The following is a 57027-nucleotide window of genomic DNA, read 5'->3' as shown; positions in this document are numbered from 1 at the left end:
ATCCCACGGCCGTGGCGGCCATCATCGGCGGCTCCTTCGCCACAGGCCGGCAAACGCCTACTTCCGATATCGACTTGCTGCTGCTGTTCGACCACGTCGATTGCGCCTGGCGCGACACCCTCGTGGCCGAGGGGCGCACGGTGGAACTGTTTGCGCACGACGTGGCCACGTTCACGTATTTTTGCAAGGAAATGGATGCGCCGGGCGGCACGGTGCCGCTGGCGATGATGGTCGTCGAAGGGGAAAACATCGTCGCCGCCGGCGACGCCTACGCGCAGCTGCACGCGCTGGCGCACGCTTTCGACACGGCCGGGCCGCCCGCGCTCGACGCGGAAAACCTGCAGCGCCGCCGCTACGCCATCACCACCGCGCTGGAAGACCTGGTCGACAGCACGCACCCGGGCGAGGCGCTGGCCGTCGCTTGCCAGCTGTACGAAGCGCTGGCCGACCTGCACCTGCGCGCGGCGGGGCAGTGGAGCGGCGGCGGCAAGCACCTGTTCCGCCGCCTGCAGGCCTTTGATCCCGTCATCGCCGGGCAGCTCGATGGCGCGCTGCGCCTGGCCGCCGGCGACTTGCCGGCCGGCCAGCGCGCGTTCGGGCAAGTCGCCGCCGCCGTGCTGGCGCCCGTGGGCGGTCCCTTGCTCGACGGCTTTACCCTGCCGGCGCCCGCGCACTGGCGCGCTTAAAACGTCGTGCGCACGGCCAGGCTGATGTTGCGCGGTTCACCCCAGAAGACGCCGTCGAAGAAGCCCACGTTGCGGTAGTACTTTTTATCGAGCAAGTTATTCACGTTCAGCTGCACGCTGGCGTGGCGGTTGAGCGCATAGCTGGCCATGGCGTTGACCAGCGCGTAGCCCGCTTGCGGAATGTTGGTGATGGTTCCCGATGGCGGGCGGCCGTACCACGATTCGCTGTAGGTGGCGCTTTGCGCCGTCATGCTGGCGCCCGCCCTCAAACCGGCCAGGCGGCCGTCGAAGCGGTAGCTGGTGGCCAGGCGCAGCAAATGGCGCGGCTGCGTGGTGGCGGCGCGGCGGCCATCGGCCTCGGCCGCGTGCAGATAGGTATAGCCGCCGCTCGCTTCCCAGGCGGGCGATAACTGGCCGGAGACGTCGAACTCGATGCCCTTGGCCGTCACGCCGGCGCCATTGGCCACCATGGCCTGGCCGCCGTCGGGCAGCAAGAAACCGGACGGCACCGTGCGGTCGAGTTCCGCCATGTTCTTTTTCTTCGTATGGAACAGGGCGGCCGACGCGTTCAGCTTGCCTTCATAAAATTCGCCCTTGATACCCAGTTCCGCATTGTCTCCCGTCTCCGGCGCCAGGAACTTGTTGTTGCGGTCCTTGCTCGATTGCGGGTTGAACAGCTGCGTGAAGCTGGCGTAGGCCGAATACTGCTTGTTGATATCGAACACGGCGCCCACATACGGCGTGACTTCATTGCGCGTTTCCACGAAGTCGCTGTTGTCCGTGTGCACGCCTCGTGTATCGTAGTTGCGCGTATCCGTGCGGTAAGTACTGCTGCGCGCGCCGATGATCACATGAAGCGGGTCGGCCAGGCTCAAACGTGTGGCCACATAGCCGCCCGCCAGGCGGGTCACGGTTTCCGTGTGCGAGCCGTCCGGGTGGAACACGGGGCGGGGGATGTTGCCCGTCCAGCTGCGGTAATCGGGGACGACGTTCGGGTAGTTGATTTCCGCCTCGCCGCCCAGCGAGCGGGCGCGCTGGTTGCCGCCGTTCCAGCCGACGATGGCCGTGTGCTTGCGCCCCAGCAAGGTAAACGGGCCGCTGGCGTAGACGTCGAAATTATCGCCCGTGGTCTTGCCCGGGCCATAGGCGCCCGTCCACAGCAGCATGCCTTCGCCCGTGGCCGGATCGGGCTTGCCGCCGCCCGCATAGGCGACGGTGGTGCGGTTAGTGCTTTCCGTGCGCGCATAGCCAAGGTGCATGTTCCAGTTGCCGGGCAGGCGCTGGTCCAGCGAGGTGAAGATGGTGTGCTGCTTGTTGGCCCAGGTGCTCCAGGGCGTCGTGAGGCTGGTGTTGCGCGGCAAGTTCGCCAGGCTGCCGTCCGCATTCCAGTACGGCACGGCACCCCAGGTGGCGCCTGTCGGCTTGTTGTCCTGGAAGTCGACGCCCGCCGTCAGCAGGGTGCCGGGACGCACGTCCGCCTCAAGGATGGCCATGCCCACCGTCTTGCGCTCGTGGTACATGTCCAGGTAGGAATCGCGTTTTTGCCAGGCCAGGGCCGCACGTGCGCGCACGCTGCCCTCCGCGTTCAGCGGCGTGGACAGGTCGGCTTCGAAGCGCTGGTCATCCCAGCGGCCCATGATGAGACCGGCGCTGGCCTGGAAGTCCTTCGTTGGACGCTTGCGTATCATGTTGATGGTGGCGGACGGGTCGCCCTTGCCGCCCATCAGGCCCGTGGCGCCGCGCACGACTTCGATGCGGTCGTACAGGATGGTGTCTTGCAGCGGCGCATTGCCGCCGCGCGCCATGCCGTCGATCTGGAGATTGTTGATGCCGAAGCCGCGCGCATAAAATGTCGTGCGCTCCGTGTCGTTCTGGCCCACCTGGATGCCTGTCGTCTGCGCCAGCGCCTGGTCCAGCCGCACGGCGCCCAGGTCGTCGAGCAGCTGGCGCGTGATGACGCTGACCGATTGCGGCGTCTCGCGCAGCGACAGGTCCATGCGCGTTGCGCTGCGCGCTTCGCCGGCCGTGTACGACTGCGTGCCTTCCGTCGTCGCGGTCGACTGGCCCAGCACGGTGACGGCGGGCATGGTCACGTCGGCCGCGGCGGCGTCGGCGGCCTGTGCCGGCAGGGCCACGCCGGCGGCAAGACTGAGCAGGCTGATGTGTAATAAATGGGGGAGGGCGCGCAAGGCGGGCTGGCGCGAAGATGAGAAGGCTGTCGTTGATTGCATTATTTTCCTGGATATTTTTAGTCGTGAGTGTTCCTATCTCGTCTGGCGAGCTGCGCAGTAGCTGGGGGATGGCGTAACGCTGGCCCGTGGTCTGGCTTGGATAGCAGTTCCACCGCAAGGCCCGGCGCGGACGGGCAGTGGAAGAGAAAGGCGCGCGATTCCTGTCACTTTTGTGAATAAGAATCATTATCAATATAGGTGATATTTGCCAAATAATCAAGCGTGTGCACCAAAGGAGTGCAGGCAGGAGTGCCGGCAGACCCGGGGCGGCGCATCGGCTTGCCTTCTGCGATAATGCAGGCGCTGACAAATATTTTCCTTAATGAAAGAAATGCATGCGTACATGGATCGCTTGTGCCGGATGGTTGTGTGTCGTCTCGCTGGGTCAGGCCCAGGAACACGCGCCGCCGCCGGCTGTTCCCGCGCCGCTGCAGAGCGCCAGCGTGCCGCCCGCCGCCGATGCCGATGCCGTTGCGCCACCGCTTGCGCCGGCCACATCCGCGGCATCAGCACCCAAGGCAACGGCGCCAGCAGAGGAAGCCTTGCCACCGCAAACGGTGACGATCACGGCCACCAGCGATGCCAAGGCGCCGCACGTGCGGTTCACGGCATACCGTGAAAGTTATCTGACGGCCAGGAAAGTGTGGCAAGTGTCGAGCGGCAGCGTGGTCATGGCCCTGCGCCTGATTCCTGCCAAGCTGAGCGCCACCATCGACGATGTGCGCGTGGCCTTGCAAGGCAATGGCGCCCCCATGCCGATCAAGGTGTCGGCCGGCGGCGTGTTTGTCGTGCCGCTCAACGATGATATCGCCGCGCAGGACGGCACGTTTTTGGTGAACAAGGGCAGGGGCGAGCTGACGGCCAATATCGTGCTGCAGCCGTCCGTGGCGCGCGATGCGTGGAACGTCACGCGCGTGGGGCAGGTCTTGCGCGATGCCCGGCGCGCCGTGCGGGCCATCACGCCGTGGTACAAGCGGCCGTTCGCCAGCGACGTGCAAGCGCTGGCCTTTTGCGCGGCCGAGCGGGGCAGCGCCTTGCAATTGATGGATGGCGAACAGCTGATCGCGACGCTGCCCATGAACGAGCCAGCCGTCAACGACATCAACCAGCCCGTGTTTTGCAAGATTTTCGACGGCGAAGACAAATACCCGGGACACTACCGCGTGGTCATGCCCGAGCAGGCGACAGTGCTGTTGCTGTAATGAACTGCTAGTTAGGCTGGCGCTGCACCAGTTCCAGCGCCGCCGCCAGGGCCAGGTCCATGGTGGCCTGGTGGAAGATCAGCCACTGCGGCAACAGCGACAGCGCATGGCGGCCCTGTTCCAGGTCGCCTTCATCGACGGCGGCCCAGGCATGGTGCAAGCCGCTGAGCACGCGGGCATGCTGTTCGCGGTGGTTGGCCAGCGAGGGAAAGCCGATTTGCTCCATCAAATCTTCTTCCTCGCGGAAATCGCGTTCGACGGCCGCAATCAGCTCGCGAAACGCCACGCTGAAATGCTGGTCGCTTAATTGCCCCAGCCGTGCCAGCTCCTGAAACAGCGCCTCATGCGCCTCGTCGATGGCGGGAACGCCCAGCGCCATCTCATCTTTCCAATGCGATTTACCCATGCCGATGCCCCCGGTGAAGTCCGTCGCGGCGCGAAGCGGACTGTTCCAGTGTGGACGCAGCGAAGGGCGAAATCCATGATCTGGATCAAAAATATGGTGAAGAGGGGAAGAGGAAAGCAAGACAAAGACAAATGGACGAAGGGAACAATTCCCCACTCGCAATAAAGCGGTCTTAACGATGCGCCGTGTTACCGAGCGCCGCTGAAAAACGCCGCTGGCAAGGCGTCTTTGACGCAGACAGTACGCTAGTACGGCAAGTCAAAGCAACGCAGCCAGCGACGTTTTCTCAGCCGCGCGTCTTATTGCCGAGGCCAGCGGGCCCACAGAGCTTGCGCATCGACATTCGGCACCTGCAACTGCTGTCCGGCCGACGTCTGCATCGCATCCCTCAGCACGAGGGGCACGAGCATCAGGGCCGACAAGGCAAGGCAGAGCAGCACTTTGAGCGTCAACATGGTCGTCTCCCGGTGTCCCGGCGGCGGCGCGGGGATGCGGCGCCTGCCGGTCACGTCCTATGTACTACCATGCTTGCAGTTTAGTTCATCTGATTGAAACTTCAACTAGTTGCTGTGGCGCACTGCAGCAGTGACGCCTCTTATTTGGCCTTGCGGCTGCGCCGCGGTTTGCCTGCGGCGGGCAGGAAGGAGTCGAACCACACTTGCGTCAATTGCCGCGTATTTTTCGCCGCCTCGCGCTTGACGGCGGCCGTGGCGTGGCCGCGCGCCGTGTTGGCGACGCGGTTGGCGGCGCTCAGGTACATGCTCATCCAGGGGTTTTTCATGGCTAGCCTCGCAAACAGTGGGTGGGGGCGGCGCGGATATGCCGCCATGCCGCTACTGTAGTCCGATGGCCGGCGCTGACCGTGCGGCGGCCCACATAGCCGGGCGGCGCTGGCAATGTGCTGAGGCAGATCAATACACGTCGCGGCGGTAGCGTCCGGCCGCCAGCAGGGCGTCGAGACCGTCCTGGCCCAGCACTTCTTGCAGTACAGCATCGATTCCCGCCGCCATGCCTTGCAGGCTGCCGCACACGTAGACGATGGCGCCTTGCGCCAGCCAGTCGCGCAGCTCGCCGACGTTGGCGCGCAGGCGGTCCTGCACGTATTCGCGTTTGCCGCCCTCGTTGCCGTCGCGCGAAAAGACACGGTCCAGGCGCGCCAGGTGGCCAGCGTCCAGCCAGCCTTGCAACTCTGCGCCGCAGACGCTGTCAACAGCTTGCTGGCGCTCGCCGAACAGCAGCCAGTTACGGGCCAGCCCCGCCCGCTGACGCGCGCGCAGGTGTGCCCGCAGGCCTGCCAGGCCGGAACCATTGCCGATATAAATGCAGGGCACGTCGACCAGGGCGGGCGCGAAGGCGGGATTGGCTTGCAGGCGCAGGCGGATGGGGCTGCCTGTCGGGGCGAAGCGCGTGAGCCAGCCGGAACAGAGGCCGTACCCGTCGTTTTCCTCGCCCGTATGGCGTTCCTGGCGCACCAGCAATTGCAGTTCACCATCGGACGGCAGCGACGCGAGCGAATAGCTGCGCGGCGCATGCTGGGCGCTCTGCGCGTCGCCCTCGCTGCCATCCGCGTTGCACCCGATGATTTCCGCCAGCGCGCCCGCTTCCCAGGCAGCATCGGCGGGGCCCGTCAAGGTGATTTCATGCAGTTCGCCGCCCAGGCTGCCCGGGTTCAGCAGCACGCGGCGCGCCAGGCGCCATTCGGCGTACGACGCTTCTTCCTGTACGCCGATGGCGTCGATGGCGCTGCCGCTGCAGCGGACCAGCGCTTGCGACCAGGCGGCCAGGGCGGCGGGGTCATGCTTGTCCACTTCGATCAGCGGGAACAAGGGCGTGGCGCCCAGCGCTTGCAATTGTTGCGCCAGCGCATGGCCAAAGCCGCAGAAGGCGCCGTAATGGCGGTCGCCCAGGGCCAGCATGCCGAATTCCAGGCCGGCCAGCGGCGTGCCCGCCGTTTGTTGCAGCAGGCGCGCGAAGCGGCGCGTGCCGTCCGGCGCCTCGCCTTCGCCAAAGGTGCTGGCGACGATCAGGGCCCGTTCGTACTGGCGCAATTGCGCGGGATCGAAACGGTCCAGCGACTGCACATCGACGGCCACGCCCGCCTGCTGCAGGGCGCGCGCGCTTTCCAACGCCAGGCGCTCGGCCTGTCCCGACTGGCTGGCGTAGGCCACCAGGGTCGGTAAACCTGTGTCCGTCTTGCCCGGCGCGTCGGCGCCCAGCAGAGCGCGCTGCGCTTGCACAGCCCGCTTGGCCTTGCGGCGGCCCAGGTACAGCATCCAGCCCGTGATGGCGAACAGGGGCAGGCCCAGGCTGGCCAGGGTGACGATGATGCGGCCGGGCAAGCCAAAATACGTGCCCATGTGCAGCGGATAAATGATGTTGACGAGGCGCTGCCCCAGCGCCTGCTGGCTGTACGGTTCGTTTTCCGTGAGCGTGCCGTCGGCCGGTGCAATGCTCATGCGGCTGCGCGCCCGTTCGTGCGGCGCATCGCCGGCCAGCCACGTGAATTGCACGGCTTCGCCGGGGCGCACGGGCAGACGCACCGTAGCCAGGGTCCAGCCGGGGGCGTGCTGCTGGAAAACGCTCCAGGCCAGGCCGATGTCGACGGGAGGCGCATCTTTCTTCGCTGAATCCTTTTTCGCGGGCGCCTGCGCCGTGCGCGGGGGCTTGCCGGCCCAGGCGTCGATATTGTCGCGCACCACGTCATAGCTCCAGTAGATGCCCGTCAGGGTCAGCGCCACATAGACGACCAGGCACCAGGTGCCGGCCACGGCGTGCAGATTCCACAAAAAGGAGCGGCCTTTTAATGCAGGGTCGAAGGTCAGCCAGGTGCGCCAGTCCAGCGGACGGCGGGGCCAGCGCAGGTACAGGCCGGACAGTGCCAGGCCCAGCAGGCACAGGGCCAGCGCGCCCGCCACTTGCCGGCCCGGGTCGCGCGGCAGCAGCAGCCAGCGGTGCAAGGACTCCGTCCATTCGAAAAATGCCGCGCCCGTCAGCGCGGGCTGGGTCGCGCCCGTGTACGGGTGCAGATAAACGGACTCGCCGCGCCGCTGGCCGTTCTTTGGCGCGAAAAACAGGCGTGGCGCCGCGCCCGCCTGCGCATACATGGTGACCGATGCCACGCGCTGGCCGTGTTCGGCTGCGGCAATGCTGCTCAGCTGTGCCGGCGTCAGCGGTGCGCGCGTTTCCACGGGGACATGGCGCACGCCGGGGTTCATAACGTCGAGCAATTCATCCTTGAAGGCCAGGGTGGCGCCGCTCAGTCCGATGATCACCAGCACCGTGCCGGCCGTGATGCCGATGAACCAGTGCAATTGAAACCACACCTGCTTCCAGTTCCAGTGCCAGCGCCGTTGTTGCGGGACGGCAAGCTGACGAGTCTGCGTCGCCTCATCGGCGCCGGCGCGCGGCAGGGAGTGTGGAAGGGAGGAGGTCGTCATGAAGCGGCTTTCGATAGCGCCGCCATGCGGGGCGTCAGGCATGGCGGGGAAGAAGGAGGATTGACATAGTAACGCAAACGAGAATCATTCGCAAATGATGACTCCCTGTTTTCGCGGGGTGGTGGCCATTCTCGTTTGCCTGATCGGGCGCTGGAGGCGCTACAATAGGGATACTGTTCACTAGTTCCCATTGCTGCCATGACCACTTCCACACCGAATCTTGTCGTCACCCCATCCGCCCACCCCCTGTCCGACGCCGAGCGCGCCGCGCGCATGGTCAACCCGGCGTTTGGCCGCATCTTCACGGACCACATGGTGGTGATTCCTTACCGCGACGGCAAGTGGCAGCAGGGCGAACTGAAGGCTTACGGTCCTTTGACGCTGGACCCGTCCGCCTCGTCGCTGCACTACGGCCAGGCCATCTTTGAAGGTTACAAGGCGTTTGCCCAGCCCGATGGCAGCATCAAGACCTTCCGTCCGGAACAAAATGCCGAGCGCTTCAACCGCAGCGCCGCGCGCCTGGCCATGCCGGCCATTCCCGTCGAGCTGTTCCTGGAAGCGGGCGATGCGCTGATCGCGCAAGACCGTAACTGGGTGCCGAAGAACACGGGCGAGAGCCTGTACATGCGTCCGCTGATGATCGCCACCGACCCCTACCTGGGCGTGCGTCCATCGGAAGAATACCTGTTCGTGCTGTTCGCCTCGCCCGCCGGCGCCTACTTCCCGAAAGGCGTGAAACCCGTCACCGTGTGGATCAGCGAAGACTTCGTGCGCGCAGCGCCAGGCGGCACGGGTGAAGCCAAGTGCGCGGGCAATTACGCGGCCAGCCTTATGGCCCAGTCGCAAGCGCAAGAGAAGGGCTGCGACCAGGTCGTGTGGCTCGACGCCGTGCACCGCGAGTTCATCGAGGAAATGGGCGGCATGAATCTGTTCTTCGTCTACAAGGATGGCGAGAAAGTCACCGTCGTGACGCCGGAATTGACGGGTACCTTGTTGCCAGGCATCACCCGCCGCAGCCTGCTGGAAATGGCAAAAGACCTCGGCTATGCGACGGAAGAGCGTAAATTGTCCGTCCAGCAATGGCGCGACGACATCGCCTCGGGCCGCATGACCGAAGTGTTCGCCTGCGGCACGGCCGCCGTCATCACGCCCGTGGGCGTGGCCAAGGCCAATGGCTTTGAAATGACCATCAACAACAATGAAAACGGCGCCGTCACCCTGGCCCTGCGCGAAGCGCTGCTGGGCTTGCAGCATGGCACGGCACCGGATACGCATGGCTGGATGCATACCGTCTGCTAAGTTGATGGTGTAATTTCACTACCGCGCCGGCACCCAGTTGCCGGCGTTTTTATATCTTGAAGGAAATACGATGAAAATTCGCTCTATCCTGCCTGCCTTGGCCGCCGTTTTCCTCAGCCTGTCGGCCGGCGCCGTCCACGCGGCCGACGCCGCCTGCGCCATTCCGCGCAACGTCAGTTATTACGACTATGACGTCAAGCCGTCGGACGAGAAAAACACCTGCTACAAGCAAAGCACGAACGTGCCCACCGATTACTTCATGCTGGCGCTGTCGTGGTCGCCAGGCTTCTGCGACAGCCAGCGCCGCCGCGGTGCAGTGTCGAAGAAGGCCGCTTTTCAGTGTGCCGAGAGCAATCACTTCGGCTGGATCGTGCATGGCCTGTGGGCACAGTCGAATAACCCGGGCACGTGCGAAGACATTTCCGTGACGCCGCCGCGCAAGACGGAGCTGCATCCGCGTTATTGCAAGGGCAATTTGCCGAAGCTGGCGCCGTCGGACATCCTGCCGTACATGTGCATGCAGCCCGGCGAAGCCTTGCTGCAGGGTGAATGGGAAAAGCATGGCGCCTGCGATTTCGATACGGCCAAGCAGTATTTCGAGAAGGAACGCGAACTGTTCCAAGCCTTGAAGTTGCCGGATTCCACCATGCCGAAAAACGAGTTGTTCCAGTGGATGAAGCAGCACAACCCGCAGCTGAAAGGCCGCTGGCTCGGCTATGAAAAGCACTCGGGCGAGCTGCGCATCTGTTATTCGAAAGATTTTAAAGTGATCGACTGCCAGAAGTGATGTAGGGTGAAATCGGCGGGCCTGCCCGGCAGAGTCCGTCCATCCATGCTAGTGTCTTGCCTGCGGTACCGTATGCCGCCCCGGACGGGCTAGACGAACAGGCAACATGATGAAGCAGAAAAACAAGGCGGAGCCTTTCCTCGTGGGCGAGGACGGCTTGCCGCCCGGCGCCCGTTTATGGGCCATGCTGGCGCTGGCCATCGGCGTGGGCATGGCCTCGCTCGACACGGCGATCGCCAACACGGCCTTGCCGGCCATCGCCAGCGAGCTGCACACGACACCGGCCGCCTCCGTCTGGATCGTGAATGTGTACCAGCTGGCCATGGTGGCGACCTTGCTGCCGTTTTCCGCCCTCGGCGAAATCGCCGGCTACCGGCGGGTGTTTATCTCCGGCATGTTCCTGTTTACTTTGGCGTCGCTCGCCTGCGCGCTGGCCTGGTCCTTGCCCTCGCTGGTGGTGGCGCGCCTGTTCCAGGGCGTCGGCGCCAGTGCCATGATGAGCGTCAACACGGCGCTGCTGCGCGCCCTGTACCCTAAACATTTGCTGGGCCGCGCGTTCGGCAACAATGCGCTGGTGGTGGCCGTCGCGTTCGCCATCGGGCCCACGGCCGCCTCGCTGATCCTGGCGACGGCGTCGTGGCCATGGCTGTTCGCCATCAACGTGCCGCTGGGCGTGGCCGGCTTTTTCCTGGCCAGCCGCATGCTGCCGGCGACAAAACTGTCTGGCCACACGCTCGATGCGCGCACGGCGCTGTACAACGTGGGCGCCTTCGGCTTGCTCATCTTGCTGTTCGGCGATGCGGCCCATCACGCGTCCAGCGCCGTCCTGCTGGCGGAACTGGTGGCCGTAGTGGTCTTTTTTATGTTGCTGCTGCGCCGACAGGCGGGGCATGCGGCACCGATGCTGCCGATCGACCTGTTCCGTCGTCCCCTGTTCTTGCTGTCGTCGCTGACGGCCATCTGCACGTTTGCCGCGCAAGGCCTGGCCTTCGTTTCGCTGCCATTCTATTTTGAAGTCACCCTGGGCCGCTCTCCCGTGGAAACGGGATTCTTGATGACGCCGTGGGCCGTGCTGGTGGCCGTGATGGCGCCCGTGGCGGGGCGCCTGAGCGACCGGTACTCGCCGGGCGTGCTGGGCGGCATTGGTCTGGCGGCGCTGGCGGGCGGCTTGCTGACCCTCGTGTGGATACCGGCGCACCCGAGCGCGTTCGACATCGGCTGGCGCATGGCCTTGTGCGGCATCGGCTTCGGCTTTTTCCAGGCGCCCAATCTGAAAGCCATCATGGGCAGCGCGCCGCCCGAGCGGGCAGGCGGCGCCAGCGGCGTGGTGGCCACGTCGCGCCTGATCGGCCAGGCGACGGGCGCGGCGCTGGTCGCGTATTGTTTTACTGTTTCCGCCAGCCGGGGCACGACGTACGCGCTGTGCCTGGCGGCAGGGTTCGCCGCCGTGGCCAGCATCGCCAGCTTTGCGCGCCTGGCGGTGGCGCAGCCGGCGTGGCTGACAGGTAAAGGCAGCTAAGCCTAGACGTCGATTGCCTTGTCCGAATGCATGCGCTTGCGCAATTCGAACTTCTGGATCTTGCCCGTCGACGTACGGGGCAGGGGGCCGAAATAAATGGCTTTCGGCACCTTGAAGCCCGCCAGGTTGTTCTTGCAGAAGGCGATCAATTCTGCTTCCGTCACCGTCGCCCCTTCGCGCAGTTCGACGAAGGCGCACGGCGTTTCGCCCCATTTCTCGTCGGGCTGGGCGATGACGGCGGCGGCCAGCACTTGCGGGTGGTGGTACAGCGCGTCTTCCACTTCCACGCTGGAAATGTTTTCTCCGCCCGAGATGATGATGTCCTTGCTGCGGTCCTTCAGCTTGATGTAACCGTCCGGATACATCACGCCGAGGTCGCCCGTGTGGAACCAGCCGCCCGCGAACGCTTCCTGAGTCGCCTTTTCATTCTTTAAATAACCCTTCATGCAGATGTTGCCACGGAACATGATCTCGCCGATCTGTTCGCCATCGGCCGCCACCGGTTCCATGGTTTCCGGGTCCAGCACGGCCACGGCGCTTTGCAAGTGGTAGCGCACGCCCTGGCGCGATTTCAATACGGCCCGCTCTTCCTGGCTCAAGGCCGCCCACTCGTCCTGCTCGGCGCAGATGGCGGCGGGGCCGTAGACTTCCGTCAAGCCATACGAGTGGATCAAATCAAAACCCATGGCTTCGATCTTCGCCACCATGGCCGCCGGCGGCGGCGCGCCGGCCACCATGCCGCGCACGGTCCAGTCGATTCCTTCGCGCCAGTTGGCGGGCGCGTTGGCCAGCGCCGCATGCACGATGGGCGCTGCGCAATAGTGGGTGATGCGCAATTCGCGCATCAGGTCGAACACGAGTTTCGGTTCGAACTTGCGCAGGCACACGTTCACGCCCGCGCGCGCGGCCACGGTCCACGGAAAGCACCAGCCATTGCAGTGGAACATCGGCAAGGTCCACAGGTAGACGGCATGCTTGGGCATGTCCCATTCCAGGATGTTCGACAGGGCATTCAAGGCCGCGCCGCGGTGGTGGTAGACGACGCCTTTCGGGTCGCCCGTGGTGCCGGACGTGTAATTCAGTGCGATGGCATCCCACTCGTCGGCAGGCGGCTGCCAGTCGTAATCGGGGTCGCCGCTGGCCAGCAAGGCTTCGTAGTCGAGGTCGGAAAACGCATCCACTTCCGGTCCCAGCACGTCGTTGACCTGGATCACGCGCAAGCCGGGAATCTGCGCCGCCATCTGGCGCGCCAGCTCGGCAAATTCCGTGTCGGCCAGCAAGACTTTCGCCTGGCCGTGGCGCAGCATGAAGGTCAAGGAGGCCAGGTCGAGGCGGATGTTCAGCGCATTGAGGACGGCGCCGGCCATGGGGACGCCAAAGCTCGCTTCCACCATGGCGGGCGTGTTCGGCAGCATCACGGCCACCGTATCGCCCGTGCCCACGCCCAGCTTGATCAGGCCGGAGGCCAGGCGGCGCGTGCGCGCATAGGTCTCGCGCCACGTCTGGCGCAGGCTGCCATGTGCAATTGCCAGGCGATTGCCATATACTGCGGCTGCCCTGGCGATATAGTCGAGCGGGGTGAGGGCGGCGTAGTTGGCGCTGTTTTTGCCGAGGCCGGTGTTGAAATCAGCAGTCATGCTTGTCTCCTGTTAAATAAAATTCTGTAGCTCCCTGTTTCGGGATTGATACCGGTTAGCATAGCACCGGCGCTGGAAAATCACTGTCATCTTAGTGACAGGTCTGAAGGATGGAATGGATAGCAACGATAGTGTAGACCTTGCAATGCTGGAACTTGACAGCCACGACTGGTTCGCGGCCCTCGACGCGCGGCATCAGACCCTGTTGCGCACCGGCAGCGTGCTCCGGCATTTCGAGGCGGGCGCCTTCATCACGCGGCGCGGCGAACCGTCGGCGCACTGGATCGGCGTACACACGGGCTTGATCAAGCTGGCCGTCTACAATGCCGATGGGCGCGGCGCCACGTTTTCCGGCGTGCCGGCCGGCGGCTGGAGCGGCGAGGGCAGCGTGCTCAAGCGCGAACTGCGCCGCTACGACGTGGTGGCCGTGCGCGCATCGAGCATCATCCTCGTGCCCGTGGATCTGTTTCATCTGCTGCTGGCCGAGAGCCTTTCCTTCAATGCCTTCGTCATCCGCCAGCTGAACGAGCGCATGGGGCAATTCATCGCCACCATCCAGAACCAGCGCCTGCTGGCCGTCGACGCGCAGGTGGCGCAAGCGATCGCGCAACTGTTCCACCCCATGTTATACCCGCGCACCTCCAGCGTGCTTGAGCTGTCGCAGGAAGAAATCGGCTTGCTGACCGGCATTTCGCGCCAGCGCGTGAACCAGGCGCTGGGCCATCTGGCCGAACTTAAGCTGATCAGCATCGCCTACCAGTCGATCCGGGTCGTCGACCTCGATGGCTTGCGCCGTTATGGCGTAGCGTCGCTGTGATGACAGACTGGGCGCGCGATGTGTGGCATGCTGGCGGCTGGCTTATGACATTGAATTGACGCATGGCACTCGTTTCCGATCATCCTCTGCACTTGCTGGGATTGCGCTTTCCGCTCCGGCTGCGCGTTACCGTGCGCCAGGGTTTTGTCACCTTGCATAATGAAATCGCCACCAAGAAGCTGGGCAGCGGCGACAGCTTCGTCGTGCCTGCCTTCTTGCGCTTTGCCTGCGACGTGATGCCGGGGCGGGGCAAGCCTGCCGTGTTTACACTGGCGCTGGAAGGCGATGAACCCGATGGCGGCCACGGCGGCGGCAAGCGCTGGAGCCAGGCGCTGGCGCAGCACATCTTTGATACGCCGCAAGGCAAATGGACGGCGGCGCGTCTGGCGACCCTGTGGCAAGTGACGCCGCACAAGGCGCGCGCGCGCCTGTTTGCCGAGGGCGAGGCATTGCTCAGCCTGGTGCGCGAACAGCGTTTGGCGCACGCGTTGCACACGGCGGCGCAAGCGGGCGCCGATGGGGAAGACGGCGAGCGCGACCTGGCCCAAGTGGCGGCCGGCTCCGGCTTTGCCTCGATCCCCGCATTTTGCGATGCCTGCGTGGACGTGGCCGGCGTGCGTCCCAGCCTGTTCCTGCGGGGACAGGCGCCCGGATAGCCAGACTCCGTTATAATCGGGGCCATGGGATCTTTATTGAAACGCAAACAGTGGCATATGTGGTTCGCCTGCCTGGCGATACTGCTCAATGCGCTGTCGCCGTCCCTGTCGTATGCGTTTGCCTCGCTGCACGCGAACGCGAACAATGCCGCCGTCGAAATCTGTTCGGCCAGCGGCGCCGTCTATACGCAGGCGGACCTGGCGCCAGCCGCCAGATCCACCACCGATTCCGTGCTGCACCACATCGAGCATTGCCCGTTCTGCATGAGCCATGCGGGCGGCGTGGGTTTGCCGCCGTCCTCATCCTCGCCGCTGGCCGTCATCACGGGCCACGACCACTATCCGCCATTGTTTTACCAGGCGCCCAAAGCGCCGTTCGCGTGGCTGGCCGCCAGCCCGCGCGGCCCGCCTTCGGCTGCCTGAACGCAGCAGTCATACCTTCCACGTCTTAACCGTCTCCACTACGCCCATCGGGCCAGAATGCCATGAAACGTCGTCTTTTCCTTCTCGCCGGCACGGCGGGATTGCTCACGCTTGCCGCTTGCGAACAAGCGCCGAAACCCCATTACAACGGCCTCGACCTGACGGGAGGCGATTACAAGCCCGACTTCAAGTTGAGCGGCCCCGACGGCAAGGTCTACACCCTGGCCGACTTCAAGGGCAAGTATGTGATGGTCTTCTTTGGCTTCACGCAATGCCCGGACGTGTGCCCGACAGCCCTGTCGCGCGCGCTGGAAATCCGCCAGAAACTGGGCGCCGATGGCGATAAACTGCAAGTGATCTTCATCAGCATCGACCCCGAGCGCGATACGCCCGAGCTGCTGGGCGAATACATGCGCGCCTTCGACCCCAGCTTCCTGGGCTTGCGCACGGATCCGAAGGACACGGCGCAGACGGCCTTCAACTACAAGGTCTTCTACCGCCGCGTGCCGAGCGGCAGTTCGTACACGATGGACCACACGGCCATCAGCTACGTGCTCGACACCGAGGGGCGCATGCGCCTGGGCCTGAAGCACCAGTTGACGGGCGATGAGTGCGTGCAGGACATCAAGACCCTGATGAAATCGAAATACACCTTATAACTACCGAGGAAATAATCATGACCCATCTGAAAAACCTGCTGGCCACGGCCCTGACCGTGCTGTCCTTCTCCGCCGCTGCCCAGACGTCCGTGCAGATTAGCGACCCGTGGGTGCGCGCCACCGTGCCGCAGCAAAAAGCCACGGGTGCCTTCATGCAGATCACGGCGCCAAAAGCCATGCGGCTGCTGGAAGTGCGCTCGCCCGTGGCGGGCGTGGCGGAAATCCATGAAATGAGCATGGCGGACAATATGATGCGCATGCGCCAGGTCAAGGAAATCGCCTTGCCAGCCGGTAAAGTCGTGGAACTGAAGCCGGGCGGCTACCACGTGATGCTGCTGGACCTGAAAGGGCAGGTGAAGGCGGGCGACAAGATCCCGCTGACCCTGGTCGTCGAAGGCGAGGACAAGCGCCGCGAAACCATCGAAGTCAATGCCGTGGCGCGTCCGCTGGGCGCCACCTCGACGTCAACTGCGATGCCGGCGATGAAGCACTAAGCTACGGCAATGCCCTTGCAAAGCCCGGTTCGCCGGGCTTTTTTGCGTCCATTTGAAAATTAAACAGCTGTTTGATACAATGCCGGATAATATTAAACAGATGTTTAAATGATGGGAATGGCATGACAGAAGAAGTCGAAACGGCGCGCACGCGCATCCTGCAGGCGGCGGTCCAGCTGTTTGCCGACGAAGGCTACAAGCTCGCGTCCGTGCGCAGGATCTGCGAGGCGGCCCACGTCAACGTGGCGATGGTTAACTATTATTTTCATGGCAAGGAAGAGCTGTATCTGGCCGCCTTTGACCATGCGCGCGAACTGGCGCGCGCCTCGGCTGCGGACGTGGCCGCCGCCAGCGCGCAGGCGCAGCTGCCGCCCGTGGAACAGTTGCGCCTGGCGATAGAATCGATGGTCTTCGACATGCTGCGCCCGGGAGCGGCTTCGCTGTTCAGCCGCCTGGTGGCGCGTGAATTGATCGAACCCACGTCCGCCATCCACATGCTGGCAGACCGCGATGTGCGCGCGCACCACGCCCTGTTTACAGGCTTGATCCGTGGCGTGGTGGGCGAGGCCATGCCGGCGGACGTGGTGCAGAAATGCGTGTTCAGCGTGATTGGCCAGGCTGTGTTCTATGCCCGTTCGCGAATCGTGCATGAACTGGTGGCGCCGGAAATTACCTATGACGAGACTGGCACCGCCAGCATTGCGCAGCATGTCGCTGCGTTCTCGCTGGCGGCCCTCGACGGCTTGCGCCGCCAATATGCTGTGCAGGCGGGCGCATGAAAACCAGAAACCTGACCCTGGTGCTGGCCGGTCTGGCCATGCTGGGCCCGTTCGCCACCGATACCTTCCTGCCATCGTTTCCCGCGATCGGCACGCATTTCGACGTCAGCAGCGTGCTGGTGCAGCAAACCCTGAGCGTCTACCTGGCCGCCTATGCCTTCATGACCTTGTTCTACGGCACCTTGTCCGACTCGTTCGGCCGCCGTCCCGTGATCCTGGCATCCTTGCTGATCTTTGCCGTGGGCTCCATCGGCGCCGCCTTCGCCCCCAGCTTTGGCTGGCTGCTGTTCTTCCGCGGCATGCAGGGTGCCTCGGCCGGCGCGGGCAGGGTGATCGGCCAAGCCATCGTGCGCGACAGTCTAGCTGGCGCGGCCGCGCAAAAGATGCTGGCCAACATCATGATGGTGTTCGGCATCGCGCCGGCCATCGCCCCCATCATCGGCGGCTGGCTGCACGTGGCCTACGGCTGGCAATCGACGTTCGTGTTCACCTTTGCCGTCACCGTGCTGCTGGCGCTCGCCTGCCTGAAAGGCTTGCCGGAAAGTTTAGCCGTCGAGCAACGTCAGCCTTTCCATCCAGGCAATATCGCGCGCAATTACTGGCTGGCCTTGCGCCACCGGGCTTTCCTCTTGCGTTCGCTGGCCGTGGCCTTCTCCTTTGGCGGCTTTGCCCTGTACATCGCCTCGGCCCCGCATTTTATTTTGGAATTGCTGCATCTGCCGGAAACGGCGTTTGGCTGGATGTTCATTCCCATGGTGGCCGGTTTGGTGCTGGGCTCGGCGTTGTCGGGCAAGCTGGCCCACGTGGTGAAAAGCACCGTGCTGGTGCGCTGGGGCTTGCTGGCCATGGCGGCCACGGGGGCGATCAATATTGCTTACAACCACTGGTTTTCGGCCAGCATCCCGTTCGCCGTCGTGCCCGTGATGCTGTACGCGTTCGGCATGTCGCTGGCCTTGCCGGGCATGACCATGTCGACGCTCGACATTTTCCCGCAGATGCGGGGCTTGGCCGCGTCCCTGCAAAACTTCGTGCAAATGCTGGTGTTTGCGCTGGTGTCCGGTTTTGTCGCACCGTTGCTGTTCGACAGCGCATTCAAACTGGCGCTGGGACAGGCTTCGGCCGTCGTGCTGGCCGCCGCATTCTGGTGGCTGGGCAGCCGGCAAGGGGCGGGGCAGGGCGTGGCAGGGGTTGTTAAAACAATATGACGGGCCCTGGAAAAGGATGGCATGCATTCTGCTTTGTTACACTGTGACAATCAGACCCCCGCTGCGGACAGCACAGCACGCGCGCGGGTCTAAGCAGTTTTGCAACTTTACCTTTGGCTATCATGCACTTGATTAACTCCAGTTTGAACCACGCCTTGCGCGTGCCGCTGGCTGCGGAAATCCACTCGCGGCCGTTCTTGCAGCTCGACGCCCCCGAGCTGATCACCCATCTTGCCGTGTATAAAGATGACAGCGCGGCGCCCGGTGCGTCGAATATGGCGGCCCAGCACGCCACGCTGGCGGCCCTGTGCACGCATTTCGGCGTCACGCCGCCCGCTGCCGAAGCCAAGTATTTTTATTACGACTTTGGCCGCTTCCGCCTGAAATGGGAATGCCATACGGAATTTGCCACGTTTACCTTCGCCGAACATCCGGGCGCCGCCTTGCCACTGGAGCAGGCGTTCGAGCGCATGCCCCTGGAACAGTTGCCGCAACAATGGCTGGTGGGCTTGAAGGGCAAGCTGATGGTGGCGGCCCACGTGGTGCTCGAGCAGGCGACGGAGCCGGCCGAGATCTTCATGCAAGGTTTGTCGCGCGTGTTCGAGGGCAATACCCTGGCCGGCAGCAAGGTGCTGCAGGGCGGCGAATTGTGGACGGATTTCACCATCCAGTCCGACGGCTTCAGCCGTTTCGTCATCCGCGATGCGGGCATGCGCTCGCAGCAGTCGGGCCGATTGGTGCAGCGCGTGCTGGAAATCGAAACCTACCGCATGATGGCCTTGTTGGGCTTGCCCTATGCCATGCAGGCGGCGCCATCGTTGAATGCCATCGAGAACGAACTGGCGACCCTGGCCGCCGCCATGGTCGATACGGACGACGCCCCAGGAGCCGGCGATGAGGGCGTCTCCGAGCAAGCCTTGCTCGACCGCATCACGCGCCTGGCGGCCCGCATAGAAAAGCTGTCGCTCGACAATAGCTACCGTTTTTCCGCCTCGAAAGCCTATATGGGTCTCGTCAAGGCGCGCATCGACGAGTTGCGCGAAGTGCGCATCGAGGGCATCCCCACGGTCGAGGAATTCATGGACCGCCGTTTGACGCCCGCCATGAATACGTGCGAAGCGATGTCCAGCCGCCAGGAAGCGATGGCGCAGCGCATTGCCAACACCAACGACTTGCTGCGCACGCGCGTGGGCATCGTGCAGGAATTGCAAAACCGGCAAATCCTGCAATCGATGAACGCCCGCGCGGCCCAGCAGCTGCGCTTGCAGCAGGCGGTGGAAGGCTTGTCCGTGGCGGCCATTTCCTACTACGTGATCGGCCTGTTCAGCTACACGGGCAAGGCGGCCAAGGTGATGGGGCTGCCCGTGAATCCGGAAATCCTCGTCGGCGCCCTGGTGCCGTTCGTGGCGGCCGCCGTCTGGCTGGGCTTGCGCCGCATGCATCACAAGCTGCACGCGGACTGACCAGGGCAGGCACTCAGGCGGTGCGTACGCCGCGCGCCGCCAATCTTTGCTATCGTGCTGGCCTCATTGTTTGCTACAAGGAAATCAGCGTGCTTGCCAAGGTTGGAGATATCTACAGTGTGTTTTCGCACAGGCTGCAGCAGTATGTGGCTTGCCAGGTCACGGCCATCGACGATGCCGCGTCCGGCAGCGCCCCGCTGGCCGCCATTTTGCAGCTGGACTGGACGGGCGACACCTTGCCCGATGCGCACGCCGTGCAGGCGATGCGTCCCCTGGTGTGCGATTACTATTTCTGGAACAAGCGCCACGACCACAGCTTTGCCAGCGCGACGGTGCCGCGCCATTACACCCTGGTGGCCAATGTGGCGCCGCTGGTCGAGACGGCAGTGAAAAGCTACAGCGGCGGCTGGCACTTGGGCGACAGCGTTTGGCGCCAGCGCCGCTGGGAGCAGGTCGACCCTGCCCGGCGCCAGCGCTTCAAGGCGGCATCGAGCGAGGAAGTGATGGTCGGCGGCCAGGCCGTGCGCCAGAAGACGAGCCGCATCGGCGACGATATCCTGCAGGCGCTCGGCGACCTGTCCGAACTGGACCAGCTGCCTTGCCTGACGACCATCGAGACGCGCCACGGCAGCGCGGCGCTGGCCGCCTACATCAACGGCAACCCCATCATCAACGAAGTGCACTGGCAATCCTCGACGGAGAGCGAACTCGACTTGCGCAACAGCAATGTCAGCCGTCTCGTCGTGCATGGCGCAGGCTTGCGCTCGCTGCGCCTGAACGAGGGTTTGAGCACCCTGATACTGAATGGCGCGCCGTCGTCCGCGCTGCGCATCGACGACCCGCATGCAGGGCGCTTCCTGCGCCTGCAGTGTTCCGGCGCCCTGACGCCATTCCACGGCCTCGACCAGCTGGCGCGCCTGTCGCTGAGCGCCATGCCGGCCGTGGATTTCGACATGGTGGCGCAGCGTTTCCCCTTGCTGACGGACCTGACCGTGTGGGGCAAGCCGGGGCTGGCGTCAAACGTGGCCAGCATCGCCAGACTGGACCGTTTGCGCTCCTTCACCGCGTATGAACTGTTCGGCTACGGTGCCGACGACTTCCCCGTGCCGGCGCAGTTGCCGGCCTTGTCCAGCCTGTGCCTGACCAGCCTGCCGGCCGACGCCGCCAAGGCCATCAAGGCCAGTTATAAAAAGGCGGCGGTGCTGGGTCTGGACCTGTCGGTGACGCGGCCGCGCAAGCCGGAATGGCTGGCGGAAAACCTGGACAATCCGTTCCGCGACTGGGATGGCCGCGCGCACATTGCGGCGGCGTATGCCAAAAAAGCCGCGCAGGCGTATAAAAAGCTGCTGGCCACGGCGCGCACGCTCGACGGCGCGAACGATGCCGGGACGGCGCAAGCCGTGGCACAGGAGATGGTCACCGCCTATGTCGGCGTGTTCAACCAGATCGAGCGGCGTTCCAGCGTCATCGAAACGGTGGAGCGCGATGAAATCTATGTGGCGCTGGAGCAGGTGCTGGCGCAAGTGCCGCTGCCCGATGTGGCGGCCTTGCTTGACTTGTTCGACCGCTTGCGCGAATTTTAGTCTTTGCATGTCCTAGAAAAAAAGTTCTAGACATGGCGTTCTAGAATCGGTATTCTAGCGTCATGTTAAAAAATACCTCCACTCCCCATCCCACGGCCGCCGAACTGGATCTGCTGCGCATCCTGTGGCGGCGCGGTCCGTCCGACGCGCGCGCCGTGTACGACGCCCTGGCCGAAGAGCGTGCCGACGCCAGTTACGCCACCGTGCTGCGCCAGTTGCAGCTGATGCATGGCAAGGGCTTGCTGAGCCGCGACGAAAGCCAGCGGCCGCAGCTGTATGCGGCCGTCGATGCGCAGGAAAAGCTGCAAACGAGTCTGCTCAAGGACTTGATCGGCAAGGTGTTTTCCGGCTCCGGCAAGGCGCTGGTGCTGACGGCGCTGCGCGAGCACGTGAGCGACGCGGAACGCCTGGAAATTGAAAAAATTCTGCGCAGCAAGGATGGCAAACAGCCATGAATGTGGACATGCGCTTGGGCATCGAGTTGGGCAAGCTGGTCCCTGCGCTGGGCTGGGTCTTGCTGTATTTCGTCTGGCAGGGCTTGATCGTGGGCGCCGTGTCCGCCGTCCTGCTCTGGCTGCTGCGTCAGGCCAGCGCGCGCTGGCGCTATGCCGTCTGCGCGCTGGCGCTGCTGCTGTGCGTTTGTATTCCTTTTGTGCACCTGCTGTCCCTGCTGTCGGGCGCATCGCCGGCCCGGCTGACGGTGGACGCTCCGCCCGCCTGGCGCGCCGCGCTGCAAGCGTGGATGCCGGCCCTGGTGCTGGCCTGGAGCGCCGGTGTCGCCCTGATGAGTTTGCGCCTGTGCCTGGGCCTGGCCTGGGTCGGCAAGCTGCGCCGCCAGGCGGTCGCTGCCCCGGCCATCTGGCAGGCGCGCCTCGATGCGCTGGCCTTGCGCATGGACTTGCACGGCAGTCGGAAAGTGCCGCTGAAGCTGCATGGAGGATTGTCCAGCCCCGTGACCGTGGGATTCTGGCGCCCCGTCATCCTGCTGCCGGCCGCCTTGCTGAGCGGCATGCCCGTCGCCTTGCTCGAAGCGCTGCTGGCGCATGAACTGGCGCACGTGCGGCGCTGGGATTACCTGGTCAACCTGCTGCAAAGCGTGGCCGAGGCGCTGCTGTTTTTTCACCCCGTCGTCTGGTGGCTGTCGGCGCGTATGCGGGCCGAGCGGGAACAGGTGGCCGATGCCTTGGCTGCGCAGGCGCTGCAAGACCCGCAGCAGCTGGCCACGGCGCTGCATGCCTTATCCCTGCACGCTGCCGCGCCGGGCCAGCACGGCTTGCTGATGTCGGCCCGGGGCGGGGCGCTGCTGACGCGCATCGAACGGCTGATGGCGCCGGGCGCCGACACGGCCGGCTGGAAACTGGCCGTGCCCGCCTTGCTGCTGGCCTGCGCCACCTTGCTGCTGCAGGTGCAGGGCAAGCCTGCCGTCAACGGAACGATGCTGGCCGATGCCGCCGCCGCGATGCTGGACTTGCCTGTCAGCGCGAAACACATGCTGGTATTTGACGACAGCACGGGCCAGGTGCTGATGGCGAAAGATGCGGACGCCGTCGTGCCCATCGCCTCGATCACCAAGCTGATGACGGCCATGGTGGTGCTCGATGCGGGCCTGGCCCCCGACGAACAGTTGCGCATCGTGCGCGCCGATGGCGATGCGTCCTTGCAGCGCCACAGCCTGCTGGCCGATGGCGTGGCCGTGTCGCGCGGCGCGCTGTTGCAACTGGCGCTGCTGCCGTCCGAAAACCGCGCCGCCGCTGCGCTGGCGCGTACCTATCCCGGCGGCAACGCGGCGTTTCAGCAAGCCTTGCAGGCGAAGATCCGCCAGCTGGGCTTGCGCCGCACCAACCTGACGGACCCCGTCGGCAGTTCGCCGGCGAATACGTCGACGGCCAGCGAGGTGGCCAGGATCGTCGCGGCGGCCGCGCGCTATCCGGACATTGCGCGCATCACCAGCCACCCGCAAGCGAGCGTGGCCGTCAATGGCAAGGTCCGCACCCTGCGCAACACCAACCCGCTCGTCGGCGGCAAGGGCTGGGACATTTTATTGTCCAAGACGGGCAGCAGCCACGAGGCGGGCAGCTGCCTGACCATGCGCATGCGCAGCGGCGGCAAGCACGTCACCGTGGTGCTGCTCGACGCCGACGGCGCGCAGCGGCGTTCGCTAGACGCCGGACACATCCGCGACACCCTGGCCGGGAGCCCAGGCCGCATGCATTGATACCCCCCCCCCCGGGCGCGCCGCGCGTGCGGCCGCCTTTCTTTTTACACTCTGGAGATGACAATGACACTATTGGCGAAGTTGATGCTGGCTACGGTTGCGACCATGGCGGCGGGCACGGTGCAGGCAAAGACGCCGGCCCCGGTGCAGGATAAACCTGTTAATTGCGACAATTGCAAGGAATGGAATGCGCCCGTCAAGCCGTTCAATATCTATGGCAATAGCTGGTATGTGGGCACGGCGGGCCTGTCCGCCGTGCTGGTGACAAGCCCGCAGGGCCACATCCTGCTCGACGGCGCGCTGCCGCAATCGGCGCCCCTGATCATCGCGAACATCCAGGCGCTGGGCTTTCGCATCGAGGATGTGAAAGTCATCCTCAATTCGCACGCCCATTGGGACCATGCGGGCGGCATTGCCGCGCTGCAGCGGGCGAGCGGCGCCACCGTCATGGCCAGCGCCTCGGGCGCCCTGGGCCTGCAAAGCGGCACGAATGGCAAGGATGACCCGCAATACCAGGCCAATCCCGTCGTGCATGTGACCAAGGTGGCCAAGGTCAAGGTGGTGGGCGAGGGCGATACCGTCAAGGTGGGCCCCTTGGTGCTCACGGCCCATATGACGCCGGGCCACACGCCCGGCGGCACGACGTGGACCTGGACCTCATGCGAAGATGCACGCTGCCTGAATGTGGTGTATGCGGACAGCCTGAACCCGTATGCCAGCGGCGATTTCACTTATACAGGCAAAGGCGGCACGCCCGACATTTCGGCCTCGTTCGAAGCGAGCATCGCCAAGGTGGCCGCCTTGCCATGCGACATCATCATCCCCGTGCATCCGGGCACGACGGACGTGCTGGGCAAGGCGACCAAGCGCAGCGGCACGGACAATCCCCTGATCGACGCCAACGCCTGCCGCGCCTATGCGGCCGAAGCGGGCGGCTTGCTGGCCAAGCGCCTGGCGAAGGAACGGGGCGAGGCAGTGCCTCTTGATGCCAAGGCCGCCGCGCACGCGCACTAAGCCGTTTTTACTGTGCCGCCTGCCGCTGTTTTTGCAGGCGTTTCAGGAACACCGTCATTTCCTTGACGGCTTGCAGGTCGCCTTGCTGCTGGGCGACTGTGACGCCCGTGGTCCAGGCAGCCTGCGCTTCATCCAGCCTGCCCAGCTGGAGCAAGGCCTTGCCCAGCAGCTTCCAGGCGGCGGAATAGCTTGTTTGCTGTTGCGTCGCCTGCGCCAGGTGAATGACGGCTTGCTCGGCGTCATTGTCTTTCAGGCAGGCGTCGCCCAGGCCCAAGCGCAGCAGCGCGCTGTCGCGGCCCTGCGCCAGCAGTTTTTCCAGTTGTTCACGCAGCATTTTCGCCTCACCTCAATATGCAAGTTAATTCTTGCATATTAGCGCTTGCGCGCTTGAGAAACAAGCCTGCCTTCAATCCGCCACATTCACCACCAGCTTGCCGCGCGCGCTGCCGTCCATCTGCGCCACATGCGCCTCGTGTGCCGTGCGCAAGCTAAAGCGGCGTGGATCGAGCCGCACCTGCAGCTTGCCCGCCTCTATTAACTTGTTGGCTTCGCGCAGAATCGCGCCATGGCGCGCGTGATGCTCACCGCTCAACAGGGGCAGCAGGGTGAACACGCCCGAGTAAGTCGCCGCGCGCGCCGTCAGCGGGCTCAGGGCGAACGTGCCCCAGCCCAGGCAGCTGACGACGTGGCCGCCATACATGCGTGCCGCCTTGAAACTGGCGTCCAGGGTGGCGCCGCCCACCGTGTCGTAGACGATGTCGAAGCCGGCGCCGCCCGTATGCTCGGCCACGTAGTCATCGACCGTGCTGGTGTGGTAATCGATGAAGCGCGCGCCCAGCGCTTCGATGGCGGCGCGGCTGGCGGCGCTGCCCGTGGCAGACACCTTCGCGCCCAGGGCGACGGCGAGCTGCACGGCCATGTGGCCCACGCCGCCCGCGCCTCCATGCACGAGCACGCTGTCGCCCGCCTTCACGTGGGCGCGGTCGACCAGCCCTTCCCAGGCCGTGATGAAGACGAGGGGCAGGGCGGCCGCTTCGCGCATGCTCAGCGCGGGCGGCACGGGCGCCAGCAGGGCGGAATCGAAGACGCCGTACTCGGCCAGCGAACCCTGGATGCCGGCGATGCCGCCCGCCATGCCATACACTGTTGCGCCAACGTGAAAAGTCGTCACGCCATCGCCGACGGCCGCCACCGTGCCGGCCACGTCGATGCCGAGGATGGCGGGCAGGCTGGGCCGGGCGTGCGGTGCGGCGCCGGCAGCGATTTTCGTGTCGAGCGGATTGACGCCGCTGGCGGCGATGCGCACGAGGACTTGCCCGGGGCCGGGCTGCGGCACGGGCAGCTGCTCGATGGTCATGCGGGTGGCGAAGCTGGTGAGGACGAGGGCTTGCATGGGGTTCTCCATTGGGTTGATGCCCCAGTCTAGGCGCACGGCGTGCAAAGAAAAACGGGGCGCGGCTCGATGCACTATTGCGGAATCGTGGATAATCCTCTGAAAAACAGCAAGGAAAAGCATGGACAGGCTGGAAGCGATGCAGGTGTTTTGCGCCGTGGTCGAGGCGGGCGGCTTCAGCAAGGCGGCGCAGCGCCTGGGCATTTCCACCTCGTCCGTGACGAACCAGGTGGCGGCGCTGGAAAAGCATTTCGGCGTGCGCCTCTTGCAGCGCACGACGCGCAGCATGTCGCTCACGGCCGAAGGCCAGCAGTGCCACGCGCAGGCGCGCCAGGTGCTGGCCGGCATGGCGGCGCTGGAATCCAGTCTGGAACAGGCGGCCGGGAAACCCTCGGGCAGCCTGCGCGTGGATATGCCCAGCAGCATGAGCCGCAATCTGATGGCGCCCGCCTTGCCCCGCTTTACCGCCGCCTATCCCGATATTTCCCTGCGCCTGACGGTCAGCGACCGCCTGGTCGACATGGTGGAAGAGGGCATCGACGTGATGCTGCGCATCGGCGAACCGCAGGATTCGTCGCTGGTGGCGCGCAGCCTGCTGACCATGGATTACCTGTGCTGCGCCTCGCCCGCCTTCATCGCCCGGCATGGCATGCCGCGCACGCCGCAGGAACTGGACCAGTTTGCCTGCCTGCATTTCCTGTATCCGAAAGCGCGCCAGGTGCGACCCTGGCTGTTCCAGGATGGGGAAGCAGGCGAGCCGTACGCCCACACGCCCGCTGCCGCCTTGTCTTTCGACCATATCGAATCGATGATCGCCGCTGCCCAGGCCGGTTGCGGCATCGTGCAGGCGCTATCCGTTTCCGTCTTGCAGCCTTTGCGCGAGGGGACCCTGGTGCCCGTGCTGCAGCCGTTCCGCACGCGGGGACCGGACTTGTGGGCGCTGTTCCACCCGCGCCAGCTGCGCGCCGCCAAGGTGCAGGTGTTCGTGGAGTTTTTGGCGCAGATTGTTCATGAAGGCTTTAATGAGAATTGATTATCAATTATAATGCAAGCCTATTGCATTGATTTGCGCCTTCGTCAGGAATTCCATGCCCGTGTTTTTACGCCGCCCCGTGGCGCTGTTACTTGCCGCCGCCAGCCCCTGGTCACTGGCAATCGATGATGTGCAGGCCGACGATGTCGTCACCGTCAAGGCCGAGCGCCAGCACTACCACAGCCTGTCGGCCACGGGCGCCACCAAGACGGACGCTTTATTGATGGACTTGCCGCAAAGCGTGCGCGTGCTGACCGGCGACCTGCTGCGCGACGCGGGCGTGACGACTTTGGCCGGCGCGCTGGACCTGGCCAGCGGTATTTCAAAACAAAGTCCGCTGGGCGGCCTGTGGGACAGCTATGCCATGCGCGGCTTCACGGGCGACCCGAATTTCGGTTCCGACTACATGGTCAACGGCTTCAGTTCCAGCCGCGGCTACAACGGCATGCGCGACGGCGGCAATACGCAGAATGTGGAAGTGCTCAAAGGCCCCGCGTCGGCCCTGTACGGCCGGGGCGAGCCGGGCGGCACGGTGAACATCACGACGAAAAAGCCGAAGTTCGCGCCGGAATACAGCGCCGACGTATCGCTGGGCAGCTTCCAGACGCGCCGCGCCGCCCTGGATTTGACGGGACCGTTGAGCGACACCTTCGCCTACCGCCTGAACGCCGCGCATGAGGAGGGGCACAGCTTCCGCGATACGGTGAAAGTCGAGCGCAGCCTGTTTTCTCCCTCGTTTATCTGGCTTGCGGGCGAGCACACGACCGTGTCGTATGAAATCGAAGCGGTGCGCCAGCGCGCGCCGTTCGACCGGGGCGTGGTGGCCGTGAACGGCAAGCTGGGCGCCGTGCCCGTGTCGCGTTTTCTGGGCGAGCCGGGCGACGGCCCCATGACGGTCAAGTCGCTGGGGCAGCAGCTGTTCATCCACCACGCGCTGTCCGACGACTGGACTGTGCAGGCGGGCGCTTCCTGGCGCGACAGCGAATTGCGCGGTTATTCGACCGAGGCGAACAAGCTGCTGGCCGATGGCCGCACCCTGAACCGGCAGCGCCGCCACCGCGATTTCTCGGCCACCGACGTCTCCGCCCGCCTTGAAGTGCTGGGCAAGTTCAAAACGGGCGCGCTGGCGCACGAGGTGCTGGCCGGCGTGGATGCCTATCATTTCGACGACCACCGGGTACAGCTGCGGCGCAACCCCAGCGCCGCGAATGCCTATGCCATCGACATTTTCAATCCCGTGTATGGCGGCAAGGCCGCGCCGCTGGCCCTGTCCATCGACACGCAGGAAGGGCAACGGGCGCGCGGCCTGTACGCGCAGGACCAGATCGACCTGGGCGCCCAATGGAAGGCGCTCGTTGGCGTGCGCCGCGACAGCTACACGCAGGATGTGGCGAACCATCGCCTGAACGTGAGCAACCGCCAGTCGCTGTCGGCCACCAGCCCGCGCGCGGGCCTCGTCTACCAGCCGTCGACAATGTGGTCGCTGTACGCGAGCGCGGCGAAGGGCTTCCGGCCCAACAGCGGCATCAGCATCGATAACCAGGCTTTCCCGGCCGAGCGCAGCCGCTCGTATGAACTGGGCGCCAAGCTGGAAACGGGCAAGCTGACGGGGACGGTGGCCGTGTATGACATTCGCAAGAGCAATGTGCTGACGACCAATCCCGCCAACACGGACTTCGCCATCGCGGCGGGCGAGGTGGGCAGCCGGGGCCTGGAGCTCGATGTGTCGGGCGAACTGGCGCGCGGCTTGCGCGTCTCGGGCGCGTATGCGTACACCAACGCCACCGTCACGCGCGGCGACAATACGATCGTGACGGGCAGCCGCTTCGCCAACGTGCCGCGCCACAGCGCCAACCTGCTGGCCACGCAGCAGTTCGCGCTGGGCACGGGCACGGCCAGCGTGGGCGGCGGTTTTCAGTATGTGGGCGAGCGCCTGGGCGACGTGGCCGTCAGCAGCCAATTTACCCTGCCGGCCTACACGACGGCCAGATTGCTGGCGTCGTATTCGCCCAACGCCAGACTGCGATTCGCGCTGAGCGTGGAAAACCTGTTCAACCGCAGCTACTATGCGAGTTCCTACAGCCAGCTGTGGGTGGCGCCGGGGGCGGAGCGCACGGTGACCCTGAATGCGCATTACCGGTTTTAACTGTGGGGCTCTGTACATGCCACATCATTGTTCGAACCCAGCAGCATAGAGCCGGGGTCAGACCCGGCGGGTCTGACCCCAGATTTTGCTGGTGGGGTGAAATAACACTGCCGACTCACTAAAGTTTTTATACATCAACCAATGACTGCTCCCCTGACTTCTCCCGCCACCCTGCGCACCCGCATCGCCGTCATCGACGTGCTGCGCGGCCTCGTCATGCTGATCATGCTGTTCGACCATGTGCGCGAGACCGTCTTTTTACATCACCAGGTCAGCGACCCCATGGATGCGGCCCACGTCGATCCGGCCCTGTTCTTCACGCGCCTGGCCGCCCACGTGTGCGCGCCCATGTTCGTTTTCCTGACGGGACTGTCCGCCTGGTTGTACGCGCATCCGGCCGCCGGTCCCCGTAGCGCCACGGGATTTTTGTTCAAGCGGGGCTTGCTGCTGGTCGTGCTGGAACTGGTGTTCGTCAATTTCGCGTGGAGCGGGGCGTTTCCGCCCGCCGTGCTGTACCTGCAGGTGATCTGGGTCATCGGCCTGGCCATGATGGCGCTGGCCGTGCTGCACAAGCTGCCCTTGAAAGTGCTGCTCGTGCTCGGTGTGGCGATGATCGCGGGCCAGCATTTGATGACTGGCTTGCGCGCGGAAGAGGGCAGCCTTGGCTATTACGCTCTGACGGTGCTGCTGCAACGCGGTTATCTGGTGGCCGACGGTGCGATGAAGATCAAGGTCAGCTATCCGCTGCTGCTGTGGATAGGCGTGATCGTGCTCGGCTATGCTGCCGGCCCCCTGTATGCGCGCAGCCGCTCACCGGAAGGACGGCGGCGCTGGCTGCTGGCGCTGGGCGCGGGCAGCTTGCTTCTGCTGGGCCTGCTGCGCGGCTTCAATCTGTATGGCGAAACCCTGCCGTGGGTGGCGGGCGACACGGCCTTGCGCACGGCCATGAGCGTGGTGAACTTCACGAAATATCCGCCGTCGCTGGACTTTTTGCTGTTCACCCTGGGCCTGGGCCTGCTGGGCCTGGCCTGGCTGGAAAGCGTCGATAACGGGTTCACGCGGGCTTGCGCCACCTTTGGCGGCGCGCCCATGTTTTACTACTTGCTGCATCTGTATCTGCTGCTGGCCATCGGCCTGACCTTGACGGCCGTGCTGGGCGCCAATCACGGCACCCGCTACGGCGTCGAGCATATCTGGCAAGTCTGGCTGCTGGCCTTGCTGCTGATGCCCGTGCTGTACTTCCCCTGCCGCGCGTTTGCCAATTACAAGCGCACGTCGCAGCAGGCGTGGGTGCGTTACTTCTGAGTCAAGCCTATTCTATTTGCAGTACAGCCTGTCAATGCTGTGGCTGGACGCCAGGTAATGCCGCGTTTGCCAACCGATGGCCACCCTGTAGGCGCACGGCGGATCCAGCGCCACGTTGACGGGGAAGCCGCCATTGTTGCCCGACAGGTGAGGCCCGCCTGCGCCGCCGCGGAACAGATAATTGCTGGGCGGTGGAGGCGGCGTGAAACTGGCGGCCGGCAGCGGTGGCGGCGGATGCTGGATGCCGTTGTTGTTGGAAATCGTGATAGTGAAAAAGCGCAAATGCGGGTGGTCTATCGTGTACAGGATATGCACGAGGCCGCCCGCGATGGGATTGCAGGCATTGCTGCGCAATTCTTCCAGGTCCAGCGCCACGATGACGGGCGAGTTGTCGAAGACGATGGAGTCGAGCCCGTCCGTGGCCACGAGCGCCAGGGTATTTCCGTCACGCACTTCGAAACCCAGGCGGTAGCGGCGTATCGGTTCGCTTTCGGCCGCCGTCAGGCTGCGGCCCGCGTCGAGGATGGGCAAGCCGCCCGGCAGCTTGGCCGGATGCAGGCTGGTGATGGCGGGCGTATTCACGGTGAGCAAATCGAAGGTGCGCAGGAAGATGTTGGGCGCCACGTTGACGACGGCCGTCGTGCCGTCGCGCATGTCCACGGTGACGGGCTTGCCGTCCACGCGTATCCAGCCGCCCGGTTTCAAGTCGCCCGCATCGACGATCACCTGCGCCGAGTCGGCCAGGCCCAGTCCGTTTGTATAGAACACATAGCCGACGAGCGTGCCGAGCACTTGCGTGAGCGGCGCCAGGCTGGCGGGCGGCACCGTCGGGATGGCTGTCGGGTCGTCGCTGCCGCCCGGCCAGGACCATTCGCCGATGAGGAAGCGGTATTCGAGCGGATTGGCGGGAATGGCGCTGTTGCGCAGCGGACAATTGCCTTTCAACGTGACGCCGCCGGCGAACACGTACGAGGCGCCGGGGCCGCCCGCATAGCCTTGCGCGGAAAAGCCCGCCAGCGAAGGGAAGGGGTGGATGTCGAACACTTCCACCTGCTGCCAGTGGGGCACGCCTTCCACATCGGGCGGTAGCACTTCTTTCGAGCACAATTCCACGCAGAAACAGTGGCCCACGTTTTCGCGGCCCGGCTGGCGCCCGTTGGCCTGCGTTTCCGACAGGATGGTCACGCTGCCCAGCTGCGCCGTGAAGTACACGTCGGGTCCGCTGGCAAATTCCACGTTGATGAACGGCGAGAATGGCGTCAGCGTGAAGTCCGACGTCAGGTAGTCGATGCGGAAGCGCCCGCTGGTGTCCGTCACCGCAACGCCCAGCGCATCGTCCTGCAGCCAGTCCGCGTCGAACGCCCGCACGGTGGCGCCCGCGATCGGCGTGTGCGGCGCGTCGCAGGTGCGCAGGCGGCCGCAGATGGTCCAGGCGCCGAAGCGGGCGCGCACCAGGCACCAGAAGCGTTGCGGCAGGCAATAGTCCCAGACAGCGACGAAATCGTTGTCGACCTGGCGCCAGCGGGGCTGGAGGGTGGTGATGGAAAATTGCAGCGGCACGGGGTCTTTCGTTCCCGGTTTCAAATGCGGCACGGTGGGGCACAGGATATCGACCTCCACAGCCTCGCCCTGGTAATCGCCTTCCAGGGTGAAACTGTAGTTGCCGTCGTCATCGGTGCGCGCTTCGGCCAGCAGGAAGGGGGCTTTCGCCTGCACTTCCTCGTCAGAGAGGATGGCGAAGGTTTCCTTGGCGCTGGCCACGGCCAGGGCCGTGACGTTTTGCGTGTCGCGCGGCCGGTACAGGCGCACGATGACGTGCGACAACGGTTCCGGACATTCGGCACAGATCAAGCCGCACAGCTTGCCCCGCAGGATATAGGCCATGATGGTTCTCCAGCTCGGTTGGACAGTTGCGCCGTTCAAGATGGCGACGCTGTTACCAAGCTAGCAAACGGGCAGCCGATGGGTTTGATCCTGCGTAAAGGAGTGCCTATTTGATCAGCGCCAATACCTCGCGGAAACGCGGGTGCTTGCAGTCGCGTAGCCATTCAAAGGCCAGCATTTCCACCGTCACCAGCTGCGCGCCCAGCTTGCCCAGGCGCGCCAGCGCCGCGTCGCGGCTGGCGGCCTGGCGCGAACCGACGGCGTCGATGGCGATGATGACGTCATACCCGAGCCCGAGCAGGCCGATGGCCGTCTGCAGCATGCACACATGGGCTTCGCAACCCGTGACGACGATCTGTTTGCGCCCGGCGGGCAGCATGTCCTGCAAGCCATCAAAGCAGGCGCCGAAATGCGTCTTGTGCAAGGTCCGTTCGCACAGGGTGGCGATCTCTTCCACATTCGGCCCCAGTCCCTGGCGGTTCTGTTCCGTGCCCAGCACGGGCACGTCGAGCAGGCGGGCGATCTTTGCCAGGCGCAGGTTTTGCGCCAGCACCAGGCCGGCCTCGTGGATGGCCGGCATCAAGCGGCCTTGCAGGTCGACAATGACCAGTACGGCCTGGTTTGCATCTATCAGCATGGCGATCTCCTGAAACACCTGCCAAAACCTACTGCGCGTCGGTAGTCGCGGCCTGCGATGCTCACTGTACCTTCGTACAGTTGCGCGTCTCGACCACAACTCCCTTCCGCTCGCTACGGTTTTATCAGGCGTTGTTAGTAATTAATATGTGGCGCCAGTGTAGCGCGCCGCAGTGTGCTCAAGTTGGCCAGCTGGGCGTGGCCGTTTCGCCCATCAGATAGGCGTGATTGAGCTCGATGGCGCCGCGCAGGTAGTTCCACAGGGCGCTGACGCGGGCGATGTTGCGCCGTTCGCTGGGCGAGATCATCCAGAAGGCGCGCAGCAGGTCGATCTCGCCGTCGAGCACGGGCACCAGTTCGTTCGACTGCTGGGCCACGAAGCAGGGCAGGATCGCCAGTGCCTGGCCCGCGCGCGCCGCGTGGTACTGGGCGATCACGCTGGTGCTGCGAAACGCACGCAGGGAATCGGGCGCCACGTTGTCCATGTAGCGCAGCTCCGAACTGAAGACCAGGTCGTCCACATAGCCGATGATCGGGTGCTGCGCCAGCTGCGCCACGCTGGTGATCGGGGCGTGGCGCGCCAGGTAGGCCGGCGTGGCGTACAGTTTCAGGCGGTAGTCGGACAATTTCGTCACGACATACGGGCCGGACAGCGGGCGCTCGATGGAAATAGCCACGTCCGCCTCGCGCTTGGACAGGCTGACGAAGCGGGGCACGGCGATCAGGTCCACGCTGATGTGCGGGTATCTGCCGCAAAACTGCGCCAGGTGGGGCGCCAGCACGATGGCGCCGAAGCCCTCTGTAGCGCCCAGGCGCACCTGGCCCGACAGCAATCGGTTGTGTTCGCCCAATTCCTCGGTGGCGGCAAACACCGTGCTTTCCATGGTTTCCGCGTATTCCATCAGGCGGTGGCCCTCGGGCGTCAGCTGGTAGCCCACGTAATTGCGGTCGAACAGCTGCGTGCCCACCTGCTCCTCGAACTTGCGCATGCGTCGCGACACGGTGGAATGGTCGATGCCCAGCTTTTTCGCCGCGTCGACGAGTCCCGCGCTGCGCGTCAGTTCCAGGAAGACCCGTACATTGTCCCAATCGAGCACTTTGTTCTCCTTGTGCATTTTTGCAAAGGAATTATGCATTAATTCCACTTGAACGCATATTTTTACACATGCAGAATGCATCTAAACATATAAGAAAACCCGTTCACCTGGAGACACGCATGAAAAAAACCGTTCTGGCCATGGGCGCGCTGGCGCTTTCCCTGTCTTTCACCGGCGCGCACGCGCAGATTTCCGATGGCGTCGTCAAGGTCGGCATCCTGACCGACATGTCCGGCCCGTATTCGGCCATGGGCGGGCGCGGCTCCGTCGTCGCCAGCCAGATGGCCGTCGAGGATTGTCTGAAGGCCGAATGCAAGGGCATGAAGATCGAGATCCTCTCGGCCGATCACCTGAACAAGGCCGACATCGCCGCCTCCAAGGCGCGCGAATGGATCGACCGCGACAAGGTCGACGCCATCGCCGATCTGACCAATTCCTCGGTGGCCCTGTCCGTGCAAAAACTGATGAAAGAGAAGGGCGGCATCGCCATGTTCAGCGGCCCGGCCACGGGACGCCTGACGAACGAGGATTGCTCGCCGAACGGCTTCCACTGGATGTTCGACACGTATTCGCAGGCGGCCGGCACGGCGGCGGCGCTGACCAAGCTGGGACAGAAATCCTGGTATTTCGTCACCGTTGATTATGCGTTCGGCCATTCGCTGGAAAAGGATGCCAGCGAAGTCGTCAAGCGCAATGGCGGCACGGTGCTGGGCGCCGTGCGCCATCCGCTGAACGCGTCCGATTTCTCGTCCTTCCTGGTGCAGGCGCAAGGGTCGAAAGCACAGGTGATCGGCCTGGCCAACGGCGGCGCGGACACCGTCTCCGCCATCAAGCAGGCGCGCGAGTTCCGCATCGGCAGCGGCAAGGACCAGCGCCTGGCCGCCTTGCTCGTGTTCCTCTCCGACGTGCACGCGCTGGGGCTGGAAACGGCTCAGGGCCTCGTCTACGCGGACGGCTTTTACTGGGATTTCGATGACCGCAGCCGCTCGTTTGCCAAGCGTTTCGAGGCGCTCAACAAGGGCGCCAAGCCGACCATGGTGCAGGCGGGCGTGTATTCGAGCGTCTACCACTACCTGAAATCGGTGGCGGCCGCGAAAAGCGACGACTCGAAGATCGTCGCCCAGAAAATGCGCGAGCTGCCGATCAAGGACTTTGTGATGAACAACGCCTCGATCCGCCCCGACGGCCGCGTCATCCACGACATGTACCTGGTGCAGGTCAAAACCCCGGCCGAATCGAAAGGCGCGTGGGATTACCTGAAAGTGCTGTCCACCATCCCCGCCGACCAGGCGTTCAAGCCGATGGATGGGGCGGCATGCAATCTCGTTAAAAAATAATTCCGGGGTCAGACCCGTCGGGTCTGACCCCAGCTTTACGCCGTTGGGTTTAGCTGAACAAACATCGCACACCCGGAGCCTCAATCATGAACCAAGCCCTCACCTCTGTCCCCTCCATCCCCCTGCACATCGCCGGCAAGCATCACGCCTCGGCCAGCACGGAATGGCGCGACGTCGTCAACCCGGCCACGCAGGAAATCGTTGCCAGGGTGCCGTTTTCCACGCCCGACGAAGTCAATCTGGCCGTCGCCACGGCCAAGGAAGCATTTAAAACGTGGCGAAATACCCCGCTGGCGGCGCGCATGCGCATCATGCTCAAGTACCAGCACCTGATCCGCGAAAACATCGGCGCCCTGGCCGAACTGATCACGCGTGAACATGGCAAGACCCTGCCCGACGCGGAAGGCGAAGTGATGCGCGGTCTGGAAGTGGTGGAGCACGCGTGCTCGATCGCCACCCTGCAGTTGGGAGAAATCGCGGAAAACGCGGCCACGGGCGTCGATGTCTACAATATCTACCAGCCGCTGGGCGTGGGCGCCGGCATCACGGCCTTCAATTTCCCCGTCATGCTGCCGTGTTTCATGTTCCCCATCGCTATCGCCTGCGGCAATACGTTTGTCCTGAAACCGTCGGAGCAGGACCCGTCATCGACCATGTACCTGGTCGAACTGATGTACCAGGCCGGCTTGCCGGCGGGCGTGCTGAACGTCGTGCATGGCGGCGCCGACGTCGTCAACATGCTGTGCGACCATCCCGACATCAAGGCCGTGTCCTTCATCGGCTCCACCCATGTGGGCACGCATGTCTACCGCCGCGCCAGCGAATCGGGCAAGCGCGCACAATCGATGATGGGCGCGAAAAACCATTGCGTGGTGCTGGCCGACGCCAACAAGGAACAGGCGATCAATAACCTGATCGGCGCCGCGTTCGGCGCGGCCGGCCAGCGCTGCATGGCCAATTCCGTCGTCGTGCTGGTGGGTGAGGCCCGCTCCTGGCTGCCGGAAATCGTTGCCCGCTCGCAAGCGCTGAAAGTGGGGCCGGGCAGCGACCGCACGGCCGACCTGGGCCCGATGGTCTCCAAGGCGGCCATGCAGCGGGCGGAAAAGCTGATCCAGGCGGGCGTGGACGAGGGCGCGCAGCTGCTGCTCGACGGCCGCGGCCACAAGGTGGCCGGCTACGAGGGCGGCAACTTCATGGGGCCGACGATTTTCTCGAAGGTGGCAGCGTCGAACGCCGTCTACACGCAGGAAATCTTCGGCCCCGCCATGTGCGTGGTCGAAACGGAGACGCTCGACGAAGCGATCGCCTTCATCAACGCCAACCCGAACGGCAACGGCACCTCGATCTTCACCTCGTCCGGCTGGGCGGGGCGCAAGTTCCAGAACGAGATCGACGTGGGGCAGGTGGGCATCAACGTGGCCATCCCCGTACCCGTCGCGTATTTCAGCTTCACGGGCTCGCGCGCGTCGAAACTGGGCGACCTGGGCCCGAACGGCAAGCAGGCGCTGTACTTCTGGACGCAGACCAAGACCGTCACGGCGCGCTGGTTCGCCCCGGACGATGGCGGCAGCGGCGTCAATACCACCATTGCGATGAAATAAGGAGGCGGCGATGAGCACCAATATCGTTTTCATCGGCCTGGGCAACATGGGCTTACCCATGGCGCAAAACCTGGTGCGGGCCGGCCATGCGGTGACGGGTTTCGACTTGCTGCCAGCCAGCGTGCAGCAGTTTGCCGACGGCGGCGGCCTCGTGTCGGACGATCAGGGCGCGGCGATAGGCCAGGCCGACATCGTCATCACCATGCTGCCGGCCAGCCGCCACGTGCTGGGCGCTTATTTGGGTAACCCTTTGGGCGACGCGGGCATCCTGGCGCAGGCGCGGCCCGGCACCTTGCTGATCGACTGTTCGACGATTTCCACCGAGGCGGCGCGCCAGGTGGGCCGCGCGGCCGAGGAAAAGGGCATGCCCATGCTGGACGCGCCCGTCTCGGGCGGTACGGCGGGCGCCACCAACGGCACCTTGACGTTCATGGTGGGCGGTGAAGAATCCGCGCTGGCGGCGGCGCGCCCCTACCTCGACGTCATGGGCAAGGCGATCTTCCACGCGGGCGGCTCCGGCTGCGGCCAGACGGTCAAGATCTGCAACAACATGCTGCTGGGGATTTTGATGATCGGCACCAGCGAGGCGATACGCCTGGGCGTGGCCAATGGCCTCGATCCGAAAGTGGTGTCGGACGTGATGGCGAAAAGCTCGGGCCGCAACTGGACCCTGGAGGTGTACAACCCGTGTCCCGGCGTGGCCGAGAACGTGCCCGCGTCGCGCGGCTACACGGGCGGCTTTGGCGTCGACCTGATGCTGAAAGACCTGGGCCTGGCCGTGGAAAGCGCGCTGGCCAGCGGGGCGAGCGTGCCGCTGGGCGCCCTGTCGCGCAATCTATATAGCTTGCACAGCAAGGCGGGGGCGGGCGCGCTGGATTTCTCCAGCATTTATCAGCTGCTGGGCGAGAAAGCTTAAGGCTGTTGCGCCTGCAGGGCCGCCAATTCGGCCCTGGCTTTTTCCAGCTTGCCTTCCAGCTTGGCGATTTTCTTTGACTGTTTATTCGCTTCCTGGGCCAGGCGCAGCGAACGCTCCGTCTGGTTCACCTTGGCCTGCGCCTTCAGCACCTTCTTGTTGTGGCGTTCGACCAGCGCGTTGTCGCGGCAGTGGGCGTTGACTTCGTCGAGCGCGCGCGTCAGGCCCGCGACCTTGTCGGACAGGCCCTGTTCCTGCGCCTGCTGCAATTCGCTGCGGATGCTTTCGCGCTTGGCGGCGCAGCCGGCCAGCTGGGTGTCTGCGGCGCTGGCACCCACGCAGGCGGCGGCGAGCAGCAGGGTCAGGGCGGTTTTCGATAGAAGGTTCATGGCATTCCTGTGTCAGTGGTGAGCCCGTGCAATGTAAGCCTGCCAACGCCCCCTGTCAAACTTCGCCTACCGTGCGCACCTGTCCCGCATGGCATCGGCTACCATGCGTGTTTTCTTCTTGTCGACACCGCCGCATGACCAGGAAATTACTATTGCTGCTCCCTTTGCTATTGCCGCTGCCTGTACTGGCGCAAACCTCGCCTACCTTGCTCGATCTGCAGCTGATCGCCATCAAGGCGCGGGCCGATGCGGCCAGCCATAGTCCGGAAAGCATCGCCGAATTTGCCGAAACCCGGCGCGTGGCCGAAACGGGCGACGTGGAGGCGCAGCTGGAACTGGCGCGCATGCTGCAGCTGGGCGTCGGCGCGCCGCAAGACACGGCGCACTCGATGGCCTGGATACGCAAGTCGGCCGAAGGCGGCTATGCGCCGGCGCAGGCAGCTTTGGGGCTGGCCTACACGGTGGGCGGCAAGGTGCCCATCGACCGCGTGCAGGGAGAGTACTGGCTGCGCAAGGGCGTGGCGCAGGGCGACGCGCTGGCGCAAACCATGCTGGCGCTGGAATTCATCGATGGCAGCAGCCCTGCCGAAGAACAGGCGCTGGCCATCACCTGGCTGAAGAAGGCCGCGCTCGAAGAACACTTTATTCCTGCCTATAATGCGCTGGGCGAGCACCTGATGCGCGCAGCCGCCGATGAGCAGGAGCGCGGCGAGGCCTTCCGCTGGTATGACAGATCGGCGCGTGAAAAGGAACCGGCCGGCATGCGTAACCTGGCCCGCGCGCACGAGCTGGGTCTGGGCGTGGCGCAGTCGGACAAGCTGGCCCTGGTCTGGTACGAGCGGGCGGGATGGAGCGGCGACTTGCCCGCCATGCGGCGCATGCTCGACGTGTACGTGAAGGGTGAACTGGGACAACAGGCGAATGCCGAAGACGCCGCCGAATGGCGCGCCAGGCTGGCGGAAAGCGAGAAGAAATGAAGACCATCGTATTGTTATTGACCCTGGCGCTGGCGCAGCCCGTGCTGGCGCAGCCTGCGCCCTCCAAAGAACCGCGCCAGCATCCGGCGCTGGCCGAATTCGATATGTCCGGCCTCGACGACATGCGCGCGAAGGTGCAAGCCGTGGTCAACCGCCCGGCCGACCTGTCGCCGGAAAAAATCACCGCCTACGACAAGACGCGCCGTACCGCCGAAGGGGGCGATGCGGCCGCCCAGCTGGAGCTGGCGCAGATGCTGCACGAAGGCGAGGGCACACCGCGCGACGTTGACGCCGGCCTGGCGTGGATGCGGAAATCGGCCGAAGGCGGCTATGGCCCGGCGCAGGCATTCCTGGGCGTCGCCTATACGCTGGGGCAGGGCATGGCGGTGGACCGCAAGCTGGGCGAATACTGGTCGCGCAAGGGCGCCGCGCAAGGCGTGGAACTGGCCAACTTCATGGTGGCCCAGCACTTTGAAAACATCCACAGCAGTCCGGCAGAACAGGCGCACGCGCTGCACTGGCTGAAGTTCTATGCCGAAAACGGTTTTATTCCCGCCTACAATGAAATCGGCTACCGGCTGATGATGACGGCCAAGGACGAGACGCAGCGCAAGGAAGCGTTCGGCTGGTACATGCAGGCGGCCAAGGCGCTCGATCCGCCGGGCTTGAACAATGTGGCCTACTCGTATGAAGTGGGGCAGGGCGTGCCGCAGAGTGACGAGGCGGCGCTGGGCTGGTATGAAATGGCGGCCATCGCCAAGAGTCCCCCGGGCCAGACGGGCTTCGCGCGGCTGCTGGAGCAGGGCCGCGGCGGCCCTACCCGGCAAGGGCCGGCGCCCCAGCCCTTCGAGTTGTACCTGCTGGCGGCGAAGCAGGGCGACGCGGAAGCCATCGAACGGCTGGTCAAGGTGTACGATAAGGGCGAGCTGGGACAGGCGGCCGACCCGGCGCAAGCGGCACTGTGGCGCGAAAAGCTCAGGCTGGCCAGGACTCCCTAAGTGGACGAGACGGGGCGGAAACGGCATGCTATCATCATTGTTATCGATAACAATATCATGAGAGACCCATGAATCCCGATTTCCGCTCCAGGGCCATGCTTGAAAAGCACATCCTGCACACGATGCACTTCTACCACCCGCGCGCGTTTGACCCGAGCGGCGGCTTTTACCACTTCTTCCTCGACGACGGCACCGTCTACGACGCTGCCACGCGTCACCTGGTCAGCAGCACGCGCTTCATCTTCAATTACGCCATGGCTTACCGCCATTTCGGCGGCGACGATTACCAGGCAGCGCTGCGCCATGGCGTGGCCTTCCTGCGCGACGTGCACCGCGATCCGGACACGGGCGGCTACGCCTGGCAACTGTCGTGGAAAGACGGCGTCAAGACGGTCGAAGACGGCGCCAACCACTGCTATGGCCTGGCCTTCGTGCTGCTCGCCTATGCGCATGCCTTGCAGGCCGGCGTGACGGAAGCGCGCGCCTACCTGGACGAGACCTTCGAACTGATGGAGCAGCGCTTCTGGCTGCCCGAGCACGGCCTGTATGCGGACGTGGCCAGCGCCGACTGGGTCACGCTCGATGGCTACCGTGGCCAGAACGCGAACATGCATGCGTGCGAAGCCATGCTGGCCGCGTTCGAGGCGACGGGCGAGGCGCGCTACCTGCACCGCGCCGAAACCCTGGCGCACAACATCACGGTGCGCCAGGCGGGCCTGGCCAACGGCATGATCTGGGAACACTACAAGAGCGACTGGGCTATCGACTGGGATTACAACCTGCACGACAAGAGCAATATCTTCCGTCCCTGGGGCTACCAGCCCGGCCACTTCACGGAATGGGCCAAGCTGCTCCTGATCATGGAGCGCCACGCCAGGTTCATGGCCGGACCATCGGAGTGGCTGCTGCCGCGCGCGCGCGAACTGTACGACACGGCGCTGGCCAAGGCCTGGGATGGCGCGCATGGTGGCATCCACTACGGTTTCGGCCCGCACGATGAAATCTGCGACGGCGACAAATACTTCTGGGTGCAGGCGGAAAGCTTCGCCGCCGCCGCCGTGCTGGCCGCACGCACGGGCGACGACGCCTACTGGCAAAGCTACGACAAGATATGGGACTACAGCTGGAAGCATTTCGTCGACCACGAACACGGCGCCTGGTACCGCATCCTGACGCCGGAAAACCAGAAAATCAGCAACGAGAAAAGCCCGGCCGGCAAGACCGATTACCACACCATGGGCGCCTGCTATGAAGTGTTGAGCGTGATCGGCGGTGCCGTATGAGCGCCGCCTTCCCGCGCGAATTTCCACAATTCGTGTCGGCCGGCGAAGCGCTGACGGACATGCTGCGCACGGGGCCGGACGCCTGGAGCAGCCAGGTGGGCGGCTCGACCTGGAACGTGGCGCGCGTGATGGCGCGCCTGGGCGTGCCCAGCGCCTTTGCCGGCGCCGTCAGCCTCGACGTCTTCGGCGACGCGCTGGCGCAAGCGACCGACGCGGCAGGCCTGGACATGCGCTTCTTGCAGCGCCGCGCGAAATCGCCGCTGCTGGCCATCGTGCATGAACTGCATCCTCCCACGTATTACTTCATCGGCGACGACAGCGCCGACCTGCATTTCGACGCGGCGCAGCTGCCGGCCGGCTGGATGCAGGGCGCGCAATGGGTGCATTTCGGCGGCATCAGCCTGGCGCGCGAACCGCTGGCGGGCAAGCTGGTGGCGCTGGCGCAGGAGCTCAAGGCGGCTGGCGTGAAAATCAGCTATGACCCGAATTTCCGCATCATGATGGATGCGCGCTACGACGCCACCCTGCGCCGCATGACGGAGCTGGCCGACGTGATCAAGGTGTCGGACGAAGACCTGGCGGGCCTGTTCCGCCACGACGATATCGATGGCGCGTTTGCCGTGCTGCGCGGCTGGAATCCGCAGGCCACGTATTTGTATACGCGTGGCGCGCAAGGTGCGGCGCTGTACCGGGGCGAACAGACATGGCAGGCGGCCCCGCCCGCCATCGAGGTGGTCGACTCGGTGGGCGCGGGCGACGCCAGCATCGGCGGCTTGCTGTACAGCCTGATGTACCGGCCCTATGCGGACGGCGGCCAGCACTTGCGCTTTGCCGTCGCGGCCGGAGCAGGCGCCTGCCTGGCGGCCGGCGGCTCGCCGCCTTCGGTGGACCTGGTGGAATCGCTGGCGCAGCGCACGCAGCTGCGTTAAGTCGTATGGCGCGGTGCGCCGGCAGGCAGGCGCACCACGCATATTTTTTACGCAATGCAAAAATTTATCATGGTCAGCTTGATCTGCATCGAAACGCGTTGACCTTCCCGCCAGGCCTACCTTGACGTTGGCAATCCTCCTACATGCACGCCGCATGGCCCTGTCTAGAATGGGGACTTCATTGCACACCTGGAGAACACATCATGGCCACCCAATCCCATCAGGCAGCGTCCGTTTCCCAGCAAAATGCCGGTATGCAAGACATGGATGCGATCGAACTGCTGACGCAAGATCATCAGACGGTGAAGGACTTGTTCGAACAGTACGAGGGGCTCAGCGACAGGTCGCTCGCCAGCAAACGCAAGCTGGCGCTGAAAATCTGCGAGGAATTGAGCAAGCATGCGATGGCGGAAGAGGAAATCTTTTATCCGGCCGTGCGCGAGGCCAGCCGCCTGAACGAAGACTTGATCGACGAAGCCATCGTCGAGCACGCCTCGGCCAAGGAATTGATCGCGCAAATCGTCGCCATGGCGCCCGGCGAAGACTTGTACGACGCCAAGGTCAAGGTCTTGTCCAGGCAGATCGAGCAGCACGTACAGGAAGAGGAGGGCGAGATTTTTCCGCGCGCGCGCGAGGCGCAACTCGATCTGCTGGCCATGGGCGGCCAGATCGCGGCGCGCAAGGCGGAAATGCAAGTGCCCGGGATGCAGCCCTGAGCCTGCCTGGCCGCGTGTGACTAGCGCGCTGGCCCTGTCGACGCCCGTTACATCAAGGTAAGCGCCATCAGAGGATGCGTGGCGGGCGCCTGCTGGCGGCAGGCGGTTCACCGCCAGCGGTGCAAGTGGTGGAATCGTTGCTGGAGCGTACGATATGGCGATGATGTGGGGATGGCGTGTCTATTCAGCGGCGCCAGGGCGCCCTTTTTGCGAGAATAGGCGTAAGATTTGCTCTCTTGCCATGTCAAGAGCCTGTTCTGGAAGTGTATTCATCCGGGGATAGGTTCGAAGTCATGCGCTGACCAATATGCCGTGCTTCCCATTGCCATGCATGGCGCCACTTGGCCGGGTCCGTGTGCTTTACAGAGCACGGGCGCTGAGAAGGAAGTCCGCATGCATAAGATCTGGAAGTTTTTCAATCCCCGGAGCTTCAAATTCAAGATGACTGTGCTCGTGGGCGTACTGGTGCTGTGCGCAACGGGTTCTGTTGCGCTCACATCGCTGTCTGTCGCGCAAGGGCAGATGGTATCCGTCATCGGCAATCAGCAATATGCCTTGCTGACCAGTGCCGCGGCATATATCGACGAAGACTTGAATGCCAAGAAAGCGCTGCTCAAGGTGCTGGCGGAAGGGCTGCCTGCGGATGTGTATGAACATCCGCAGCGGATGCAGGCATTTATAGAAAATCATCCAACCCTGCGCGAGGAATTTTTTAATCTCGTCGCCTTTGATGCTACCGGGAAACTGATTGCCAGCATGAATGACCGGCGCGTGGCTGGCAAGCTCAATTTCGCTGCGCGCGAATATTTTATCGATACCGTGAAGCTCAGGGAAGGCGTGATATCGCGTCCATTCAAGAGCCAGCTGTCGGGCAAGCCCGTTGTGCTGGTAACCGAACCGATCTATGACAAAGCAGGAAAATTGCTGTATGTAATCGCTGGCGGTCTGAATTTGCAAAGCCCGACATTTTTTGGCCAGTGGGAGCAGCTCAAGCCGGGCAAGAGCGGTTATCTGTTCATGTTGACCGACGACGGCACGATACTCCACCATCCGGACCCGGCGCGCGTCCTGAAGCGGGTGCATGATGAAACGGGCGGCGCAACCCCTTCCACCTTGGCCGCATTGCGGGGATTCGACGGTTGGACGCAAGGTAAAACCAAGCTGGGCGTGCAGGCAATTATGACGTACAAGCATTTGCGCGCGGCAGATTGGATCATCGGCGCCGTCTATCCTGAAAGCGAGGCATTCACGCCGGTCACCGATATGTATGCCAAAGTCATCATTGCTTCGTCAGGCGTGGCCTTCCTGGCCAGTTGTGCCGGCTGGATCGCGGTGATGCTGCTCTTGCGTCCCTTGGGCGATCTGGGCCGGCATGTGGCGAGCATACGCTCAGGCAATGCCGATATTGCGGTGTTTGATATCGCCCGTAAAGACGAGTTTGGAAAGCTGAGCCGTGCATTCTATGCGCTGTCGCTGCAGAGGGAAGCGGCGGAAAACAACCTCGCCGCTCTGGCGCGTACTGACATGCTGACGGGCCTGCACAACAGGCGCATGTTTGACGAGGCGCTGGCCGCGGCATTGACGCGTGCGCGGCGCGCTGGCACGGGCCTGGCGCTGGCGTATCTGGATATCGACTATTTCAAAAAAATAAATGACACATATGGGCATGGTATCGGCGATCTGGTATTGATTGAATTTGCCAAACGGCTCAAAGCTTGCGTCCGGGCCTCCGACACGGTGGCGCGCCTTGCCGGCGACGAGTTTGTCATTATTTTTGAACAACTGACGGAGCAGTCCGAGCTCGCGGTACTGGGCAAGAAAATCGTGCAAGGGATGGCCGTGCACTTTGATTGCGGCGGTATCGGTCTGCATGTCACCACCAGTGTCGGCTTGGCGTTCTGCACCCGCGGCGATACGACGGCGGGGGCATTCTTGACGGCGGCCGATACGGCGCTCTACAAGGCAAAAAGCGCTGGCCGCAACGGTTATGCCGTCACTTCCATCGGCAGCCCCGCCTTGACCGAGGCGTTGTAGGGCCGGGTGCGCCGGAATGGCGGGTGGTGGCATCGCCTGTTCCGGCAGCGTCAAGGCCTGCGCTGGCCCTGTGCCGTCGGCGGCGCATAGCTGCCCGACGATGCGCGCTCTACCAGGGTAAATTCCATCAAGTGATGCGTGGCGGGCGCCGTTTCCCCGGCGCGGCGCTGGCGTATCTCGTCGATGACGAGCTTGACGGCGGCGCGCGCCATGTCGGCGATGGGCTGGTGGATGGTGGTCAGCTCGGGCCAGACGGTGCTGGCGACGGGCGTGTCGTCGAAGCCGCACACGCTCAATTGCGCCGGCACCTGCAAGCCCATGCCGTGCGCCACGGCCAGGGTGGCGGCGGCCATGTCGTCATTGCTGGCGAAGATGGCGCTGGGGTGCGGTTCGTGCGCCAGCAGCCGGCGCGCCGCGTCGAGCCCCGAACGGTAGGTAAAATAGCCTTGCGCCACCCTGTGCGGCGGCACCTGCAAGCCCGCTTCCCGCATGGCGTCCTCGAAGGCCTGGCGGCGCAGCAGGGCGGGCGTGTGCGCCGGATCGCCTTCGATGAAGCCGATGTCGCGGTGGCCCAGCGCGAGCAGATGGCGCGTCATGGCCAGCGCGCCTTCGTAGTCGTCGATGCGCACGGCCGAGACGCCGGGCGAGGGGCGCGCCGTGGCCACGGCGATGGCGGGGATGCCCATGGTATTGAGCTGCGCCAGCACTTCCGGTGAATCGCACAGGGGCGGCGGCACGAGGATGCCATCCACGCCGGCCGCCACCAGGCAATCGATGCCGGCGCGCTGGCTATCGAGGTCTTCGCAGCGTTCGAGCAGCAGCTGGCCGCCGCCCTGGCGGCACTGGTCCATGGCGCCGACGAGAAATTCACTGAGGAAGGCCGCGCTGGGGTTGCTGTATAGCAAGCCGATGCGCAGGGTGCCCGTGCGGGCGGCACGGGCCGCCAGGTTGGGCTGGTAACGCAGGCTGGCGATGGCCGCCTCGACCTTGTCGCGCGTGGCCGCGCTGACGCTGGCGCGCCCGTTGATGACGCGCGATACCGTCATGGCCGAGACGCCGGCCAGGCGCGCCACGTCATGCACGGTGGCGCCGCTGGCCGTGTCGGCGGCGGCGTGGGCGGCATGCGCCGCCTTATTCGAGGTGGCCACCGAATTTCAGCTTGCCGCTGATGCGCATGCCGTGCAATTGGCCTTCTTCCAGTTCGGCGGCGCTGGTGCGCTGCGCCGTGTCGCGCCGCGCCAGTCCCACCGACAGGATATCGAGCATCATCAGCTGCAGCAGGCGCACGATCATGGGCACGAAATTGAGGTTGCCTTCCGGGTGGTTCAGGGTCAGCAGCACGTCGGCCAGCTTGGCCAATGGCGAACCGCTGGCCGTGATCGCCAGCACGCGGGCGCCGCAGCCCTGCGCCACCTTGACGGTACGCAGCAGGTCGGGCAGGGCGCCCGAACGGGAAATGACCAGCGCCACGTCGCCCGGCTTGAGCATGGCGGCGCTCATTTCCTGCGCCTGCGGATCGGCAAAGAAGCTGCTGACGATGCCCAGATTGAGCAGCTTGTGCTGCATGTCGTCGGCCACCACGCGGGCGCTGCCCACGGCCAGCAATTCCACGCGCTGCGCGCCGCGCAGCAGTTCGATGGCCGCCGTCAGCGCCTTCACGTCGAGCATGTCGCGCATGGCCAGCGCTGCCGAGGCATTATTGCCCAGCACCTTGCGCGCCAGTTCCGCGTCGGAGTCCGAAATCTCCACGTGGCAGTGCGCCACCGTGATGGCGCCGCCCGTCAGGCCGGAAGCGAGTTTTAATTTGAAATCGGCCAGGCCCTGCACACCGATCGAGCGGCAAAAGCGCATCACGGTCGGCTGGCTCACGCCGACCCGCTGGGCGATTTCGGCGATCGGCAGGGTCAGCATGGCGTTCGGCTCTTTCAATACCCAGTCGGCCACCTTGCATTCCGATGGACTCATGCGCCCGCGCGCCTGGCGCACGGATTCGAGCACGGGCGCGCCGGTATGGGCGCGCTTGAGCTTTTGCGCCAGGATGGCGGCGATGCCCAGAAAAGTAGGCAGTTCGGCCGTGATCAGAAACGTGGGGATCTGCGCCAGGTATTCGTTCAGGCGGCCCTTTTGCTCGAAGCGGGCGCGGAACTGCGACCGTTCGAACAAAGGCCCCAGGCGCGGCACGATGCCCCCGCCTATATAGATGCCGCCCAGGGCGCCCAGGGTCATGGCCACGTTGCCGGCGATGGAGCCGAGGATGGCGCAGAAGCAGTCGACCGCTTCCAGGCACACGTCGCATTCATTGTTCAGGGCGCGGCTGGTGATGTCGGCCGCCAGCAGCGGCGGGACGTCATGCCGGCCAGCCCGGTCGGACAGGGCGCGGTAGATCAGTTCCAGCCCGCGCCCGGAGGCGAGGCGCTCGGCCGAGACGTGCGACAGTTCGCGCCAGGCGAAGGACAGCACGTCCATCTCGCGCTGGTCGCAGGGGGCGAAGCTGACGTGGCCGCCTTCGCTGCCCAGCGCGATCCAGCGGTCTTCCGCGGGGATCATGCCCGACACGCCCAGGCCTGTGCCCGAACCAAGCAAACCGATGACGCTGTCGGCGCGCGCCATGCCGCCGCCGATCTGCTGGCGCTGGTCGGGCCGCAGGTAGGGCAGGGCCATGGCCAGCGCCGTGAAGTCGTTCACCACCAGCAAGGTGTCGAGGCCCAGCGCGGCGCGCATCGCCTCGATCGAGAAGAACCAGTGATGGTTCATCATGCGGATATTGTCGTCGTCGATGGGATTGGCGATGGCGATGGCTGCATGGCGCACGCGTGCCGAACCGGCGGCGCGCGCCTCGCTGCTATCCATATAGGCGGTGATGGCGTCGAGCAGCGACGCGTAGTCGTCGCAGGGCAGCACGGCGACCGCTTCCAGGTGGCCCTGGCGCGTTTCCAGCACGAAGCGGGCATTGGTGCCGCCGATGTCTGCCAGCAGGCGCGGGCCTTCACTGAAACGCTCCGCTGGATCGCTGCCTGCTACTTCCATTTTTTCATCAATTTTCATGGCGGTGCTTTGTCTCGTCTGCGTGCGTGGTCGTGGCCGCGCACTGTCGTTATGGGCAAAAACCAAGGATTTTAATTCGTATACGTGCCGCGTGCCGAAAAATGCGGGATGCCTGCGCAAATGCCTGTCCAAGGTGCCAGATGCGGTGGCGCCAGCGGAAAAAAACAGGGCAGTCAACTCGGCTGTCGGTACGCAAATAAAGTGTCGCAGAGTAGTCGTAGGATTACAACATAATATGTTGATATTTGTTCGTAGTATAGTTACTATGTCCCTGCTGGAAAGAATTCTGGCCAGTACATTCGGCCACGAATGACTAGATAAAAAATAACTACTGAGGAGACTTACCATGCTGCATCGCAACATGTTGAAGGCCGTGTTGAAGACACTGCCAGCTGCCATCGTTTTGGCCATCGCCAGCGGTTCCGCTGCCGCCGACCCCATGTACCCATCCGATTCCGAAGGCTTCCATGGCTACCTGCGCGCCGGCGCCGGCAGCAATACCTCGGGCGGCGGCGGTTCGCAAGGCTGCTTCGGTCTGGGCGGCAATACCATGAAATATCGTCTGGGCAATGAGTGCGACGCCTACACGGAATTCGGCTACACCAAGTCCGTCGCCCAGTCCGGCGGCGTGAACTACCTGGCCACCATCTGGGTCAACGCTTACGCGCCGAACTCGGATTTCGGCGACAACAAACTGGGCATCGTCAAGGCCTATGTCGAAGCACAGGGACTCGATTTCCTGAACGGCGGCACGGCCTGGATCGGCAAGCGCTTCTACTACCGTCCTGACATCCACATGCTGGACTTGCAGTACATCAACATGAACGGCACGGGCGCCGGCCTGGACCGCATTCCTGCGGGCCCCGGTAAATTCTCGTACGCCTTCTTCAAGGACAACGACATCAACACCGTGTCGAAGACCGGCGTCGTCAGCACCAAATCGGCCGTGCGCCAGAACTTCATCTACGGCGAGATTCCCGTCAATGAAAACGGCACCCTGGACCTGGCCGCGACCTACATCATCGGCGAAGGCAAGGACAACGACGCTTACGGCCAGAAGCACAATGGCTGGCAATTGTCGGCCTTCCACCGTCAAGCGAAAGTGTTCGGCGGCGGCAATACCTTCGGCGTGCAGTACGGCGTCGGTCCTGGCACCGGCAAGGGCGCGCAGTTCGGCGCGTCGGGCGACACCAATTTCGGTTCGGACGTGAAACGCACGCGCATCTTCAATGACATGGCAATCCAGCCGATGGCCAACTTCGGCATGGAATTCGTCGCCCTGTGGCAAAAAGACGAATCGAACGCCAACGGTTCGTCGACCTGGACCTCGGTCGGCGTGCGTCCCGTGTACGCGTTCACCAACAACTTCAAGCTGGTGGGCGAACTGGGCACGGACCGCGTGACGCAAGCGGGCGGCCTGCCGGCCAAGCGCCTGACCAAGCTGACCATCGCCCCGACGATCTCGGCCGGTCCCGGCCTGTGGTCGCGTCCTGAACTGCGCGCTTTCGTGACCTACGGCAAATGGAACGATGCGGCCACCGCCTCGGTCAATGCGTCGAACAACGGCGGCCCGATCTACAACAACAATACCAGCGGTACTTCCTACGGTTTCCAGGTGGAAACCTGGTTCTAAACACCGAACCAAACCTGCTGCGCGGCGCGCTTTGCGGCCTGCGATGCTCACCGGGCTTTAGCCCGGCTGCGCTTCTTAGCCACAAATCACTGCCGCTCGCGACGGTTTTGTTCAGTGTTGACGTTTGTAATGCAGATCAACCTGGCGCATCCTTCGCGGATGCGTTTTTGGCGCCGTCCCGTGATATAAATGCAATGTCGTCATGTCATGGATCGCGGCGCCGTCTTTACACCAAGATGATGCCCGTTTGCAAGCGGGTCTGAGCACAAGAGCGCCGGTACAGGCGCAGATTTCACCTTTTTCGGCCCCGTATGCCGAAGCCCCCTAAAAGCTTGATCAAAAAAGGAATGTGGAGATGAAACTGAAATTCAAGATTACCCAACTGGCCGCATTGACCACCCTGGCATGCGCCGGCAGCGCCTTTGCAACCGACGTGGAAGTGTTGCACTACTGGACCTCCGGCGGCGAAGCGAAGTCCGTGGGCCAGTTGCAGCAAATCGTGAAGGAAAGCGGCTTCGGCTGGAAAGATTTCGCCGTGGCTGGCGGCGCTGGCGAAAACGCCGCGACCGCGCTGAAAACCCGCGTCATTTCCGGCAACCCGCCGACGGCTGCCCAGATCAAGGGCCCGTCGATCCAGGAATGGGGCGCCGAAGGCGTGCTGGCCAATATCGATGATGCCGCCATTCCAGGCAAATGGGATGCCGTGCTGCCGAAAGTCGTTGCCGACATCATGAAATACAAGGGCCATTATGTTGCCGCTCCCGTCAACGTCCACCGTGTCAACTGGATGTGGGTCAATCCGGAAGTGCTGAAAAAAGCCGGCGTGGCCACCACCCCGACCACCTGGGATGCGTTCTTCGACGCGGCCGAGAAGATCAAGAAATCGGGCGGCATCGCGATCGCCCACGGCGGCCAGCCTTGGCAGGACGCCACCGTGTTTGAATCGGTCGCGCTGGGCGTGGGCGGCACGGAGTTCTACAAGAAAGCCATCCTCAAGCTGGACCAGAAGGAATTGACCGGTCCGACCATGCTCAAGGTGTTCGACACCCTGGGCAAGGTGAAGACCTACATCGACAAGGATGCGGCAGGCCGCGACTGGAACCTGGCGACCGCCATGGTCATCAACAACAAGGCCGGCTTCCAGTTCATGGGCGACTGGGCCAAGGGCGAGTTCACGGCCGCCGGCAAGGTGCCGGGCAAGGACTATCTGTGCGTGGCAGCGCCTGGCACGGACAAGGCCTACACCTTCAACATCGATTCGTTTGCCATGTTCACGCAAAAGGATGCGAATGCGAAGAAAGGGCAGATCGCCCTGGCCAACGCCATCATGAATCCGAAGTTCCAGTCGATCTTCAACTTGAACAAGGGCTCCATCCCCGTGCGTTCCGGCGTATCGAAGGACAAGTTTGACGCTTGCGCCCTGAAATCGATGGAAGACATGGACGCCACCAACAAGACCGGCGGCCTGGTGCCATCGTTCGCCCACGGCATGGCGCTGCCATCGGCCACGCAAGGCGCCGTGACCGACGTCATCGCCAAGTTCATGAACACCAACATGAGCTCGAAAGACGCGGTCGCAGCGCTGGCCAAAGCGGCAAAAGTGAAGTAATCACGACGGCGCCGGCACTCTCGCCGGCGCCCGCTGCATCGCATGCATCGCAGGCGTCCGCCCTGGCTTCGGCCAGGCCGGCGCCACACGCAGTTCTACTTCTACGGCTGTCCTATGTCCATACGCAAGCAATTCGACCGATGGATACCGCAGATGGTGCTGGGCCCCACGCTCATCGCCAGCTTGGTATTCGTCTATGGTTTTATCTTTTTGACCGGTTGGCTGTCGCTGACCGAATCGCGGCTGATGCCGAACTACGAGTTCGCCGGCCTGGTGCAATATTACGAGCTGTTCGACAACGAGCGCTGGTGGACCTCGCTCAAGAACCTCGGCATCTTCGGTGTCCTGTTCATCGGTTGCAGCATCGCCATCGGCCTGTTCCTGGCCATCCTGCTGGACCAGAAAATCCGCGCCGAAGGCGCGCTGCGCGCCATCTATCTGTATCCGATGGCGCTGTCCTTCATCGTCACCGGCACGGCCTGGAAATGGATGCTCAATCCCAGCCTGGGCCTGGAAAAGGTCATGCACGACTGGGGCTGGACGTCGTTTACCTTCGACTGGCTGGTGAACTCCGACATGGCCATCTACACGGTGGTGATCGCCGGCGTATGGCAGTCGTCGGGCTTTGTCATGGCCCTGTTCCTGGCCGGCCTGCGCGGCATCGACGATGAAATCATCAAGGCGGCGCAAGTCGACGGCGCGTCCTTGCCGACGATCTACTGGCGCATCGTGATTCCCGCCATGCGTCCCGTGTTCTTCAGCGTGCTGCTGATCCTGGCGCATATCGCCATCAAGAGCTTCGACCTGGTCATCGCACTGACGGCTGGCGGACCTGGCAATTCGTCGTCCGTGCCGGCCATCTTCATGTACCAGTTTTCCTTCACCCGCGGCCAGCTGGGCCTGGGCTCGGCATCGGCAATGATGATGCTGGCCACCATCGTGGCCGTGCTCGTGCCGCTGATGTACCTGGAAACGCGCAGCGCAAAGGCGATGAGATGACACCTACCCGCAATAATCGACTCACCCTCGGACGGGTGGTGGTATACCTGCTGCTGATTTTGTTCGCGGTGTACTACATCGTGCCTCTGTACGTGACCCTGTCGACGTCGTTCAAGTCGCTCGACGAGATCCGCAGCGGCAACCTGCTGGCACTGCCGCACGTGTGGCAGTTCGATTCCTGGTCCAAGGCCTGGTCGTCGGCCTGCACGGGCGTCACCTGCGACGGCATGCAGCCGTTCTTCTGGAACTCGATCAAGATGGTGATTCCCGCCGTGCTGATCTCGACCTTCCTGGGCGCCTTCAACGGCTATGTGTTCGCGCACTGGCGCTTCCGCGGTTCGGAAATCCTGTTCGCCGCCTTGCTGGTGGGCTGCTTCATCCCGTTCCAGGTCGTGATCCTGCCGATGGCGCGTCTGCTCGGTGAATTCGGCCTGGCCAATACCACCACGGGTCTCGTCTTCGTCCACGTGGTGTACGGCACGGCCTTCACGACCCTGTTCTTCCGCAACTACTATATCGGCGTGCCGGAAGAACTGATCAAGGCGGCGCGCATCGACGGCGCCGGCTTCTTCCTGATCTTCCGCAAGATCGTGCTGCCGATTTCGGGTCCGATTTTCGTCGTCTGCATCATCTGGCAATTCACGCAGATCTGGAACGACTTCCTGTTCGGCATCGTCTTCGCCAGCGGCGATTCGCAGCCGATCACGGTGGGCTTGAACAACCTGGTCAACACGTCCACGGGCGTGAAGGAATACAACGTCAACATGGCCGCCGCGGTGATTGCCGCGCTGCCGACCCTGCTGGTCTATCTGGTCGCAGGCCGTTATTTTGTGCGCGGTCTGACCGCAGGCGCAGTCAAAGGTTAAGGAAAGAATATGTCCAGTTTATCGATACGCAGCATCCGCAAGGTGTACACGAATGGCGTCGAAGTCCTGAAAGGCATCGACATCGAGATCAAGGATGGCCAGTTCCTGATCCTCGTCGGCGGCTCCGGCTCCGGCAAGTCGACCCTGCTCAACATGGTGGCCGGCCTGGAAAGCGTCACCTCGGGCGAAATCCTCATCGACGGCAAGGTGGTCAACGACTTGCCGCCGAAGGACCGCGACATCGCCATGGTGTTCCAGTCCTATGCGCTGTACCCGTCGATGACGGTGCGCGAAAACATCGCGTTTGGCTTGAACGTGAAAAAGGTGCCGAAGGCGGAGCAGGAAGAAATCGTCTCGCGCGTGGCCGAAACGCTGCAGATCACGCACTTGCTGGACCGCCGCCCGGCGCAATTGTCCGGCGGGCAGCGCCAGCGCGTGGCCATGGGCCGCGCCATCTCGCGCAAGCCCTCGCTGTTCCTGTTCGACGAACCGCTGTCGAACCTGGACGCCAAGCTGCGCGTGGAAATGCGCGCCGAGATCAAGCTGCTGCACCAGCGCCTGAAGGCTACCATCGTCTACGTCACGCATGACCAGATCGAGGCGATGACGATGGGCGATCTGATCGCCGTCATGAAGGATGGGGTGGTGCAGCAACTGGGCACGCCGCAGGAAATCTACGACAACCCGGCGAATCTGTTCGTGGCCGGCTTCATCGGCTCGCCGTCGATGAACTTCATCACCGTCAAGCCTGTCATCGAGGGCAACGACGTGTTTGTCGCCATCGAGAATGCGGGCAAGAGCATGCGCCTGGCCTTGCCGTTCGCCGCCGACAAGCTGCGCAGCTATGCGGGCCGCGACGTGATCCTGGGCGTGCGTCCGGAGCAGATCACGGACATGAGCAGCGCGCACGGCGACGTGGGCCAGGAACTCGGTTGCCTGATCGACCTCGTCGAGCCGACCGGCCCCGATACCTTGCTGACGACGCGCCTGAACGGCGCCGCCGTGACTTGCCGCACGCACCCGCGCGAAGCGGTGCTGCCGGGGCAGACCATGCAGCTGTCGTTCAACCTGTCGAAAGCGGCCCTGTTCGACCCGGCCAACGGCGAGCGTATCGCGTAAGCGCCACCTGCCATGAAAAACGGCCCGCTTGTCCAGGTGACAGGCGGGCCGTTGTCGTTTACGCCGCCGCGCTTATTGCGCCAGCGATTTTTTATAGGCGATGGCGTGGCGCAGCTTGCCCTTGTCGCCGATCAGCTCATCGAACGCTTCCCGGTTGACTTCCCGCAGGGCGCCCAGTTCGCGCGCGCTCTTGCCGCCGCTGACGCTGTCGCCGGGCCGCAGCGCCGCCATTGCCTGCGCGGCCAGCAGGATCGCATTGGCATACGCGACCGGATCGCGCAGGTCGACACGCGCCAGGTCCAGCGCCGGCATGCGGCGCAGCCAGTCGGCCCAGTAAAACTCGAGAAATTCCGTGGCGTGCTCTGGCGGCTCGTAGCCAATCCCGCGCGTAAAATAGACGAGCGAGCGGTACGGGTCATCGCCCAGCGATGCGAGACCGATGGCGGGCGGCAGCTGCTGCGGCGTGATGGCCTGGTTGCGGCCGTTCTTCAGCCAGACCTTGTTTTCCGCGCGCATGCGGGTCCAGAAGGCCGCGTCGTCCAGCGCGCTGAAATTGTCGCTGACCTTGACCCAGACCTGCAATTGCTGATTGCGTCCGCCATCGGCTTCCCGGAAGGCGGAAAACGTGTGGTGGCCATCGGTCAGGTACACGAGGCCGCGCGGGCCGATGACGACGGTCTTCATGTCGTCCGGGCGGCTGCCCACGGCCGCCTTGCAGCGGTAGCCGGCCGGCGGCGCGGCCAGGGTGGCGCCGGCCACGTTGGCCGTGTTGGGCAAGACGTCGCCTTGGCCATTGGCTTCGCACAGGTCGGCGAATTTCCTGGGCTTTGCGATGTCGGCGATGTGCTTTTCTTCGGCCGCATAGCGCCCCAGCTTGTAGTACACCTGGTCGTAGCCGATGGCCGGCTGGGTCGGATGCAATTCATCGAGGCGCACCTGCAGGATGCGCGGATGGGCGGCGCTGCCCGCCACGGTGGACATCAGCGCCTGCTGGCGCGCGCTGAGGGCGGGCGCGACGGCGGCATCGCGGGACCATGCCATGCTGGCGAAAGACAGGGCCAGCGCGGCGGCGGCCCGGGGGAATGCGGCGTGCATGCGACCTCCGAAGTGAGCGGTATGGCGTGCAGCATAGCGCGGCACGCGATTTCGCACAGTCCGACAGGCGCATGCACTGCGCCAGATCAAGCCAGTTTCTTAAAACCACGTCTCCACTTGCAGGCCGAACGAGGTGCCGCTGGTGGCGTTGCCGTATACGGGACCGGACTCGTTGGCCTTGTTGACGGCGGCCGTGGCGGCGTCGTTCCATTTGCCGTAGGTGACGAAGGCGCGCAACTCGGGACGCGCCCAATAACCCTTGCCCGCCGTCAGGGTGGGCGCGAAGGTCAGCTTGGTCAGGCGCTGCGCGGCGCCGCCCGTGGGCGAGGTCACGCGGTCCGTGCCCAGCTCGAACTGCAGCTTGAAGTTGTCGTTGACGGCATACACGGGGCGCACGCCCACGGTGGTCCAGGTTGAGCTGCCGCCCGAGACGTTGGACTTGTCGCGCTGCACGATGGCCACCATTTCCGCGCTCCACTCGGGCGTCGGCTGTATCCACAGCGAATTGAAGATGCGCAGGCGCGTCACGTCGCTGCCGTTGCGGATCGAGCCCGTGGTGCCCATGCGGTCGCAGCACTGGCCGCCGGCGCCCGTGCCTGGCCCCACGCCGTACTGGATGCCGAAGGTGTTGGCGCCGCCCCATACTTTATCCTGCTTGTGCAGCACGGTGGCCTGCCAGCCGCTGTGCGAGGTGCTGTCCTTCTTGTCGGGCGTGATGAGGGTGGTCAGCACTTCCAGCGTGCCATCCTGGTTGACGGGGATGCCCTGGTAGACGAGGTTTTGCCGGATGGCCGAGTTGCCGGGCTTGTCGTTATCCTTGAAGAAGCCATAGCTGATGCGGCCCGGTCCCAGCTTGTACTGGTCGATGCCGCCGCCCGTGCCGTTCATATTGATATATTGCAAGTCCAGCATGTGAATGTCGGGACGCATGTAGTAGCGCTTGCCGATCCAGGCCGTGCCGCCGTTGAGCGTGGGTATGTTTTTCGCTTCCACGTACATCTTCGACATGCTCAGGTCCGCATCGCTGACGGCGGAGCTGGGCGTGTAGGCTGCCACCATGATATGGCCGACGAAGCTGACGCCGTTGGGCGACTTGGCCATTTCCTTCTGGTATTCGAATTCGCCATACGTGTCGCATTCGTTGCCGAGCCGGTAGCGCATGGTGTTGCCGCCCAGGCCGTAGCAGCTTTGCGGGCCGCGGCTGTCCGTGCTCGAGCCGAGGCCGGCGCGGAAGTAGCCGTGGTATTCGCCTTCGGCATCGCTGGCGTGGGCGGCGCCGCAGGCCAGCAGCATGGTGCAGGCGAGGGCCAGCGAGGTCTTGATCGGGTGTTGCATACAATCTCCTTGTCGTTATTAAAATGCGTGCTTGGGCACGTCGTACGGGATCGCTGCCGATCCAATCGGGGGGCTGCCTGGGCGGGAAGGCTCAGGCGGCCAGATTCTGTTTCGAGGAAATCAGGTTGCCGGGCTGGCGCCGC

At 64.0% G+C, this 57027-nt stretch carries 51 protein-coding genes (2 of these 51 cut by a window edge); 34 read left to right on the top strand and 17 right to left on the bottom strand.

Going from position 1 to position 57027, the window contains the following annotated elements:
- Positions 1-686 carry the 3' portion of a nucleotidyltransferase domain-containing protein gene (locus AC1RBA_RS26195; RefSeq protein ID WP_492420328.1) on the top strand. Its footprint begins 64 nt before the window's first position, so only the last 686 of its 750 coding nucleotides appear in the window; its start codon lies beyond the left edge, outside the window; its stop codon occupies positions 684-686.
- Here the strand turns inward: AC1RBA_RS26195 and AC1RBA_RS26190 are convergent.
- The gene (locus AC1RBA_RS26190; protein ID WP_492420326.1) at positions 683-2917 is read right to left on the bottom strand and encodes a TonB-dependent siderophore receptor; all 2235 of its coding nucleotides are present in this window, start codon (positions 2915-2917) and stop codon (positions 683-685) included. The genes AC1RBA_RS26195 and AC1RBA_RS26190 overlap by 4 nt on opposite strands.
- A gap of 335 nt (positions 2918-3252) precedes the next feature.
- Here AC1RBA_RS26190 and AC1RBA_RS26185 point away from each other — a divergent pair, with 335 nt between their 5' ends.
- Complete coding sequence (locus tag AC1RBA_RS26185) at positions 3253-4119, top strand: hypothetical protein (protein WP_492420324.1); 867 nt, start codon at positions 3253-3255, stop codon at positions 4117-4119.
- A gap of 7 nt (positions 4120-4126) precedes the next feature.
- Here the strand turns inward: AC1RBA_RS26185 and AC1RBA_RS26180 are convergent, their stop codons facing one another.
- The 4 genes from AC1RBA_RS26180 to AC1RBA_RS26165 all read right to left on the bottom strand — a co-directional run bounded on the left by AC1RBA_RS26180 (position 4127) and on the right by AC1RBA_RS26165 (position 7962).
- A complete protein-coding gene (locus AC1RBA_RS26180) occupies positions 4127-4525 on the bottom strand; it encodes a bacteriohemerythrin (RefSeq protein WP_070222077.1) in 399 nt (132 codons plus the stop codon).
- A gap of 299 nt (positions 4526-4824) precedes the next feature.
- Entirely contained in the window at positions 4825-4980 is a 156-nt protein-coding gene (locus AC1RBA_RS26175; RefSeq protein WP_162995620.1) for a hypothetical protein, read from the bottom strand.
- A gap of 140 nt (positions 4981-5120) precedes the next feature.
- Positions 5121-5306 carry a hypothetical protein gene (locus AC1RBA_RS26170; RefSeq protein WP_099408630.1) on the bottom strand — a complete coding sequence of 62 codons (186 nt, stop codon included), beginning with the start codon at positions 5304-5306 and terminating at the stop codon, positions 5121-5123.
- A gap of 130 nt (positions 5307-5436) precedes the next feature.
- Complete coding sequence (locus tag AC1RBA_RS26165; protein WP_492420322.1) at positions 5437-7962, bottom strand: PepSY domain-containing protein; 2526 nt, start codon at positions 7960-7962, stop codon at positions 5437-5439.
- Between the two features lie 198 nt (positions 7963-8160).
- Between AC1RBA_RS26165 and AC1RBA_RS26160 the strand changes: the two genes are divergently transcribed.
- The 3 genes from AC1RBA_RS26160 (at position 8161) to AC1RBA_RS26150 (ending at position 11567) form a co-directional block, all read left to right on the top strand.
- On the top strand, positions 8161-9261 hold the full coding sequence (locus AC1RBA_RS26160; RefSeq protein WP_121669144.1) for a branched-chain amino acid aminotransferase: 1101 nt from the start codon (positions 8161-8163) through the stop codon (positions 9259-9261).
- 70 nt (positions 9262-9331) lie between these two features.
- Positions 9332-10048 carry a ribonuclease T2 family protein gene (locus tag AC1RBA_RS26155; protein WP_492420320.1) on the top strand — a complete coding sequence of 239 codons (717 nt, stop codon included), beginning with the start codon at positions 9332-9334 and terminating at the stop codon, positions 10046-10048.
- Between the two features lie 106 nt (positions 10049-10154).
- Positions 10155-11567, top strand: a complete 1413-nt coding sequence (locus tag AC1RBA_RS26150) for an MFS transporter (RefSeq protein ID WP_492420318.1) — start codon at positions 10155-10157, stop codon at positions 11565-11567.
- A gap of 2 nt (positions 11568-11569) precedes the next feature.
- Here the strand turns inward: AC1RBA_RS26150 and AC1RBA_RS26145 are convergent, their stop codons facing one another.
- The gene (locus AC1RBA_RS26145; protein WP_070310911.1) at positions 11570-13204 is read right to left on the bottom strand and encodes an acyl-CoA synthetase; all 1635 of its coding nucleotides are present in this window, start codon (positions 13202-13204) and stop codon (positions 11570-11572) included.
- Between the two features lie 145 nt (positions 13205-13349).
- Here AC1RBA_RS26145 and AC1RBA_RS26140 point away from each other — a divergent pair, with 145 nt between their 5' ends.
- The 12 genes from AC1RBA_RS26140 (at position 13350) to bla (ending at position 24512) form a co-directional block, all read left to right on the top strand.
- A complete protein-coding gene (locus tag AC1RBA_RS26140; RefSeq protein WP_492403836.1) occupies positions 13350-14021 on the top strand; it encodes a Crp/Fnr family transcriptional regulator in 672 nt (223 codons plus the stop codon).
- Positions 14022-14083: 62 nt separating this feature from the next.
- Positions 14084-14677: a helix-turn-helix domain-containing protein gene (locus tag AC1RBA_RS26135; RefSeq protein WP_492420316.1), complete on the top strand. Its 594-nt coding sequence runs from the start codon at positions 14084-14086 to the stop codon at positions 14675-14677.
- 36 nt (positions 14678-14713) lie between these two features.
- Entirely contained in the window at positions 14714-15100 is a 387-nt protein-coding gene (locus AC1RBA_RS26130; RefSeq protein WP_492420314.1) for a DUF2946 domain-containing protein, read from the top strand.
- A 62-nt stretch (positions 15101-15162) separates the two neighbouring features.
- On the top strand, positions 15163-15759 hold the full coding sequence (locus tag AC1RBA_RS26125) for an SCO family protein (RefSeq protein WP_070291700.1): 597 nt from the start codon (positions 15163-15165) through the stop codon (positions 15757-15759).
- A 17-nt stretch (positions 15760-15776) separates the two neighbouring features.
- Entirely contained in the window at positions 15777-16253 is a 477-nt protein-coding gene (locus tag AC1RBA_RS26120) for a copper chaperone PCu(A)C (RefSeq protein WP_492420311.1), read from the top strand.
- Positions 16254-16375: 122 nt separating this feature from the next.
- Positions 16376-17032 carry a TetR/AcrR family transcriptional regulator gene (locus AC1RBA_RS26115; protein ID WP_070310906.1) on the top strand — a complete coding sequence of 219 codons (657 nt, stop codon included), beginning with the start codon at positions 16376-16378 and terminating at the stop codon, positions 17030-17032.
- Positions 17029-18237: a multidrug effflux MFS transporter gene (locus tag AC1RBA_RS26110; protein ID WP_492420309.1), complete on the top strand. Its 1209-nt coding sequence runs from the start codon at positions 17029-17031 to the stop codon at positions 18235-18237. Before AC1RBA_RS26115 ends, AC1RBA_RS26110 begins: the two co-directional genes overlap by 4 nt.
- Positions 18238-18359: 122 nt before the next feature.
- Positions 18360-19700 carry a DUF3422 family protein gene (locus AC1RBA_RS26105; protein ID WP_492420307.1) on the top strand — a complete coding sequence of 447 codons (1341 nt, stop codon included), beginning with the start codon at positions 18360-18362 and terminating at the stop codon, positions 19698-19700.
- Between the two features lie 89 nt (positions 19701-19789).
- Positions 19790-21283 carry a hypothetical protein gene (locus AC1RBA_RS26100; RefSeq protein WP_492420305.1) on the top strand — a complete coding sequence of 498 codons (1494 nt, stop codon included), beginning with the start codon at positions 19790-19792 and terminating at the stop codon, positions 21281-21283.
- A gap of 62 nt (positions 21284-21345) precedes the next feature.
- Positions 21346-21738: a BlaI/MecI/CopY family transcriptional regulator gene (locus AC1RBA_RS26095; RefSeq protein WP_070310901.1), complete on the top strand. Its 393-nt coding sequence runs from the start codon at positions 21346-21348 to the stop codon at positions 21736-21738.
- Positions 21735-23498, top strand: coding sequence for a M56 family metallopeptidase (locus AC1RBA_RS26090; protein ID WP_492420303.1), 1764 nt, complete (start codon positions 21735-21737; stop codon positions 23496-23498). Before AC1RBA_RS26095 ends, AC1RBA_RS26090 begins: the two co-directional genes overlap by 4 nt.
- Positions 23499-23582: 84 nt before the next feature.
- Positions 23583-24512, top strand: a complete 930-nt coding sequence (bla, locus tag AC1RBA_RS26085) for a subclass B3 metallo-beta-lactamase (protein ID WP_492420301.1) — start codon at positions 23583-23585, stop codon at positions 24510-24512.
- Between the two features lie 7 nt (positions 24513-24519).
- On the opposite strand, the gene AC1RBA_RS26080 is transcribed toward bla, so the two are convergent.
- Both AC1RBA_RS26080 and AC1RBA_RS26075 read right to left on the bottom strand, forming a co-directional pair.
- The gene (locus AC1RBA_RS26080; RefSeq protein WP_492420299.1) at positions 24520-24846 is read right to left on the bottom strand and encodes a tetratricopeptide repeat protein; all 327 of its coding nucleotides are present in this window, start codon (positions 24844-24846) and stop codon (positions 24520-24522) included.
- Between the two features lie 72 nt (positions 24847-24918).
- Entirely contained in the window at positions 24919-25905 is a 987-nt protein-coding gene (locus AC1RBA_RS26075; protein ID WP_492420297.1) for a zinc-dependent alcohol dehydrogenase family protein, read from the bottom strand.
- Between the two features lie 121 nt (positions 25906-26026).
- Between AC1RBA_RS26075 and AC1RBA_RS26070 the strand changes: the two genes are divergently transcribed.
- The 3 genes from AC1RBA_RS26070 to AC1RBA_RS26060 all read left to right on the top strand — a co-directional run bounded on the left by AC1RBA_RS26070 (position 26027) and on the right by AC1RBA_RS26060 (position 30389).
- Positions 26027-26938, top strand: coding sequence for a LysR family transcriptional regulator (locus tag AC1RBA_RS26070; protein ID WP_492420295.1), 912 nt, complete (start codon positions 26027-26029; stop codon positions 26936-26938).
- A 55-nt stretch (positions 26939-26993) separates the two neighbouring features.
- A complete protein-coding gene (locus tag AC1RBA_RS26065; RefSeq protein WP_492420293.1) occupies positions 26994-29084 on the top strand; it encodes a TonB-dependent siderophore receptor in 2091 nt (696 codons plus the stop codon).
- A gap of 141 nt (positions 29085-29225) precedes the next feature.
- Positions 29226-30389 (top strand): acetyltransferase domain-containing protein, encoded by a 1164-nt coding sequence (locus AC1RBA_RS26060; protein WP_492420291.1) that lies wholly within the window; start codon positions 29226-29228, stop codon positions 30387-30389.
- Positions 30390-30401: 12 nt separating this feature from the next.
- On the opposite strand, the gene AC1RBA_RS26055 is transcribed toward AC1RBA_RS26060, so the two are convergent.
- The 3 genes from AC1RBA_RS26055 to AC1RBA_RS26045 all read right to left on the bottom strand — a co-directional run bounded on the left by AC1RBA_RS26055 (position 30402) and on the right by AC1RBA_RS26045 (position 34006).
- Positions 30402-32273, bottom strand: a complete 1872-nt coding sequence (locus AC1RBA_RS26055; protein WP_492420289.1) for a carboxypeptidase-like regulatory domain-containing protein — start codon at positions 32271-32273, stop codon at positions 30402-30404.
- A gap of 106 nt (positions 32274-32379) precedes the next feature.
- A complete protein-coding gene (locus AC1RBA_RS26050; protein ID WP_492420287.1) occupies positions 32380-32910 on the bottom strand; it encodes an isochorismatase family protein in 531 nt (176 codons plus the stop codon).
- Between the two features lie 178 nt (positions 32911-33088).
- Positions 33089-34006, bottom strand: coding sequence for a LysR family transcriptional regulator (locus AC1RBA_RS26045; RefSeq protein WP_492420375.1), 918 nt, complete (start codon positions 34004-34006; stop codon positions 33089-33091).
- A 119-nt stretch (positions 34007-34125) separates the two neighbouring features.
- On the opposite strand from AC1RBA_RS26045, the gene AC1RBA_RS26040 reads away from it, so the two are divergent.
- The 3 genes from AC1RBA_RS26040 (at position 34126) to mmsB (ending at position 37860) form a co-directional block, all read left to right on the top strand.
- Positions 34126-35343: an ABC transporter substrate-binding protein gene (locus AC1RBA_RS26040; protein ID WP_492420285.1), complete on the top strand. Its 1218-nt coding sequence runs from the start codon at positions 34126-34128 to the stop codon at positions 35341-35343.
- Positions 35344-35429: 86 nt separating this feature from the next.
- Positions 35430-36944, top strand: coding sequence for a CoA-acylating methylmalonate-semialdehyde dehydrogenase (locus AC1RBA_RS26035; protein WP_492420283.1), 1515 nt, complete (start codon positions 35430-35432; stop codon positions 36942-36944).
- Between the two features lie 10 nt (positions 36945-36954).
- Positions 36955-37860: a 3-hydroxyisobutyrate dehydrogenase gene (mmsB, locus tag AC1RBA_RS26030; protein ID WP_492420281.1), complete on the top strand. Its 906-nt coding sequence runs from the start codon at positions 36955-36957 to the stop codon at positions 37858-37860.
- Here the strand turns inward: mmsB and AC1RBA_RS26025 are convergent.
- Positions 37857-38246, bottom strand: coding sequence for a DUF1090 family protein (locus tag AC1RBA_RS26025; protein WP_492420279.1), 390 nt, complete (start codon positions 38244-38246; stop codon positions 37857-37859). The genes mmsB and AC1RBA_RS26025 overlap by 4 nt on opposite strands.
- 152 nt (positions 38247-38398) lie before the next feature.
- Here AC1RBA_RS26025 and AC1RBA_RS26020 point away from each other — a divergent pair, with 152 nt between their 5' ends.
- The 6 genes from AC1RBA_RS26020 (at position 38399) to AC1RBA_RS25995 (ending at position 45183) form a co-directional block, all read left to right on the top strand.
- Entirely contained in the window at positions 38399-39223 is an 825-nt protein-coding gene (locus tag AC1RBA_RS26020; RefSeq protein WP_492420277.1) for a tetratricopeptide repeat protein, read from the top strand.
- Complete coding sequence (locus AC1RBA_RS26015) at positions 39220-40221, top strand: tetratricopeptide repeat protein (protein WP_492420275.1); 1002 nt, start codon at positions 39220-39222, stop codon at positions 40219-40221. The genes AC1RBA_RS26020 and AC1RBA_RS26015 overlap by 4 nt, the downstream gene beginning before the upstream one ends.
- Positions 40222-40289: 68 nt before the next feature.
- Positions 40290-41504 (top strand): AGE family epimerase/isomerase, encoded by a 1215-nt coding sequence (locus tag AC1RBA_RS26010; protein ID WP_492420273.1) that lies wholly within the window; start codon positions 40290-40292, stop codon positions 41502-41504.
- On the top strand, positions 41501-42433 hold the full coding sequence (locus tag AC1RBA_RS26005) for a carbohydrate kinase family protein (protein ID WP_492420271.1): 933 nt from the start codon (positions 41501-41503) through the stop codon (positions 42431-42433). Before AC1RBA_RS26010 ends, AC1RBA_RS26005 begins: the two co-directional genes overlap by 4 nt.
- Positions 42434-42696: 263 nt before the next feature.
- On the top strand, positions 42697-43149 hold the full coding sequence (locus tag AC1RBA_RS26000) for a hemerythrin domain-containing protein (RefSeq protein WP_070310706.1): 453 nt from the start codon (positions 42697-42699) through the stop codon (positions 43147-43149).
- A 393-nt stretch (positions 43150-43542) separates the two neighbouring features.
- Complete coding sequence (locus tag AC1RBA_RS25995) at positions 43543-45183, top strand: diguanylate cyclase domain-containing protein (protein ID WP_070310689.1); 1641 nt, start codon at positions 43543-43545, stop codon at positions 45181-45183.
- Between the two features lie 50 nt (positions 45184-45233).
- Here AC1RBA_RS25995 and AC1RBA_RS25990 read toward each other — a convergent pair whose 3' ends face one another.
- Entirely contained in the window at positions 45234-46331 is a 1098-nt protein-coding gene (locus AC1RBA_RS25990) for a LacI family DNA-binding transcriptional regulator (RefSeq protein WP_083287141.1), read from the bottom strand.
- Entirely contained in the window at positions 46315-48228 is a 1914-nt protein-coding gene (locus tag AC1RBA_RS25985) for a glucokinase (protein WP_326457350.1), read from the bottom strand. Before AC1RBA_RS25985 ends, AC1RBA_RS25990 begins: the two co-directional genes overlap by 17 nt.
- Positions 48229-48574: 346 nt before the next feature.
- Here AC1RBA_RS25985 and AC1RBA_RS25980 point away from each other — a divergent pair, with 346 nt between their 5' ends.
- The 5 genes from AC1RBA_RS25980 to AC1RBA_RS25960 all read left to right on the top strand — a co-directional run bounded on the left by AC1RBA_RS25980 (position 48575) and on the right by AC1RBA_RS25960 (position 54454).
- Positions 48575-49861 carry a maltoporin gene (locus AC1RBA_RS25980; protein WP_083287142.1) on the top strand — a complete coding sequence of 429 codons (1287 nt, stop codon included), beginning with the start codon at positions 48575-48577 and terminating at the stop codon, positions 49859-49861.
- A 355-nt stretch (positions 49862-50216) separates the two neighbouring features.
- On the top strand, positions 50217-51470 hold the full coding sequence (locus tag AC1RBA_RS25975) for an ABC transporter substrate-binding protein (RefSeq protein ID WP_492420268.1): 1254 nt from the start codon (positions 50217-50219) through the stop codon (positions 51468-51470).
- A 114-nt stretch (positions 51471-51584) separates the two neighbouring features.
- The gene (locus AC1RBA_RS25970; protein ID WP_034777935.1) at positions 51585-52469 is read left to right on the top strand and encodes a carbohydrate ABC transporter permease; all 885 of its coding nucleotides are present in this window, start codon (positions 51585-51587) and stop codon (positions 52467-52469) included.
- Entirely contained in the window at positions 52466-53335 is an 870-nt protein-coding gene (locus tag AC1RBA_RS25965) for a carbohydrate ABC transporter permease (protein ID WP_034777933.1), read from the top strand. Before AC1RBA_RS25970 ends, AC1RBA_RS25965 begins: the two co-directional genes overlap by 4 nt.
- A 9-nt stretch (positions 53336-53344) precedes the next feature.
- The gene (locus AC1RBA_RS25960) at positions 53345-54454 is read left to right on the top strand and encodes an ABC transporter ATP-binding protein (protein ID WP_070218108.1); all 1110 of its coding nucleotides are present in this window, start codon (positions 53345-53347) and stop codon (positions 54452-54454) included.
- A gap of 72 nt (positions 54455-54526) precedes the next feature.
- Here AC1RBA_RS25960 and AC1RBA_RS25955 read toward each other — a convergent pair whose 3' ends face one another.
- The 3 genes from AC1RBA_RS25955 to AC1RBA_RS25945 all read right to left on the bottom strand — a co-directional run.
- Positions 54527-55549: a ParB/Srx family N-terminal domain-containing protein gene (locus tag AC1RBA_RS25955; RefSeq protein ID WP_230505513.1), complete on the bottom strand. Its 1023-nt coding sequence runs from the start codon at positions 55547-55549 to the stop codon at positions 54527-54529.
- Positions 55550-55648: 99 nt separating this feature from the next.
- A complete protein-coding gene (locus tag AC1RBA_RS25950; protein ID WP_070311802.1) occupies positions 55649-56884 on the bottom strand; it encodes a maltoporin in 1236 nt (411 codons plus the stop codon).
- Positions 56885-56975: 91 nt separating this feature from the next.
- Positions 56976-57027, bottom strand: the end of a protein-coding gene (locus AC1RBA_RS25945; RefSeq protein ID WP_492420264.1) for an ABC transporter ATP-binding protein. The gene runs 1082 nt beyond the window's last position; the window shows 52 of its 1134 coding nt (coding positions 1083-1134); the start codon falls outside the window, past its right edge — the gene reads right to left on this strand; the stop codon is at positions 56976-56978.

This window comes from Janthinobacterium sp. GW823-FHT03B06, assembly GCF_058796955.1.
This window is presented reverse-complemented; position numbering and strand designations above follow the sequence as displayed.

Bases quoted from the DNA above. Each gene is read 5' to 3' on its own strand.
- AC1RBA_RS26065 (WP_492420293.1), top strand. From the start codon at position 26,994: ATGCCCGTGTTTTTACGCCGCCCCGTGGCGCTGTTACTTGCCGCCGCC.
- AC1RBA_RS26125 (WP_070291700.1), top strand. From the start codon at position 15,163: ATGAAACGTCGTCTTTTCCTTCTCGCCGGCACGGCGGGATTGCTCACG.
- AC1RBA_RS26185 (WP_492420324.1), top strand. From the start codon at position 3,253: ATGCGTACATGGATCGCTTGTGCCGGATGGTTGTGTGTCGTCTCGCTG.
- AC1RBA_RS26190 (WP_492420326.1), bottom strand. From the start codon at position 2,917: ATGCAATCAACGACAGCCTTCTCATCTTCGCGCCAGCCCGCCTTGCGC.
- AC1RBA_RS26110 (WP_492420309.1), top strand. From the start codon at position 17,029: ATGAAAACCAGAAACCTGACCCTGGTGCTGGCCGGTCTGGCCATGCTG.
- AC1RBA_RS26060 (WP_492420291.1), top strand. From the start codon at position 29,226: ATGACTGCTCCCCTGACTTCTCCCGCCACCCTGCGCACCCGCATCGCC.
- AC1RBA_RS26115 (WP_070310906.1), top strand. From the start codon at position 16,376: ATGACAGAAGAAGTCGAAACGGCGCGCACGCGCATCCTGCAGGCGGCG.
- AC1RBA_RS26000 (WP_070310706.1), top strand. From the start codon at position 42,697: ATGGATGCGATCGAACTGCTGACGCAAGATCATCAGACGGTGAAGGAC.
- AC1RBA_RS26070 (WP_492420295.1), top strand. From the start codon at position 26,027: ATGGACAGGCTGGAAGCGATGCAGGTGTTTTGCGCCGTGGTCGAGGCG.
- AC1RBA_RS26155 (WP_492420320.1), top strand. From the start codon at position 9,332: ATGAAAATTCGCTCTATCCTGCCTGCCTTGGCCGCCGTTTTCCTCAGC.
- AC1RBA_RS26080 (WP_492420299.1), bottom strand. From the start codon at position 24,846: ATGCTGCGTGAACAACTGGAAAAACTGCTGGCGCAGGGCCGCGACAGC.
- AC1RBA_RS25970 (WP_034777935.1), top strand. From the start codon at position 51,585: ATGTCCATACGCAAGCAATTCGACCGATGGATACCGCAGATGGTGCTG.
- AC1RBA_RS26035 (WP_492420283.1), top strand. From the start codon at position 35,430: ATGAACCAAGCCCTCACCTCTGTCCCCTCCATCCCCCTGCACATCGCC.
- AC1RBA_RS26025 (WP_492420279.1), bottom strand. From the start codon at position 38,246: ATGAACCTTCTATCGAAAACCGCCCTGACCCTGCTGCTCGCCGCCGCC.
- AC1RBA_RS26170 (WP_099408630.1), bottom strand. From the start codon at position 5,306: ATGAAAAACCCCTGGATGAGCATGTACCTGAGCGCCGCCAACCGCGTC.
- AC1RBA_RS26150 (WP_492420318.1), top strand. From the start codon at position 10,155: ATGATGAAGCAGAAAAACAAGGCGGAGCCTTTCCTCGTGGGCGAGGAC.
- AC1RBA_RS26095 (WP_070310901.1), top strand. From the start codon at position 21,346: ATGTTAAAAAATACCTCCACTCCCCATCCCACGGCCGCCGAACTGGAT.
- AC1RBA_RS26180 (WP_070222077.1), bottom strand. From the start codon at position 4,525: ATGGGTAAATCGCATTGGAAAGATGAGATGGCGCTGGGCGTTCCCGCC.
- AC1RBA_RS25980 (WP_083287142.1), top strand. From the start codon at position 48,575: ATGCTGCATCGCAACATGTTGAAGGCCGTGTTGAAGACACTGCCAGCT.
- mmsB (WP_492420281.1), top strand. From the start codon at position 36,955: ATGAGCACCAATATCGTTTTCATCGGCCTGGGCAACATGGGCTTACCC.
- AC1RBA_RS25965 (WP_034777933.1), top strand. From the start codon at position 52,466: ATGACACCTACCCGCAATAATCGACTCACCCTCGGACGGGTGGTGGTA.
- AC1RBA_RS26010 (WP_492420273.1), top strand. From the start codon at position 40,290: ATGAATCCCGATTTCCGCTCCAGGGCCATGCTTGAAAAGCACATCCTG.
- AC1RBA_RS26160 (WP_121669144.1), top strand. From the start codon at position 8,161: ATGACCACTTCCACACCGAATCTTGTCGTCACCCCATCCGCCCACCCC.
- AC1RBA_RS26135 (WP_492420316.1), top strand. From the start codon at position 14,084: ATGGCACTCGTTTCCGATCATCCTCTGCACTTGCTGGGATTGCGCTTT.
- AC1RBA_RS26005 (WP_492420271.1), top strand. From the start codon at position 41,501: ATGAGCGCCGCCTTCCCGCGCGAATTTCCACAATTCGTGTCGGCCGGC.
- bla (WP_492420301.1), top strand. From the start codon at position 23,583: ATGCTGGCTACGGTTGCGACCATGGCGGCGGGCACGGTGCAGGCAAAG.
- AC1RBA_RS26175 (WP_162995620.1), bottom strand. From the start codon at position 4,980: ATGTTGACGCTCAAAGTGCTGCTCTGCCTTGCCTTGTCGGCCCTGATG.
- AC1RBA_RS25960 (WP_070218108.1), top strand. From the start codon at position 53,345: ATGTCCAGTTTATCGATACGCAGCATCCGCAAGGTGTACACGAATGGC.
- AC1RBA_RS26015 (WP_492420275.1), top strand. From the start codon at position 39,220: ATGAAGACCATCGTATTGTTATTGACCCTGGCGCTGGCGCAGCCCGTG.
- AC1RBA_RS26140 (WP_492403836.1), top strand. From the start codon at position 13,350: ATGCTGGAACTTGACAGCCACGACTGGTTCGCGGCCCTCGACGCGCGG.
- AC1RBA_RS26120 (WP_492420311.1), top strand. From the start codon at position 15,777: ATGACCCATCTGAAAAACCTGCTGGCCACGGCCCTGACCGTGCTGTCC.
- AC1RBA_RS26040 (WP_492420285.1), top strand. From the start codon at position 34,126: ATGAAAAAAACCGTTCTGGCCATGGGCGCGCTGGCGCTTTCCCTGTCT.
- AC1RBA_RS26075 (WP_492420297.1), bottom strand. From the start codon at position 25,905: ATGCAAGCCCTCGTCCTCACCAGCTTCGCCACCCGCATGACCATCGAG.
- AC1RBA_RS26055 (WP_492420289.1), bottom strand. From the start codon at position 32,273: ATGGCCTATATCCTGCGGGGCAAGCTGTGCGGCTTGATCTGTGCCGAA.
- AC1RBA_RS25975 (WP_492420268.1), top strand. From the start codon at position 50,217: ATGAAACTGAAATTCAAGATTACCCAACTGGCCGCATTGACCACCCTG.
- AC1RBA_RS26050 (WP_492420287.1), bottom strand. From the start codon at position 32,910: ATGCTGATAGATGCAAACCAGGCCGTACTGGTCATTGTCGACCTGCAA.
- AC1RBA_RS26145 (WP_070310911.1), bottom strand. From the start codon at position 13,204: ATGACTGCTGATTTCAACACCGGCCTCGGCAAAAACAGCGCCAACTAC.
- AC1RBA_RS25985 (WP_326457350.1), bottom strand. From the start codon at position 48,228: ATGAAAATTGATGAAAAAATGGAAGTAGCAGGCAGCGATCCAGCGGAG.
- AC1RBA_RS25950 (WP_070311802.1), bottom strand. From the start codon at position 56,884: ATGCAACACCCGATCAAGACCTCGCTGGCCCTCGCCTGCACCATGCTG.
- AC1RBA_RS26165 (WP_492420322.1), bottom strand. From the start codon at position 7,962: ATGACGACCTCCTCCCTTCCACACTCCCTGCCGCGCGCCGGCGCCGAT.
- AC1RBA_RS26090 (WP_492420303.1), top strand. From the start codon at position 21,735: ATGAATGTGGACATGCGCTTGGGCATCGAGTTGGGCAAGCTGGTCCCT.
- AC1RBA_RS25995 (WP_070310689.1), top strand. From the start codon at position 43,543: ATGCATAAGATCTGGAAGTTTTTCAATCCCCGGAGCTTCAAATTCAAG.
- AC1RBA_RS26105 (WP_492420307.1), top strand. From the start codon at position 18,360: ATGCACTTGATTAACTCCAGTTTGAACCACGCCTTGCGCGTGCCGCTG.
- AC1RBA_RS25955 (WP_230505513.1), bottom strand. From the start codon at position 55,549: ATGCACGCCGCATTCCCCCGGGCCGCCGCCGCGCTGGCCCTGTCTTTC.